This window comes from Burkholderia sp. 9779_493 (assembly GCF_015712215.1).
Taxonomy (GTDB): Bacteria; Pseudomonadota; Gammaproteobacteria; order Burkholderiales; family Burkholderiaceae; genus Burkholderia; species Burkholderia cenocepacia.
In genome coordinates this window covers 1-57671 of the sequence record NZ_JACCQA010000042.1, presented here as the reverse complement: position 1 = coordinate 57671, position 57671 = coordinate 1, and the positions used below count along the sequence as shown (strand labels likewise).

Genomic DNA, 57671 nt, shown 5'->3' with positions numbered 1-57671 from the left:
CAGGCGCGCGGCCTGCTCGAAGTGGGGCGCGACGACAAGTCGGGCGCGTTCGTGTCGCGGGCCCGCCAGTCGGCGGCCGCCGAGCACGTTGCGGCGGGCGGTGAGGGCGGCGCGGCGCACCACGGCGGCCACCATGGCACACGGGCGGCGGAGCCGGTACCGGCCGGCCGCGAGGCGCGCCGTCGCGGGCAGCGGACGGAATCGGTCGTTCACGAAAGCGCGCAGGTCGAGGCGGAAGACGCGGAGCTTGCCGAGGTCGCCGACGCGGCGCCGGCCGACACGCCCGAGACACCCGAAGCACCCGCGGTGGCCGACGCGCACGGCGACGCGAAGGATGGCCGCAAGCGCGCGCGCAAGAGCGCGGCGAAGAAGACCGGCGCGAAGAAGGGCGCGGCCGCGAAGGCCGCCGATCGCCACGCGGCCGGCCAGCCGGACACCGCCGCGCAGGGCGACACGCCGCATGGCGGCGATGCGCACGCGCACGGCCAGCATGCGGACGAACCGCATCGCGACGCAGCGCATGACGAGCGGCACGCCGAGCCGGCGCCTCGCGCTTCCGGCGCTCGGGACGACGCCGCGCAACCGTCGCACGGCGTGGCGCCGGTCGAAGCAACCGTCGACGCGACTCCCGAAGCACCGGCCGCCGCGAAGCCGAAGAAGCCGGCCCGCAAGGCGGCGCCGCGCGCGCGTCGTCCGCGCAAGACGACGGCCGCCGCCGAGTAACGGCAGCCGGCGGCAGCCGGGGCAGTCGTCCGGGTTTCGTCCGCAACCGGGCGACACCCGCGCCGTCCGGGCCGGCGCCATGCCGGCCTGTCGCGCTAGCCGTTCAGCACGTACGGCTGCGTCATCACTTCGAGGAAGTGACCGTCCGGGTCGTCGAAGTACACGCCGCGTCCGCCGTTGTGGCGGTAGATGTCACCGGCTTGCCGCTTCGCCGGATCGGCCCAGTGCGGCAACCCGCGTTCGCGAAGGCGCGCGAGCACGCGATCGAAGCCGGCCTCGTCGATCAGGAACGCGTAATGCTGCGACCGGATTTCCCCCGCCTGTTCGTAAAAATCGAGCGACACGCCATTGTCGAGCGCGACGACCAGCATCGCGCCGAACGGCGTCGGCGGCGGCAATTCCAGCAGTTCGGTGAGGAAGCGGCTCGACGCATGCTTGTCGCGGCACCAGACGATCGTGTGGTTGAGCTGGACGTTCATGGCGGGTTCCCGGGAAGGGGACGGCGGTGGGCATGGACACACGATAGCCGATCGCGGCCCGTCCGCAAGCCGGGGCCGCGGCGAACCGGGCGGCACGCGCCATTCGTCGGCTGAAACGATCTGGACGAACGGCTACTTTTTCGGGAGCAAAGGTCATTGGCGCCGCTTTTTGCGCCGCCAAGAATTCCTGTCAAGCCATCGCCGTCATCCGCCGGATGACGAACGGGCGATGCGCAACAGGGAGACAGACGATGCGCTTCATGCTGAACGGCCAGCCGTTCGATTTCGACGGCGATCCCGATACGCCGCTCCTGTGGGTCATTCGCGACTCGGCCAGACTGACGGGCACCAAATACGGCTGCGGCATCGGCGCGTGCGGCGCCTGCACCGTGCATCTCGACGGCGAAGCCGCGCGCGCGTGCGTGCTGCCGGCGGCGAGCGTCGCGGGCCGCGCGATCACGACGATCGAAGGGCTGTCGCACGACCGCTCACATCCGGTGCAGCGCGCGTGGATCGAGAAGGACGTGCCGCAATGCGGCTATTGTCAGTCGGGGATGGTGATGGCGACGGCCGCGCTGCTCGCGCGCCACCGCAAGCCGACCGACGCGCAGATCGACGCGGCCGTCACGAACCTGTGCCGCTGCGCGACCTATCAACGCATTCGCGAGGCGATCCATGTCGCGGCCGGCTGACGCGGTGCGGGCGCAGCCCGTGCCGAACGCGGCGCGACGCGTGTTCCTGAAGGGCGGCGTCGCGCTGGCGGGCAGCCTGCTGCTGCCGCTGGCATTCGGCGACGTCGTGCAGGCGGCCGGCGACGGCGCGCGCTTTCGCGAGATCAACGACTGGGTTCGCGTCGACGCGGACGGCCGGACGATCATCGGCTTGTCGCAGGCGGAAGTCGGGCAGGGCGTCCATACCGGGCTGCCGCAGGTGCTGGCCGACGAGATGGATGCCGACTGGCGCAGCGTGACGGTCGAGTTCGTCACGGGACGCGACGCGTACCGGATCGATGCCGCGAACGAGGCGCCGCAGCAATTCGTCGGCGCATCGATGTCGGCGACGATGTTCTACATGCGGTTGCGGATCGCGGGGGCGCAGGCGCGCTCGGCGTTCCTGCGGGCCGGCGCCGCGCGGCTCGGCGTGCGCGACACGCAGTGCGTGACGCGCGACGGCCGCGTCATCCATCCGCCGAGCGGGCGTTCGCTGTCGTACGGCGCGCTCGTCGACGACGCGGCCAGGCTGCCGCACGATCCGCAGCCGCGCCTGAAACCGGCTTCCGCGCACACGCTGATCGGCCGTCCGCTGCACAAGCTCGACGTGCCCGCGAAGGTCGACGGCAGCGCGATCTTCGGCATCGACGTGCAGGTGCCCGACATGCTGGTCGGCGCGCTGACGATGGCGCCGACGCTGAACGGCAAGCCGAGCGCGGTGAAGAACCGCGACGCATTGCGCGCGATGCCGGGCGTGGCGGACGTCGTGGTCGCGAAGGACGCGGTGATCGTCGTCGCGCAGACCTACTGGCAGGCGAAGAAGGCGTGCGACGCGGCGGACATCGTGTGGGACGCGGGCCCGACGCCGGCATTCGACAGCACGACGATCCTCGCGCAGCGCAAGGGCGCGCTGCAGGCGGAGCACGCGGTGGTCGCGACGCAGATCGGCGAGCCCGGGCGCCATCTCGCCGAGTCCGGCAACGTCGTCGAAGCCGACTACCACACGCCGTACATCGTTCACGCGACGATGGAGCCCGTCAATGCGACCGTGCATGTGCGGGCCGGCGAGATCGAGGTCTGGGGGCCGATCCAGGGGCAGGACAAGGTGCGCTGGACGCTGTCGGCGCTGTTCGGCGTGCCGGCCGAGCGCGTGATCGTCAACACGACGTTTCTCGGCGGCAGCTTCGGCCGCAAGTACGTGCCCGATTTCGTCGTGCATGCGGCCGTCGCGTCGAAGGCAGTCGGGCGGCCCGTGAAGGTGATCCGCTCGCGCGAGGACGACATCCGTCACGGCTTCTACCGGCCGTGCGCGTCCGCGCGGTTTCGCGCGGCGCTCGGCCGCGACGGCCTGCCGGTCGCGCTGCATGCGCGCGTCGCCGGCCATTCGCTGTATGCGGCGATCAAGCGCGACCGCTACGACAAGGCGGGCGGCTGGGACGAGACGATGCTCGACGGCCTGTACGACCTTTGCTACGACGTGCCGAACCTGCTGGTCGATTCCGTCACGGTGATGCAGCCGATCCCGGTCAGCTTCATGCGCAGTGTCGGCAGCACGTCGACCGTGTTCTTCCTCGAAAGCTTCGTGAACGAGCTCGCGCATACGGTGCGGGCCGACCCGGTGCAATACCGGCGCGCGTTGCTGAAGCACGATGCGCTCGCGCTGCGCGTGCTCGATGCGACGGCCGCGCGCGCGAACTGGTTCGGCCGCGCGCCGGCCGGCCTGTCGCGCGGGGTCGCGTATTCGCTGTACACCGGGCGCGGCGGCGCGTTCAGCACGTACGTCGCGGCGGTCGCCGAGGTGCGCGTGACGCGCGGCAGCGTGAGGCTCGAGCGGATCGTGTGCGGGATCGACTGCGGCCGCGCGATCAATCCGCTGCTGATTCGCGAGATGGTCGAGGGCGGCGTCGGCTTTGCGCTCACCAACACGTTCAGGAGCGAAATCACGTTCGAGCACGGCGCGGTCGTGCAGCGCAATTTCGCCGACTATCCGCTGCTCGGCCTGGCCGCGATGCCGAAGATCGAGGTGGTGATCGTCGACAGCGACCGCGATCCGCAAGGCTGCGGCGAGGTCGCGTTGCCGCCCGTCGCGCCGGCGGTGGCGGATGCGATCTGGCGCGCGACCGGCGAGCGGCCGCGTTCGATGCCGTTCGATACGCCGCTCGCGACCTGAACGACCCGATATCCCCCACCGGCCGGCGGCGCCCCGCGCGTCGCCGGTCAATAGCAAGCATAACTACACGATTGGTCTGGAGACTTCGATGAAAACCTTTCGCACGGCCGCGACGGCCGTCTCGTTCGCGGCCGCCGCCGCCGCATCGCCGGGCGCGCAGGCGCAGGGCAGCGTGACGCTGTACGGCATCGTCGACACCGGCGTGCAGTACTACAACCATGCGGCCGGCGGCGGCGCGGTCGCCGGCATGCCGTCGCTGACCGGCGAAGTGCCGTCGCGCTTCGGGTTGCGCGGCGTCGAGGCGCTCGGCGGCGGCTACCGCACGTTCTTCGTGCTCGAAAACGGCTTCGCGCTGAACTCGGGCGCGCTGAACTACGGCGGCCGCCTGTTCGGCCGGCAGGCGAACGTCGGCATCGATTCGCCGTACGGCACGCTCACGCTCGGGCGGCAGATGAACATGTCGATGCTCGTGCTGCTCAACGCCGACGTGATCGGCCCGTCGATTCATTCGATGGCCAGCTTCGACAGCTATCTGCCGAACGCGCGCAGCGACAGCGCGATCGGCTATCTCGGCCACTTCGGCGGCGTGACGCTCGGCGGTACGTACAGCACCGGGCGCGATGCGGCGGGCCCGGCCGGCCCGTCGGCCACGAACTGCGCGGGCAACGTGCCGGGCGACCCGGTCGCCTGCCGGCAATACACGATGATGGTCGCGTACGACGCACCGCAGTTCGGCGTGGCCGCATCGTACGACGTGATGCACGGCGGCACGGGCGCGTCGGCGCCGCTGTCGAGCCCAGGCTATACGGACACGCGCACGATCGTCGATGCGTACGTCAAGCTCGGCATCGCGAAGCTCGGCGCGGGCTGGATCCGCCGCAACACGGCGGCCGCGGCCCACGGCCAGTCGGACCTCTTTTTCGCGGGCGGCACGGTCTACGCGACGCCGGCGCTATCATTCGACGCACAGGCCGTGCGCTATCTGCTGCGCGGCCGCTACGACTCGAACCTGTTCGTCGGGCGCGCGAATTACAGCCTGTCGAAGCGCACGCTGGTCTATACGTCGGTCGGTTACATGACGAACAGCGCGTTCGGCACGTCGGCGGTGGCGGCAGGCGGCACGGTCGGCACCGGCCGCAACCAGGTCGGCGCGATGGCGGGCATCCAGCAGCGCTTCTGATGCGGCGGCGCGCTCCACGGAGACTTCGACGATGACGACCGATCTTCTCAGCGACGTGCTGACCGACCTGCGGGCCGATGCGGTCGTCACCGGACGCTTCACGCTGAGCGCGCCGTGGGCGATCCGCAAGCCGGCCGTCGCGGGCGCGCCGTTTCGCACCTGCGCGGGCAGCCCGTTCTTCCTGGCGGTCGCGGGCGCCGCGCCCGTGCACGTCGAGCCGGGCGACTTCGTGCTGCTGCCGCACGGCGACGAGCACGTGATGGCGTCGTCGCTCGACGTGCCGCCCGTGCCGTTCGACACGCTGATGGCCGACAAGGGCATCCGGCCGCGCTTCGATACGCCGCTCGAGTTCGTCGCGGGCGGCGGCGGCGCGACCAGCGAGCTCTATACGGGGATCGTCGTGTATCGCGACATCGTGCGCAGCCCGCTGTTCTCGGTGTTGCCGACGCTGATCCACGTGCGCGCCAACGATGCGGCCGTCGCGCCGTGGCTCGCGAGCACGCTGCAGAGCTTCATCCAGGAATCGATGGCGTGCCAGCCGGGCTGGGCGGTCGCCGCGACGCGCCTGGCCGACGTGCTGTTCGTGCAGTTGCTGCGCGCGCATCTGCAATCGTCGGCGAATCATACGGGCTGGCTGCGTGGCCTCACCGATCCGCAGATCGGCCGCGCGATGGCGCTGATGCATCGCGACCCGCGGCGCAACTGGCAGCTCGCGAGCCTCGCGGCCGAGGCCGGCATGTCGCGTTCGCGCTTTTGTGCGCATTTCGCCGAACTCGTCGGCGAGACGCCGATCGGTCATCTGACCGCCTACCGGATGTATCTGGCGAGCGGCGAGCTCGCGAACGGCAAGCTGCGCCTGATCGAGATCGCCGAGCGGGTCGGCTACACGTCGGAGAAGGCGTTCGCGCGCGCGTTCCATCGCTGGTCGGGGATGGCGCCGCGCCGCTATGCGCGCAACGCACGGGACCTGTATGACCTTGCACGACATGGATGACCGCGCGTTGCGCCATTGGGTGCCGGCGCTCGCGCGCGGGCTCGCGATTCTCGAAGCGGTCGCGGCCGGGCCGTCGCTCCCGACCGCCGCGGACCTGGCGACGCGGCTCGACGTGCCGCGCAACTCGATCGCGCGGTTGCTGAGGACGCTGGTCCGGCATGCGTTTCTGGTCGTCGATCCGCACGGCCGCTATCGGCCGGGGCCGGCCGCCGCGCGGGTCGCGGCCGCGTATCTCGGCGCGCGGCCGGAGGTCGCGCACGCGCAGCCGGTGCTGGACGCGTTGTGTGCGCGCAGCGGGCTCGCCGCGCAGTTGCTCGGGCGGGATGGCGCGGAAGTCGTCGTGCTCGCGCAGGCGGCGCCCGACGGGGCCGCGTGCCTCGTCACGCGCGTCGGCGCGCGGTTCGCGGGGCGGATAGAGGACGCTGCGGACGACCAAAGCGACGCGGCCGACGCGGGTGGTCGGCCCGTCCGGCGGTTTGGCCGGCAACGCGCGTCGTGGCAGGAGGCCGGCATCGTCGCGATGCCGGTGGATGCGGGCGGGGCGCTCGCGATCGGCGTCGCGCTCGATGTGCCGGGCGACGCGCGATGGCGGCGGATACCGGCAATGATCGACGACGCGGCGCGGCGCCTGGCGGACGCGCTGGCCGATCCGGCCGAGGCCGAGCGCCGCTGAGCGCCGTCGGCCGTCGTCGCGGCCCACCGGCATGGATGCCGGCTGCGCGCGATCTTCGCGGCGGCGCGGGCCGACGGCCGGGGCGGGGCGGTACGACATGCCCCGCCCCGTTCGCGTCCGGCCGCTCGCCGCTACTTGCCGTTACTCGCCGGCGACCGCCGGCCCGCCGGTATTGCCGCGGCGGTTGCGGCGCTTCTCGGCCCATACGCGGAACCGGTCCATGTACAGGTAGACGACCGGCGTCGTATAGAGCGTCAGCACCTGCGACATGACCAGGCCGCCGGCGATCGCGATCCCGAGCGGCGCGCGCAATTCGGCGCCGTCGCCGTTGCCGAACGCGAGCGGCAGCGCGCCGAGCAGCGCCGCCATCGTCGTCATCATGATCGGGCGAAAGCGCAGCAGGCACGCCTCGTGGATCGCGTCGAACGACGACTTCCCTTGGTTGCGCGTCTGGTCGATCGCGAAGTCGACCATCATGATCGCGTTCTTCTTCACGATGCCGATCAGCAGGATCACGCCGATCAGCGCGATGATGCTGAACTCGGTCTTGAACAGCAGCAGCGCGAGCAGCGCGCCGACGCCGGCCGACGGCAGCGTCGACAGGATCGTGATCGGATGGATGTAGCTCTCGTACAGGATCCCGAGCACGATGTAGACGGCCAGCAGCGCGGCGAGGATCAGGATCGGCTGATCGTTCATCGACTGCTGGAACGCCTGCGCGGTGCCCTGGAAGCTGCCGACGATCGTCGGCGGAACCCCGACCTGCGCCATCGTCTGGTAGATCACCTGCGTCGCCTGCGACAGCGACACGCCCGGCGGCAGGTTGAACGAGATCGTCGTCGCGACGAACAGCCCCTGGTGGTTGACCGACAGCGGCGTCGTGCTCGGCCCGAAGGTCGCGATCGCCGACAGCGGGATCATCGTCGACTTCGACGTCGACACCGACGCGCCCGACGACGCGCTCGACTTGCCGCTCGCCGCGATCGAGTTGAGCGCCTGGTTGCGCGCCGAGTCGGACGCGATCGCCGCGGCGCTTTGCGCGGCCGTGCCGGCGCTCGACGTGCCGGCCGAGGTCGCGACGAAGGTGCCGGCGGCCGCGTTGGTCGTCTGCGAGCCGTTCGCGCTGCCGCCCGACGTGCTGATCCACACCTGGTTCAGCATCTCCGGGCTCTGCCAGTATTTCGGCGCGACTTCCATCACGACGTGGTACTGGTTCAGCGGGTTGTAGATCGTCGAGACCTGGCGCTGGCCGAACGCGTCGTACAGCGTGTTGTCGATCTGCGCGGGCTTGATGCCGAACCGCGCGGCCGTCGCGCGGTCGATCGTCACCATGGCCTCCATGCCGCCTTGCTGCTGGTCGGAGTTCACGTCGGTCAGCTCGGGGCGCTTCTGCAGCGCCTCGGTCAGCAGCGGCCCCCACTTGTACAGGTCGGCGGTCGAATCGCCGAGCAGCGTGAACTGGTACTGCGCGTTGCTCTGCCGGCCGCCGACGCGAATGTCCTGCGCGGCCTGCAGGAACGTGCTCGCGCCGGCCACGTCCGCCAGCCGCGGGCGCAGCTGCTGGATCACCTGGTCGGCCGACAGCTTGCGCTCGGTGCGGTCCTTCAGCGTGACGAACATGAAGCCGGAGTTGGTTTGCGTGCCGCCGGTGAAGCCCGCGACGCTCTTCACGTTCGGGTTGGCCTGCACGATCCGCATCATCTCGGAGAACTTCAGCTTCATCGCCTGGAACGACGTGGACTGGTCGGCCCGAATGCCGCCGATCATCAGCCCGGTGTCCTGCTGCGGGAAGAAGCCCTTCGGCACGACGACGTACAGGTACACGTTCAGCCCGATCGTCGCGAACAGCGTCAGCAGGATCAGGAGCGGCCGGCGCAGCGCCCACGACAGCGAGCGCTCGTAGCCGCGCTGCAGGCGCGCGAAACCGCGTTCGAGGAAACGCCCGAAGCGGCCCTCGCTTTGCGGGTCGTGCTGTTCGGGCAGCAGGCGCGCGCACATCATCGGCGTGACCGTGAGCGACACCGCGAGCGACACGGCGATCGCGAGCGACAGTGTCAGCGCGAACTCGCGGAACAACCGCCCGACGATTCCGCCCATCAGCAGGATCGGCAGGAACACCGCGACGAGCGAGATGCTCATCGACAGCACCGTGAAGCCGACTTCGCGCGCGCCGTCGAACGCGGCCTGCATCCGCGGCTTGCCGTTCTCGATGTGCCGCGAGATGTTCTCGAGCACGACGATCGCATCGTCGACGACGAAGCCGGTCGCGACGATCAGCGCCATCAGCGACAGGTTGTCGATCGAGAAGCCGAGCAGGTACATCGCGCCGAACGTGCCGATGATCGAGATCGGCACCGCGACGCTCGGGATCAGCGTCGCGCGCCAGTTGCGCAGGAACAGGAACACGACCATCACGACGAGGCTGACCGCGATCAGCAGCGTATGCTCGGTGTCCTTCAGCGATGCGCGGATGGTGGTCGAGCGGTCGAGCACCGGCGTGACCGTGATGTCGGCCGGCAGCGACGCGGTGAGCTGCGGCAGCGCCGCGCGCACGCGGTCGATCGTGTCGATGATGTTCGCGCCGGGCGAGCGATAGAGGATCACGAGCACCGCGCGCTTGCCGTTCGACAGGCCGAGGTTGCGCAGATCCTCGACCGAATCGACGACGTCCGACAGGTCGGACAGCCGCACGGCCGAGCCGTTGCGGTAGGCGACGACGAGGTCGCGGTATTGCGACGCCTGGGACGCCTGGTCGTTCGTGTAGAGCTGGTAGTGCTGCGGGCCGAATTCGATCGCGCCCTTCGGCGCGTTGGCGTTCGCGGACGCCAGCGCCGCGCGCACGTCCTCGAGGCCGATCCCGTAGTGGAACAGCGACTGCGGTTCGAGCTCGACGCGCACGGCCGGGTTCGCGGAGCCGCTCACGGTGACCTGGCCGATCCCGTCGATCTGCGACAGCGACTGCTGCAGCACCGTGGACGCGGCGTCGTACAGCTTCGCGGGCGACGACGTCTCCGACGTCAGCGACACGATCATGATCGGCGAATCGGCCGGGTTGACCTTGCGGTACGTCGGGTTGCTCTTCAGCGCGGCGGGCAGGTCGGCGCGCGCCGCGTTGATCGCGGCCTGCACGTCGCGCGCGGCGCCGTCGATGTCGCGGTTCAGGCCGAACTGCAGGATGATCCGCGCATTGCCGACCGTGCTCGTCGACGTCATTTCGGAGACGTCCGCGATCGAGCCGAGGTGCCGCTCGAGCGGGCTCGTCACGCTGGTCGCGACCGTTTCCGGGCTCGCGCCCGGCAGCGACGCCTGCACCGAGATCGTCGGGAAGTCCACCTGCGGCAGCGGCGACACCGGCAGCTTGATGAACGCGAACAGGCCCGCGAGCGCGACGCCGAGCGCGAGCAGCGTCGTCGCGACGGGGCGGGTGATGAAGGGGCGCGACAGGTTCATCGGTTATGCGCCCGTGTGCTTGCCTGCATCGGCGCCCGGCCCGTGCCGTTCGAACCAGCCGCGCACGCGGCGCGCGAGCGAATCGAAGCCGAGGTAGATCACGGGCGTCGTGAACAGCGTCAGCACCTGCGACACGATCAGGCCGCCGGCGATCGCGATCCCGAGCGGCTGGCGCAGCTCGGAGCCCGCGCCGGAGCCGACGATCAGCGGCACCGCGCCGAGCAGCGCGGCGAGCGTCGTCATCAGGATCGGCCGGAAGCGCAGCAGGCAGGCCTGGTAGATCGCCTCGCGCGGCGGCTTGCCTTCGACGCGTTCGGCCTCGAGCGCGAAGTCGATCATCATGATCGCGTTCTTCTTCACGATGCCGATCAGCAGCACGATGCCGATGATCCCGATGATGTCGAGGTCGTGCCCGGTGATCATCAGCGCGAGCAGCGCGCCGACGCCGGCCGACGGCAGCGTCGACAGGATCGTGATCGGGTGGATGTAGCTCTCGTACAGCACGCCGAGCACGATGTACATCGTGACGACCGCCGCGAGGATCAGGAACAGCTGGTTCGACAGCGACGCCTGGAACGCGAGCGCCGCGCCCTGGAAGCGCGTCTGGAACGAGCCGGGCAGGCCGATGTCCTTCTCGGCGGCCTCGATCGCCTTGACCGCTTCGCCGAGCGACGCGCCCGGTGCGAGGTTGAACGAGATCGTCGTCGACGGGAACTGCGACAGGTGCGCGACCAGCAGCGGCGACGGCCGCTCGTGGAACGATGCGATCGACGACAGCGGCACCTGGCCGCCGCCGGCCGACGGCAGGTAGATGTCGTTCAGCGATTGCGCGTAGTGCTGCTCCTTCGGCTCCGATTCGAGAATCACGCGGTACTGGTTCGACTGCGTGAAGATCGTCGACACGATGCGCTGGCCGAACGCGTCGTACAGCGCGTTGTCGACGGTCGCCGGCGTGATGCCGAAGCGCGCGGCGCTCGCGCGGTCGATCTCGATGTACACCGACTGGCCGTTGCTCTGCAGGTCGGTCGCGACGTCGGCGAGCGACGGCTCCTGCTGCAGCCGCGCGACGAGTTTCGGCACCCAGGTCGCGAATTCTTCCGAGTTGGGGCTCGTCAGCATGAACTGGTACTGCGTCGGGCTGACCGTCGAGTCGATCGTCAGGTCCTGCACCGGCTGCATGAACAGCGAGATGCCGGTGATGTTCGACACGCGCTGCTGCAGGTCGCGGATGATCTGCGCGGCGGTTTCGGTGCGTTCGTCGCGGGCCTTCAGGTTGATCAGCATCCGGCCGCTGTTCAGCGTGATGTTGCTGCCGTCGACGCCGATGAACGACGTGAGGCTGTCGACGTTCGGATCCTTCAGGATTGCGGCCGCGAGCGCCTGCTGGCGTTCGGCCATCGCGCCGTACGAGATCGACTGCGGCGCCTGCGTGATCGCCTGGATCACGCCGGTGTCCTGCGCGGGGAAGAAGCCCTTCGGCACGAACACATAGAGCAGGGCGGTCAGCCCGAGCGTCAGCAGCGCGACGACGAGCGTCGAGCGCTGGCGGTTCAGCACCCATTCGAGCGCGACCGCGTAGCGCGCGATCACCCAGTCGATTGCCCGGTGCACGCGCGCCTCGAAGCGGTGGCTCTCCGGCGGCGGCGAATGGCGCAGCAGCTTCGCGCACATCATCGGCACGAGCGTGAGCGACACGATCGCCGAGATCACGATCGTCACCGCGAGCGTGATCGCGAATTCGTGGAAGAGGCGCCCGACCACGTCGCCCATGAACAGCAGCGGGATCAGCACCGCGATCAGCGAGACCGTCAGCGAGATGATCGTGAAGCCGATCTGCCGCGAGCCCTTCAGCGCGGCCTCGAGTCCCGATTCGCCTTCCTCGACGTAGCGCGCGATGTTCTCGATCATCACGATCGCATCGTCGACGACGAAGCCGGTCGCGATGGTGAGCGCCATCAGCGACAGGTTGTTCAGCGAGAAGCCGGCCATGTACATCACCGCGAGCGTGCCGATCAGCGACAGCGGCACCGACAGGCTCGGGATGATCGTCGCGTAGACGTTCGCGAGGAACAGGTACATCACCAGCACGACCAGCGCGACCGCGAGCAGCAGCTCGAACTGCACGTCGCGCACGGCCGCGCGGATCATCGTCGTGCGATCGGTGACGATCTCGACGTCGAGCGCGGCCGGCAGCGTTTCCTGCAGCTTCGGCAACTGCGCCTTGATCGCGTCGACGGTCGCGATCACGTTCGCGCCCGGCTGGCGCTGCACGTTCAGGATGATCGCCGGGTCCGCATTCACCCACGCGCCGAGCTTGGTGTTCTCCGAGCCGGCGACGACCGTCGCGACGTCGGTCAGCATCACCGGGCGGCCGTTCTTGTACGCGACCACCGCGCTGTTGTACTGGTCGGCGCTCGTCAGCTGGTCGTTCGCGTTGATCGTGTACGCGCGCGTCGGGCCGTCGAAGTTGCCCTTCGGCGTGTTGACGTTCAGGTTCGAGATCGTCGTGCGCAGGTCGTCGAGGTTCATCCCGTACTGCGCGAGCGCGGTCGGGTTCGCCTGGATCCGCACGGCCGGGCGGTTGCCGCCCGACAGGCTGACGAGGCCGACGCCGGCGATCTGCGAGATCTTCATCGCGAGGCGCGTGTCGGCCAGGTCCTGCACCTGCGTGAGCGGCAGCGTCTTCGACTTGACGGCGAGCGTCAGCACCGGTGCATCGGCCGGGTTCACCTTCGCGTAGATCGGCGGAGCCGGCAGGTCGGACGGCAGCAGGTTGCCGGCCGCGTTGATCGCGGCCTGCACTTCCTGTTCGGCGATGTCGAGCGGCAGGTCGAGCGAGAACTGCAGCGTGATCACCGACGCACCGGCCGAGCTTTGCGACGACATCTGGTTCAGCGACGGCATCTGCCCGAACTGGCGTTCGAGCGGCGCGGTGACCGACGACGTCATCACCTCCGGGCTCGCGCCCGGGTAGAAGGTCTGGACCTGGATCGTCGGGTAGTCGACCTCGGGCAGCGCGGCGAGGGGCAGAAAGCGCAGCGCGACGAGGCCGGCCAGCATGATCGCCGCCATCAGGAGGGCGGTGCCGACCGGCCGGAGAATGAAGAGGCGGGATGGATTCATCGAGCGGCCCGCGCGTTACTGGGCCGCGGGGGCCGCGGCTTGCGACGCGCCGTGCCGGTGTCCGCCGCGATGGCCGGCTGCACCGGACGCAGCCGATGCGCCCGACGCCGCGCCGGCGCCGTGCGCGCCCGAGGCGCCTTTCGGCTTGTCGGCCGGAATCGAGATCTTCGAGCCTTCGCGCAGGCGGTCCGAGCCGTCGGTCACCACACGCTCGCCGAGCGTCACGCCGCTGACGATGCTCGTGCGTTCGCCGTCGACCGGGCCGATCGTGACCTTGCGCACGGTCACCGTGTTGTCGGGCTTCACGACGTACACGAACTGGCCGATCGAGCCGGTCAGCACCGCGGAGGTCGGCACGATCGTCGCGTTGCGCAGCACGTCGACGAGCAGCCGCGTGTTCACGAACTGATTCGGGAACAGCATGCCTTCCTTGTTATCGAAGTTCGCGCGCAGCTTGACCGTGCCGGTGCTCGTGTCGATCTGGTTGTCGAGCGTCGCGAGCGAACCCGTCTCGAGCGGCACCGTGTTGTTGCGGTTGTACGCGGTGACCGACAGCTTCCGGCCCGCGTTCACCTGCTTGAGGATCTGCGGCAGGTTGTCTTCCGACGTCGTGAAGATCACGCTCATCGGCTGCAACTGCGTGATCACGACGATGCCGTTGGTGTCGCCCGGCGTCACGTAGTTGCCCGGGTCGACCTGGCGCAGGCCGACGCGGCCCGACACCGGCGCCGTGATGCGCGCATACGTGAGGTTCAGTTTCGCGGAATCGATCGCGGCCTGGTCGGTCTTCACCGCGCCTTCGTACTGCTTGACGAGCGACGCCTGCGTATCGACGGTTTGCGACGCGATCGAGTCCTGCGACAGCAGCGTCTGGTAGCGCTTCAGGTCGAGGCGGGCCGTCGCGAGCAGCGCCGCGTCGCGCGCATGCGTGCCTTCGGCGTTCTCGAGCGCGACCTGGTACGGACGCGGGTCGATCTGCGCGAGCACGTCGCCCTTCTTGACGATCTGGCCTTCCTGGAACGACACCGATTGCAGATAGCCCGACAGTTGCGTCTTCACCGTCACGTTCGCGAGCGGCGTGACGGTGCCGAGCGCGGACAGCACGATCGGCATTTCGCCCTGCGTCGCGGTGGCGACCTGCACCGGCTGCGGAACGTTCGCCATCGCGGCGGGGCCGCCGCGGCCGCGATGGCTGCCAGCGGCCGCGCTGGCGCCCGCGCCTTGCGCTGAACTGCCTGCCGCGGGCGTGCGGTTCCACGGATGCCACCACAGCAGGCCGCCGATGACGACGACCGCGACGGTGCCGAGCAGCAGCGTGCGGCGCGGGCGCCGTGCGGCGGCGGGCGCGGGGTCTTTCGAAGGGGGCGTGGGCTTTTGTTCGTTATCCATCGTGTTCTGTCAGGAAGACGGCGCGGCGTGCCGGAAATCGGACTGCTGGGCTGCGCGTGGGCGTGCGGGTGACGGGACGGGGCGGCCCGGCTCGGTCCGGGGCCCCGCCGATCCGCGCGGGAAAAGAGCGGTGCGCGCCGCGAATGCGGCGCGACGATGGGCATGATCCTACGTGCCGTCCCCGTTACAGTCCAGCGGTCTATCTTTCAACGGGTTACGGTCGTTACAGAACGCGACACGGCGATGACGAAACGATTACACGCCGATGCGCCGGGCCGGCGCGCCGCCGATTTCGCGGGTGATTTTCGCGATGCATTCCTGCAGCGCGGGCACCACGTGTTCCTGCAGCCATTCGGGCGGGCACTGGTGCGACGCGCCGCCGCAATTCACCGAATAGCGTTGACCCGACGGGCCGACGAAACCGGCCGCGACCGCATTGAGGCCCTCGCGCCATTCGCCGATCGCGATCGCATGGCCGTCGCGCATCGCTTCGTCCAGCGCGGGCGTGAGGCGAGCGGACACGTGCGGCCAGTCGTCGCCGGCGGTGGTGCGCAGCGATTCGAGCAGCAGGCGACGCTCGTCGTCCTCCAGCGCGGCGAGATACGCGCGGCCGACGGCCGTACGCGCGATGTCCATCCGCGAGCCGATCTCGAGGCGCGTGACGAGCACGGCCGAGCGCGGGCGGATCACGTCGATCGCGACCATGTCGAGGCGGTCGCGCACCGCGAGGTGCACGGACAGCGACGTGCGTTCGGCCAGCTCGATCATGAACGGCCGCGAACGCGCGCGGATGTCGAAGTTGCGCAGGAAGCCGTGGCTCAGTTCGAGCACCGACGCGGTGAGCACGAAGCGCTCGCTGTCGGGCAACTGGAACAGGAAGCCGGCGCTGACGAGCGTCGCGGTGATGCGCGAGACGGTCGGCTTCGGGATGCCGGTCAATTCGGTCAGTTCGCGGTTGCTGACGGGCGCGTCGGCAGCCGCGATACGGCGCAGCACGGCGAGGCCGCGGGCGAGGGCGGTGATCTCGTCGGGTGACGATTCACGGTCCCGCGACGCGGGAGGGGTTACAGTTGTCGACACGAGGGATTCTCTCTAATTCCGAAACTCGATTTCAATTTTGTTGGTATTGTAGGACTATTGTCAAAAGATGCATGTTCCGTGGGTGAACCGGTCATTGGATGAGATTTTACGGGTTCACCCTTGGTTTATTAGGAAAACGCTCAAATGAGCGTTGCCGGAAAGTGCATGAACCGGTGCAAATACCGCTTGACTTGTCGGGCGGAAACGGAAAGAATGTCTCACGTTTTCGAAACATCGTTTCAAGAGTTTAACCGGCAACGATGTTTCGCGCAGTCTCTCAGGTTCTAGCACGGCCCTCGGAATGGCTAGAACTTTTTTAGCGCCACGGTCTCCGTGGCGCTTTTTTTTGCCTGTCTTCCGACGGTCCGCCCGGACGCGTCGGCCCGTATTATCTCCTGATCGCCACAAATGCCCGTCCGGGCCAGTTTCGCGCGTGCTGGCACGCGCGATGGGCGCCGTCTGCACGCTTCCCGCACGCAAAAAAAAGCGCGACGCCCGCAGTGGGCATCGCGCGTGAAACGGCGTGGAGCGCCGACGAATGAACGGTGATGAAGAAAGGACGCCCGGTTAGGGACGCCCGGTCAGGGACGCCCTGCAGGGCGCAACGCCCCCTCGCGCGAGGCGGTCAGTCCTTCGCGAGCTTGATGCTGGTCTGCTCGGCCGTCAGGTAGCCGACGCTGGCGCCGAAGCGATCCTTGTAGTTCGCGCGCACGAGCGGGTCGAGCGTCGGCTTGACCTTGTCGTGCAGCGGCGCTTCCCAGTCGCCCGCATGCTGGAAGTTGCTCATGATGTAGGTCCAGCCGTTGATCTCGTCGACCGCGTGCAGGCCTGTCGATTCGGCGCCGGCCGGGCACGACAGCACGCGCGCGAGCGACTTCGTGTCGACGTTGTAGGCCCACAGGAAGTTATTCACGTGCATGCCCGAGTCTTCGCCGATGAACAGCGTGCGCAGCTTTTCGGAGAACTTCAGGTTGTCGGGGTTCGCGATCTTGTCCGGGTTCGCGAGGTTGCCGAGCGCATCGGCCGCGGCGAGGTCCTCGCCGACCAGCGCGGCCGGCGCGCCCATGTCGACCGGCACCCATTCGCTGTCGATCGCGCCGCCCGCCGTGTCGCGCTGGCCGGCCTTCAGGTTCAGCGCGTAGACGGCGCCCGCGGCGATCTTCTTGTCGACCGCGACGTCGCGCGACACCGCGTTGCCCTTGACCATCGACGTTTCGATCCGCGACATCGCCGTGTAGACGATCTTGTCCTTCGCGTTCACGGTCGTGCCTTCGAGCTTCGTGAACGCCATGCTGCCGCCGAGCAGCGCCGCGTAGCGGTGCGTCTCGAGGAACGCCGCCGCCTTTTCCATCCCCGGCTTCACGCGCATCCAGTTGAACTTGCCGCCGAAGTGGATCTTCGCGTAGCTCGCATCGTTCGGATCGGTGGTCACCAGGTCCATGATGTCCGACGCCTTCAGCGTGTTCGCGAGCGTTTCGATCTCGCCGCTGGTCGCGTGGCCGATCTTGATCCACGTGAGCGTCGCGGTGCCGGCGCCGGCGGACGACGTCTGCGTCCACTTCGCGACGTACAGCGTGCCGGCCGACAGGTCGGCCGCCTTGTCGGCGACGAACATGAACAGGCCGCCGTTGGTCGCGTCGTCGCCCATCATCACGGTGCGCTGGTCGGGCATCACCTGGATCAGCTCGTGCGAGATGCGGCCGAGGCAGTAGTGCTTCTTCACGGTGCCGGTGCCGTCCGGGTTCACGGTGATCTCGGGCAGGTGGCCGTAGTGGTAGGGGTTCGCCTTCGTCTCGTCGCCGAACGTGTTCTTGCTGAACGCCTTGAACTGCGCGTCGGTCGCGGCCTTCGTCGCGTCCGGCTCGTATTCCTCGCTCGACAGGTGCGTGCCCCACGGCGACAGGCTCGCGCCGCAGGTGATCCACAGGCCGTGCGCCTTCGACGTGTCGACGTTGTGGTACTTCACGACCTTCAGCGCGCCGGTGGCCGGGTCCTGGTCGAGCGTGAGCACGGCGATTGGCGACGGCAGCTGGCCGTACTGCGACGCGCTCGCCTGGTCGCGCGTCGTGTATTCGAACTGCACGACCGCGAACACCGTGTTGCCCTTCACGCCCGGCACGTTCGCGTTCTTCAGCGTCAGGAGCGAGCTGCCGTCCGGGCAGTCGGAATAGAACTGGCGCTCCTTGCCGGCGACCGAGCGATCGATGATCGGCTGGTTGTTGATGTCGTAGTAGCCGCCCGCGAGCGTCGTGCCGCCCTTGCCGTCCGGCACCATGTCGCCCGTCACGAAGAACGGCCGGTACGCGAGCTTGAAGTTGCGCGACGAGCCGTCCGAGAATGACACCGACAGCGTCGAGCCGACCGTCGTCGTGGCCATCGCGGCCGCGTTGTCGAGCGTCGGCGCGGCCATCGCCGAGAATGCCGCCGACGTATAGGCAGCGGCGACCGGGGCCGGCGTCGACGCGGGATCGTCGTCGCCGCCGCAACCCGTCAGCAGGGCCGGCAGCGCGAGGCCGGAAAGGGGAAGCATCGGCGCGCCGGCGAGGATCTTCAGGGCCTGACGACGGGAAGCATTGGGCAACGCGGGCATGTGGAGTCCAGTTTCGGTTGTTGGAAGAATGGCCTTCGCGAAGCGGGCGAGCGGCAAGCTCCGCGAAGGCATATTGAAAACTGGACGGAAGTGTAAGGACGCTAGATGAAAGTTTTTTGAATTGAAAACGTAATGACGCGTCCGGGGGCGTTCAGCGGGTCAATCGCGCTCGGGCGTGGCCGAGATGCGGTGGATCGACAGGTCGGCGCCGTCGAATTCGGCTTCGCGGTCGAGACGCAGGCCGACGGTCGCCTTCAGCGCGCCGTAGACGAGCGTGCCGCCCGCGCTCGCGAGTGCGATGCCGCCGAGCGTGCCGACGAGCTGCGACAGGAACGACACGCCGCCGAGGCCGCCGAGCGCCGGCTGCCCGAACACGCCGGCCGCGATGCCGCCGAGCGCGCCGCACATCCCGTGCAGCGGCCAGACGCCGAGCACGTCGTCGATGCGCCAGCGGTTCTGCACGCAGGTGAACATCGCGACGAACAGCGCACCGGCCGCGGCGCCCGTGACGAGCGCGCCGATCGGGTGCATCACGTCGGAGCCCGCGCATACCGCGACGAGGCCCGCGAGCGGCCCGTTGTACGTGAAGCCCGGGTCGTTGCGGCCGGCCATCCATGCCGCGAGCGTGCCGCCGACCATCGCCATCAGCGAGTTCACCGCGACGAGGCCGCTGATCTTGTCGAGCGTCTGCGCGCTCATCACGTTGAAGCCGAACCAGCCGACCGCAAGCACCCAGGCGCCGAGCGCGAGGAACGGGATGTTCGACGGCGGGTGCGCGGCGATCCGGCCGTCCTTCGCGTAGCGGCCGTGGCGCGCGCCGAGCAGCAGCACGGCCGGCAGCGCGACCCAGCCGCCGAACGCATGCACGACGACCGAGCCCGCGAAGTCGTGGAACGGCGCGCCGAACGCGTGCGTGAGCCAGGCTTGCACGCCGAAGCGCTCGTTCCACGCGATCCCTTCGAAGAACGGATAGATGAAGCCGACGATGATCAGCGTCGCGACGAGCTGCGGGTTGAACTTCGCGCGCTCCGCGATGCCGCCGGACACGATCGCCGGGATCGCCGCGGCGAACGTCAGCAGGAAGAAGAAGCGCACGAGCGCGTAGCCGTTGTGCTGCGACAGCGTGCCGATGTCGTCGAAGAATTCGACGCCGTACGCGATCGTGTAACCGATGAAGAAATACGCGAGTGTCGACACCGAGAAGTCGACCAGGATCTTCACGAGCGCGTTGACCTGGTTCTTCTTGCGGACCGTGCCGAGTTCGAGAAATGCGAAGCCCGCATGCATCGCGAGCACCATGACGGCGCCGATCAACAGGAACAGGGTGTCGACGCCGGATTTCAGACCATCCATGCCGTTACTTCCTTGCGCAAAAAACGGGCAAGGAATGCAAGTATCGAGCCAACCTGGTGAACGACTGCGTGAAATTGGTGCCCGGTTGCCGCGCGATGCGGCATTCCGGTGAATCGCGCACGGGATCGGGGCGTGATCGAGGGCGAGCGACGGCGGTGCCGGCTGCACGCACGTGGTGCGGCGCGTGCTGAACTGGTGCGTACGACGAACGAAGCGGTGCGCGGCGTGCGCGGTCACGCACCGATCTGGCGCGTCAGTGGCGCGCGAACAGCGCGGGCGGCCGGCGCAGCCGCAGCGCGCACGCCGACCAGTAGGCGGCGACGGTCGCCAGCCCGAGCGCGGCGAACGCGAGCGCCGCGAAGCCCGCGAGCGACTGGCCGTCGCCGTCGGCGCCGAGGATGCCTTGCGCGACGATCAGCGCGGCCGTCCAGAAGCCGATCACGGCCTGCGTGAGCAGACGCGCGCACGCGATGCGGCGCGGACGCCCCGATTCGGCGAGGCGGCGCGCCGACGGCGCACGCAGGCACAGGAACAGGGTGGCGGCGAGCAGCGCGGCCAGGACGATGAGCCAGTCGACGAGGAAAGCCATAACGAGGAAAAGTGGGGGACACGTACGAAGCGGATTGAAGCGTGCCCACTTTAGAGGCATGGCGCGTGCGATTGAATCAGACGAATCCGAAATTGAAAGGCATTTTTAATGCCGGGTCGTGATTGGGCCTGTTCCACAGGCGGTATCATCGACACCGGTCCAACCACGAGGTCGTGCAACGCGCGGCCGGAGATTGCTGATGAACATGAAGACATCGCGGGCGCGTCGCGTGCCCGGGTCCGTGCTGGCGGCCGTGGCCGCCGGTGCGCTGCTGTTGCTCGCGGGCTGCGAGAAGTCCGGTACGCCGGTCGCGCAACCCGATACGGCCGCGAGCGCGGCCGCCGACGCCGCGAACAATGCGGCAAAGGCGCTCGACCAGGTGGCGAGCACCGTCAACCAGCAGATCAACGCGGCGAAGGCCGGTATCGCGTCCGCGGCGTCGGCCGTGCCGCCGTTGTCCGCGAGCGGCCTCGCGTCGGCCGCGCAGGCGCAGATCGACGCGGCGGCGTCCGCGGTCGTCGCGCATGCGGCTTCCGAAGCGGGCGCGAAGATCGCCGAAGCCGGCAAGAAACTCCAGCAGTGGAGCCAGCAGAGCGCCGCGGGGGCCAAACCCGCGAGCGGTGAATGACGCGGGCTTGCACGATCCGCAAAATGTAATTATTATGGTTACACATGTCGCCGGTTGCGGGTCGGGCCGGCGTCGCCGAGTGAGTCAGGAATGAATACCAGCAGCCGGTTCGCGTTTGCCGTTCACGTGCTTGCCTTGCTGTCGATGCAGGAAGGCGTGCCGTTGTCGTCTGACATCATCGCGGGCAGCGTGAATACGAATCCGGCGCTGATTCGCCGGCTGCTGTCGATGCTGGCGGCCGCAGGCCTGACCACGTCGCAGCTCGGCGCGGGCGGCGGCGCGCTGCTGGCGCGCGAGCCCGGCGAGATCACGCTGCTCGACGTGTATCGCGCGGTCGACGATGCGCAACTGTTCGCGCTGCATCGCGAGGCGCCGAATCCGGCATGTCTCGTCGGGCGGCACATTCAGAGCGCGCTGACCGGCTATATCGGCGACGCGCAGCGCGCGATGGAGGCGTCGCTCGCCACGCGCACGCTGGCCGACGTGACGGCCGACATGCTGGATCTGGAGCAGCGTACGCAACGGGCGGCGCGCGCCGGCGGGTGACAGGCGGCAGGCAGGGCGGGAAGCCGGACGGCGCGTACGCGCGGCGATCGGCACGACGGGGGCTTCGCCCCGTTTTTTTCGGTCTTATATGTAATTGAGTGTGTTACATATTTTCATTTCTGGAGAATCGATATGACGCAACGTTCATTGAATATCGCGCTGTTCGGCGCCACCGGCATGATCGGCACGCGCATCGCGGCGGAAGCCGTGCGGCGCGGCCACCGCGTCACGGCGCTGTCGCGCCATCCGCACGCATCCGTCGACGGCATCACCGCGAAGGCGGCCGATCTGTTCGACGCGGCCAGCATCGCGGCCGCGCTGCCGGGCCATGACGTCGTCGCCAGCGCGTACGGCCCGAAGCAGGAAGATGCGGCGCAGGTCGTCGCGGCCGCGAAGGCGCTGGTCGCCGGCACGCGCCAGGCCGGCCTGAAGCGGCTCGTCGTGGTGGGCGGCGCCGGTTCGCTCGAAGTCGCGCCGGGCAAGCAGCTCGTCGACACCGAAGGATTCCCGGAGGCATACAAGGCGCAGGCGCTCGCGCACCGCGATGCGCTCGACTACCTGAAGACGGTCGCCGATCTCGACTGGACCTTCTTCGCGCCTGCCGCGCTGATCGCGCCGGGCGAGCGCACCGGCACGTTCCGCACGGGCGTCGGCAAGCTGATCGTCGACGCGCAGGGCAACAGCAAGATCTCGGTGGAAGACTACGCGGTCGCGTTCGTCGACGCACTCGAGCAGGACAGCTTCGTGCGCGAGATCGCGACGGTCGCGTATTGAGCGGCATGACGGCCGGCGGCGAGTGAGCGCCGGCCGGCCCGGCGCGACGTGCGAGCCGCGACGCGCAGTCAATTTCAGGCGATGCCACCCCGGCGGTGGCGTCGCCTGTTTCGTTTGGCGCGGCGGACGAATCGTCTGCATGCCGGATCGGTATTTACACCGGTCGACGCGCCGCGGCAGTTTTCATATTGTTCCCCGTTGGGCAGGATGAATAGAATAAATTTCTATCGACGAGGGAATGGAGAAATGGACGCCATCGATCGCAAGCTGCTGGAGCTGCTGCAGGCGGATGCCACACTGCCGATCGCGGAACTGGCACAGCGCGTGAACCTGTCGCAGACGCCATGCTGGAAGCGCGTGCAGCGGCTGAAGGAAACCGGCGCGATTCGCGCGCAGGTCGCGCTGTGCGATCCGCGCAAGCTCGGGGTCGGCACGACCGTGTTCGTCGCGATCCGCACGAACCAGCACACCGAGGAATGGGCGCAGCGTTTCACGCAGGCGGTGCGCGACATGCCGGAAGTGGTCGAGGTTTACCGGATGAGCGGCGAGACCGATTACCTGCTGCGCGTCGTGGTGGCCGGCATCGACGACTACGACCGCGTCTACAAGCAACTGATTCGCACGGTGCCGCTGTTCGACGTCAGCTCGTCGTTCGCGATGGAGCAGATCAAGTATTCGACCGCGCTGCCCGTGCGCGATCTGGCCGAGCCCGCCTGACGGGCATCCCGCCGCGCCGGCCGCGCGGCTTCAGCGGCCGCGCGCGAGCGCGCGTGCGCGTTCGTCGGCCAGCGCGTCGCGGCGCACGAAATCCGCGACGAACGGGCTGGCCGGATGATGGTGCAGCGCATACGGCGTATCCCATTGCGCGAGCTGCCCGTCCTTCATCACGCCGATCCGGTCGGCGATCGCGAACGCTTCCGCCTGATTGTGCGTGACGAGGATCGCGGTGTGGCCCGTGTGCTTCAGGATGTCGCGCAGCTCGAACGCGAGCCGCTCGCGCGTATCGACGTCGAGATTCGAGAACGGCTCGTCGAGCAGCAGCAATTCCGGCGACGGCGCAAGTGCGCGCGCGAGGGCGACGCGCTGCTGCTGGCCGCCCGACAGTTCGTGCGGATACGCATCGCCGGAATCGGCGAGGCCGACGAGCTCGAGCATCTCCGCGACGCGTAGGCGCCGGTCGGCCTTCGGCAGGCGCCGCAGGCCGAACGCGACGTTGTCGGCCGCGCTCAGGTGCGGAAACAGCGCGTAATCCTGGAACATCATGCCGATGCGCCGGCGCTCGGGCGGCACGTCGAGCGCCGGCGCCGCGACGGGCGTGCCGTCCAGCACGATGCGTCCCATGCGCACCGGTTCGAAGCCGGCGATCGCGCGCAGGACGGTGGTCTTGCCGCAGCCGGACGCGCCGAGCAGGCAGCCGATGTCGCCGCGCGGCAGCGCGAGGCTCAGGCCGTCGACCACGGTGCGGCGGCCGTGCGGCGTGTCGTAGGCGACGCAGAGGTCGTCGAGTTCGAGCAGGTTCACGGTGTCAGGCTCCGATCTTGTGGCGGGTGCGGGCGAGCAGGATCACGGGCACGAGCCCGGCCAGCACGATCGCGAGCGCGGCGACCGCGCCTTCTTCATAGGTGCCGCGCGCGGCTTCCGCATACAGCCAGGTCGCGAGCGTGTCGAAATTCAACGGGCGCAGCAGCAGCGTCGCCGGCAATTCCTTCATCGCGTCGACGAACACCAGCAGCGCGCTCGTCGTGAGCGCGGGCCGCAACAGCGGCAGGTGAACGCGGCGCAGCGTGCCGCCGGCCGTCTCGCCGAGCGAGCGCGCGGCCTGTTCGAGCGACGGCGGAATGCGCGCGAGGCCGGCCTCGATGCCGCCGGCCGGGATCGCGAGGAAACGCACGGTATAGGCGATCACGAGCGCGGTGGCCGAGCCCATCAGCAGCAGCCCGTCGCGGCCGAGCGCCGCGCCGAACAGCCGGTCGGCCGCCGCGAACGGAATCAGCAGGCCGATCGCGAGCACGGTGCCCGGCACCGCGTAGCCGAGGCTCGCGATCCGCGCGCACAGGCGGGCAGGGCCCGTACGGGCGCTGTCGCGTTGTGCGCGGGCGGCCCACGCGACGACGAGCCCGCACGCGAGCGTCGTGGCGGTGGCGGCGGTCGCGATCGTCAGCGTGTTCGCGAGCCCGGTCATCAGTTGCGCGGAGACGCCGCCGACGAGGTGCAGCCGCTTGGCCGTTTCGACCGCGAGGTACGCGGCCGGCGCGCCGAAGCCGAGCAGGACGGGCAGCCAGCCGAGCACGGCGGCGCCCAGCGCGGCCGCGCCGGTCAGGCGGCGCGGCGCGATCGGCCGCATGCGCCGGCCGTGCGCATAGCGCTGGCGGCGGCGCCCGTAGCGTTCGAGCGCGATCGTGCCGACGACGATCGCGAGCATCGCCAGCGCGATCTGCGCGGCGCCGGCGAGATCGGAGCGCGTGATCCACGTCGTATAGACGGACACGGTCAGCGTCTGCACGCCGAGAAATTCCGACGCGCCGATATCGTTCAGCGTTTCGAGCAGCGCGAGGCTCACGCCGACCGCGATCGCCGGGCGGGCCAGCGGCACGACGACGCGCCAGAACGTCGCGAGGCGGCCCGCGCCGAGCGTGCGCGCGGCTTCGAGCAGGCTCGCGGACTGCATGACGAACATCGCGCGCGTGCTCAGATAGACATAGGGATACAGCACGAAGCCGAGCACGAAGATCGCGCCGGGCAGCGAGCGCAAATCGGGCAGGCGGAACTGGCGCGGGCTGTCGAAGCCGAGCAGCCAGCGGATCGCGCCCTGCACGGGGCCGATCGGATGCAGCAGGTCGAGATACGCGAACGCGACGATGTAGGTGGGGACCGCGAGCGGCAGCAGCAGCGCCCAGGTCAGGATCCGGCGGCCGGGAAAATCGTAGGCGGTGACGAGCCATGCGCAGCCCGTACCGACGATCGACACGATCGCGCCGACGCCGGCGAGCAGCAGCAGCGTATTGACGAGCGCGTGCGGCAGCACGAATTTGGCGAGATGCCGCCAGTGCGCGAGATCGGCGTCGAACGCGGCGGCCACGAGCACCGCGAGCGGCGCCGCGACCGCCGCGGCGATCGTCAGCGCCCCGAGCAGCCACAGGCTGCCCGCGCGCGGCCGCAGACGCGGCCACGGACGCGGGCCGCGCGGCTCGCGGCAGGCGTCGGCGGGCGAGGCGTCAGTTGTCAAAGCCGACCTTGTCGACGAGCTGGCTTGCCTGCTTGCGATGCTTCGCGATATCCGCCAGCGGCAGCGGATCGACCTTCAGCGTGCCGAAGCTCGCGATCACCGGGTCGAGCTTCACGTTCGCGCGCACCGGGTATTCGTAGTTCGCCTGCGCATACAGCGCCTGCGCTTCCGGCGACACCAGGTATTCGAGCAGTTTCACCGCGTTGGCCTTGTGCGGCGCATGCTTCGCCACCGTCGCGCCGCTGATGTTCACGTGCGTGCCGCCGCTCTTCGCGTTCGCGAAGGTCGGGCGCACGACCTTGATCGCGTCGCCCCATTTGCGCGCATCGCTGCCCGGTTCCGCGTGCTTCATGTGGCCGACGTAGTAAGCGTTCGCGAGGCCGACGTCGCAGATTCCGCCGAGGATGTCGCGCGCGACGTCGCGGTCGCCGCCGGTCGCCTTGCGCGCGAGGTTCGCCTTCACGCCGCGCAGCCATGTCTCGGTTGCGGCCTCGCCGTCGTGCGCGATCATCGCCGCGACGAGCGCGGTGTTGTACGGATGCTGGCCCGAGCGGATGCAGACCTTGCCCTTCCATTTCGGATCGGCGAGATCCTCGTAACGGAACGCATCGACCTTCAGGTCTTTTTCGACGTACAGCACGCGGTCGCGTAGCGACAGCGCGTACCAGTCGCCGTTCGTGGCGCGCAGGTTCGCGGGAATCGCGTCGTCGAGCGCCTTCGAGCGCACCGGCTGCGTGACGCCGCCGTCGACGAGGTCGAGCAGGTTGCCGACGTCGACCGTCATCAGCACGTCGGCCGGCGACTGCGCGCCTTCCGCCTTCACGCGTTCGAGCAGGCCGTCCTTCACGAACACCGTGTTGACCTTGACGCCGCTCTGCTTCGTGAACGCGTCGATGAGCGGCTGGATCAGCTTCGGCTCGCGGGTGGTGTACAGGCTCACTTCCTCGGCCGCCTGGGCAAGCGGCGCGAAGGCGGCTGCAGCCAGGGCGAGGGCGCCGGCGAGCGGCAGCAGGCGGGTGCGCGGATTCGACATGAAGACTCCGGTGGGGCAGGTGGACGAGGGAGCGTTCCGGGGCGCGCCTGCCGCCCGAGCGACCCGGAACATTACAAAATGAAAGACTCAGGATTCTAGATCGAAATGGGAACGATTAACAAACGAAAGCTTGCGGAAAGCGGCGGGGAGGACAGGGACGGGCGATCGGAACACCGGGCGGCGCAGCGCGGGCGCAAGCGCGTAGAATGCCCGCTTCGACGAATTTGACGGAGCCGCACCGACCATGAACGATCAGCGCAAGAAGAACCCAGTCCGCAACGTGAGCATCCTGATCGTCGTGGCCGTGCTGCTCGTGATCGGGACGATCCTGTACAACGCGATTTCGCAGAAGCACGCGTACGACGAGGCCCATCCGGCCGAGGCCGCGAGCGCCGCATCGCACTGACGTGCCGGGGCGCGGGCCGGTCGGGCCGCGCGTGCGGGGAGGCGAACGGGGTCGATCCGCGGTTCTCGCGCGACGGGCGCCGGGCGGAACCGGGACAGTAGAAAGCGCGCCGGAACCGGCGCGCCGCACTCGCAGGTCAGCCGTGCGTCAACGTGACGCAGCGGCGAATTTCGGGCGGATCCGTGCGTAGAACACGGCCGCGAGCAGCGCGAGCCACGCCGCGCCGACATACAGCGCCACGCGCGTATCGTCGAACCAGCCGAGCATCACGATCACGAAGCCCATGAATGCGATCGTCAGCGCCGGCGCGACCGGCCACAGCGGCACCTTGAACTTCAGCGCGGCGACTTCGGCGCTCGACAGACGGCGACGCATCGCCACTTGCGACAGCAGGATCATCAGCCAGACCCACACGGTCGCGAACGTCGCGATCGCGGCGACCACCAGGAACACGTCCTTCGGCATCAGGTAGTTGAGCAGCACGCCCACCAGCAGCGCGCCGGCCATCACGAGCACCGTGACCCACGGCACGCCGTGGCGCGACGTCGTCATCAGCACGCGCGGCGCCTGACCCTGCCGCGCCATCCCGAACATCATCCGGCCCGCGCCGAAGATGTCGCTGTTGATCGCCGAGATCGCCGCGCTGATCACGACGAGGTTCAGGATCGTCGCGGCCGACTTCACGCCGAGCGCCGAGAAGATCTGGACGAACGGGCTGCCGTCGCTGCCGACGCCGGTCCATGGGCTGATCGACATCAGCACGACCATCGTCAGCACGTAGAACAGCAGGATGCGGGCGGGCACCGCGTTGATCGCGCGCGGAATCACGCGTTCCGGGTCCTTCGCCTCGCCGGCGCTCATCCCGATCACCTCGATGCCGCCGTACGCGAAGATCACGACCGACAGCGACGCGATCAGCCCGCCGACGCCGTTCGGCAAGAAGCCGCCGTGATTCCACAGGTTCGCGAACGTCGGCATGTCGGCCGAATGGCCGAAGTGCATGCCGGTGAGCAGGATCGCGACGCCGCCGCCGATCATCGCGACGATCGCGCCGACCTTGATGATCGACAGCCAGAATTCGAGCTCGCCGAACACCTTCACGTGGCACAGGTTCAGCCCGCAGATGATCGCGACGACGCCGAGCACCCAGATCCATTGCGGGACATCCGGAAACCAGAAGCCCATGTAGATGCCGAACGCGGTGATGTCGGCGATCGCGACGATCACCATTTCGAGCGTATAGGTCCAGCCCGTGACGAAGCCCGCGAACGGGCCGAGGTTCTCGGTCGCGTAGTGGCCGAACGAACCCGCGACGGGCTCGCGCACGGCCATTTCGCCGAGCGCGCGCATCACCATGTAGACGGCCGCGCCGCCGAGGACGTACGCGAGGATCACGGCCGGGCCCGCGAGCTGGATCGCGGACGCCGAACCGTAGAACAGGCCCGTGCCGATCGCCGAGCCCAGCGCGAGAAAGCGGATGTGCCGCGCGCTGAGATGGCGCTGCAAGTTTTTCATCGAGTCTCCGATATCGTTATGCGACGAACCGGGCGAGCAGGGCCGGCCCGATTGGCTCAAGTTGTCTATACAACTTGAATGTGAACGAATGATAACAAGCCGGACCCGGTGACCGGAATCGGGTATTCCCTGACTGGCGCGTCGAACGGAATGGGGCGTGGGGCGCTCGCGCGCCGGATGCGCGGGCCGCGTGGAGCGGGTGGGGCATGCTTCGGGGAATCGTTGAACCGGAGTGCGCCGGTGGCCGATCCGCGGCGCGCGGGTCGGCCTGCCGGCGCGGGGATGCGGGGTCAGGCGGGCAGGCGGATCACGCTCGCATCCTTGCGGATCAGCAGCGATGACGCGAGCATCTGCTTGCACTGGTGCGCGAGCACCTTCAGGTCGTGCGTGAGTTCCGCGCCGACCGCGTCGGATTGTTCCGCGGACACGACCATCGCATCGAGATCGCGCGTGATCTGCTTCGACGCTTCGAGCTGATCGGCCGGCGGCGGCTCGCCGGCTTCCGCCTTCTCGAGATTGTCGAGCACGGCGGCGAGGCCGCGCTGCAATGCGTCGTCGTGCACCAGGCCGCCATCGGCCGCGCATGCGCTGCGGATCAGCGGCGCGGCGGCCGTGATCTGCGCGCCGAGCACGTGCGTCTGCACGAGCAGGTCGTTCAGTTCGGGCACGAAGCGCTGGTGCGCCTTCGGCTCGATCATCATCCGCTGGAATGCCTGCCCGAGATTCGCGAACGCGATGTGCACGTCCTTGCGGGCGAGGCGGTAGCGGTAGTCGTCGTCGAGGCTGGTCACGGGCGCCTCGACCGCGGCGGCCACGCCCGCGACGACGGCCGCGCCGTCGGCGGCCGGCACCGGCGGCGGCGACATGCCGCGCCCCGCGCGCCACACGGCCTCGAAATACTTGCGCGTGGACGTCAGCATGTCGGTGACGAGCTTGCCCATCAGCCGGTATTCCCAGTACGGGAACAGCCGGCTCGCGGCGATCGCGATCATGCAGCCGACCACCGTGTCGATCGCGCGCTCGCCGATGATCCGCATGCTGCCCGGCGCGAGCAGGTGGAACATCAGCAGCACGTACGACGACGTGAACACGACGCTCGCCGCGTAGTTGAACAGCAGCAGGCTGTAGCTCATCACCATCGATCCGAACATGATCGCGATCAGCAGGTGCGGCTCCTTCACCGTGTAGATCAGCGCGATGCTCGCCGCGCAGCCGATCAGCGTGCCGATGATCCGCTGCGCGTTGCGCTGCTTGGTCAGCGAGTAGCCGGGCTTCAGGATGATGATGGTGGTCATCACGATCCAGTAGGCGTTCGTGAGCGGCAGCAGCCGGCCGATCCAGAAGCCGACCGCGACGGCGATCGTCACGCGCAGCGCATGGCGAAAGCTCGGCGAACGCATGTTCAGGTTCGAGAAAATCAGCAGCGGCGACATGCGGCGGCGCTGCAGGAAGCGCGTGAGCGCCTTGTCGATCTTCAGTTCGGTCTGCTGCGGATCGGCGTGGCCCGACAGGTTGCGGCGCATCCGGTCGATCAGGCGCGTCGCGCTCCAGATGCGCCGGAACGTCGCGAGCACGGCCGCATACGCTTCCGCGTTGGTGGCCGCGAAGTTCTTCTTGCGCATCAGCTCGATCTCGTACTCGATCGCGCGCAGCTCGGCCTTCACGCTGATGCGCGAATGGGGCGCGCGGTTTTCGAGCACCGCGAGGCCGATTTCCTCGAGATCGGCGGCGGCCTTGCGGATCAGGTCGCGGTAGAAAATGATCAGGTCCGTGCCGCCGAACGTGTTGCGCACCAGCGGGTAATCGGTGTGCGCGCCGACGAACAGCTCGTGCAGGTCGACGCTGTTGATGAACAGGTTGTACATCGTCGTGCGGCCGGGATCGAGCTTGCCGCGCCGCAGCTTCGGCAGGTTGCGCAGCACGATGTCGCGCGCGGTTTCCTGCGTTTCGACCGCGGTGATCTGCCGGGCGACGAGATTGCGGTAGCACTCGTCGAGATCGGCGTCGAGATCGTAGAACTGCGCGCGGGCGAGCAGGTAGTCGGCGCACGCGAACAGGCTTTCGGCCAGCGCCTGCTGCTCGATCCGGCGCGCCTGCCATTGCGACACGAGCGTGGCCCAGTACGTGTACCAGAGGCCGCCCGCGAGAATCCAGCCGGCGTTGACGAACGCCTGCAGCGGCGTGAACTTCTCCTCGAGCGTCATCACCATCATGAACAGCGTCGCGAAGCTGATCTGCGGCCAGCGGTTGCCGTAGACGACGATCAGCGACAGCACGAACGTGAGCGGCACGATCGTGAGCCACAGCGCGAAGATGTTCGGTGTCGCGAGGCCGGTGGCGAGCGCGGCCAGGAAGCCGATCACGCTGCACGCGAGCATTTCGTTGTGTTTGTACTTCAGCGGGCCCGGCATGTCGACGACGCATGCGCCGAGCGCGCCCGTCGAGATCGTGAAGCCGAGCTCCCGGTTGTGAAACACGATCAGGCACAACACGGCCGGCAGCGACACGCCGACCGCGATCCGCAGGCCGCCGAAAAAGTACTGGCTGTAGAAAAACTTTCTGATTTCGACCGAATAGCGCATCGATGGGCTGAATGGCAGACGAAGACGCCCGGGGGCGGCGTATTGACTGGCGACGAGTCTATCGTATTTCGCGGCTCGCAAAAGCTGGCTTTCCGGACGATGGTCGCGGCTGCAGCCCTTTGCTATCCTTGGTCATTGTGTTCGCCCGGCCCCGTCGGTGCGAGGTTCCGACGCCCGCCTCATGCTCCATCTCTTCTATTCGAACCGTCACGAAACGCTGGCCGACGCGCTGCTCGAGGATCTGGCCGCGTTCCCGGCCCGCAACGGCCCGTGGGCGCCGCAACAGGTCATCGTGCCGAGCGCGGCGCTGCGTCGCCGCCTCGAGCTCGACATCGCCGCGCGCAATGGCGTGTGCGCGAACGTCGAGTTCACCTATCTCGCGCAGTGGCTGTGGGCGCAGATCGGCCGCGTGCTGACGGTGCCCGCGCGCTCGCCGTTCGCGCCCGACCGGCTGGTGTGGCGCTGCTACCGGCTGTTCGCGCAGTCGGCCGACGGTGCGCCGTGGCTCGCATCGCCGCGGCTCGCCGCCTATCTGTCGGCGTCCGACGACGCGATGCGCTACGAGCTGGCCCATCGTGTCGCGGCCGTGCTCGATCACTACCTGACCTATCGCCCCGAATGGCTGGCCGCGTGGCAGGCCGGCGAGTCGGTGCTCGCGGGCGACGGCGCGCCGCGCGGGATCAGCGATGCCGCGCGCGACGACGAGCGCTGGCAGGCCGCGCTGTGGCGCGCGCTGCTCGCCGAGCTGAGCGACAGCGGCACGCCGCCGGCGCACCGCTTCCTCGTCGAAGCGCGCCATCTCGATGCCGATGCGGTTGCGCGCGCCGACTGGCCCGAATCGGTCAGCGTGTTCGCGCTGCCGACGATGCCGCCGCTGCACGTCGCGCTGTTGCGCGAACTGTCGCGCTGGATCGACGTGCGCGTCTATGCGCTGAACCCGTGCCGCGAATTCTGGTTCGACATCGTGACCGCCGCGCATGCCGAGGCGCTCGATGCGGCCGGGCGGCTCGACTATCAGGAAGTCGGTCATCCGCTGCTCGCCGAATGGGGCAGGCAGACACAGGCGCAATTGCACATGCTGCACGAGCTGACTGAAAGCGCGGCGTCGGGCGATGCGTCGCGGTTCGTCGAGAATCTCGCGCCCACCTGGCTCGCGCGCGTGCAGAACGCGATCCTCGAATTGCAGCCGGAGGCCGAAACCGGCGACACGCCGGTCGAGCGCGGGATCGAGGTGCATGTGTGCCACAGCCTCGCGCGCCAGCTCGAGGTGCTGCACGACCGGCTGCTCGCGTGGTTCGACGCCGATGCGAGCCTGCAGCCGTCCGACGTGCTCGTCGCGGTGGCCGATCTGGCCGCGGCCGGGCCGCTGATCGACGCGGTGTTCGGCACGGCCGGCGCCGGCGGCGCGCGGGTGCCTTACCGGATCACCGGCCTGCCGCCGTCGCAGGCGAACCCGGTCGCGCGCGTGCTGCTCGACTGGCTCGCATTGCCGGAGCGGCAGGTCGGCGCGCCGGAGCTGGTCGAATGGCTGCGCGTGGATGCGGTGGCCGCGCGCTACGACATCGATGCGGCCGCGCTCGAAACGGTGCAGACCTGGCTCGCGGCCGCCGGCGCACGGCGGGGGCTGTCGCCGCGCGCGAGCGACGACGCGGCCGTGCCCGCGCCGCGCCATACGTTCTCCGATGCGCTCGCGCGGCTCTTTCTCGGCTATGCGATGCCCGAAGGCGCGGCGCCGATCGGTGCGTGGTTGCCGATCGAGGCGGCCACGGGCAGCGAGGCCGAACTGCTCGGCCGGCTTGCACGGTTCACCGACGATCTCGACGGCTTCGCGCGGCGGCTCGAGGAGTCGCACACGCCGCGCGGCTGGAGCGAACTGTTCGCCGACACGCTCGCGCGCTTCTTCGATTCGGGCGCCGCGTATGCCGACGCGCTGGCCGGCGTGCGCGACGCGCTCGATGCGATGCTGGCCGCGATGACGGAGGGCGCGCCCGACGAGGCGTTGCCGGCGGCCGTCGTCCGCGCGGGGCTTGCCGCGGCGCTCGACGATCCGGCCCGCGGCGGGGTGCCGTGGGGCGGCGTCACGTTCTCGTCGCTGACGAGCTTGCGCGGGCTGCCGTATCGCGTCGTCTGCCTGCTGGGGATGGACGACGGCGTGCTGCCGAGTCTCGCGCGCGCGGACGAATTCGACCTGATGGCCGTGCTGCCGAAGCTGGGCGACCGGCAGCGCCGCGACGACGAGCGCAATCTGTTCCTTGACCTGCTGCTGGCTGCCCGCGACCGGTTGCTGATCGCCTATACGGGCCGCAGCATCCGCGACAACGCGCCGTTGCCGCCCGCGGCGCTCGTCGACGAGCTGCTCGATCATCTGGCGCTCGTCACGGCCGGGCCCGACGCCGCACCGGATGCGGTCGAAGCCGCGCGGCGCGCGTTCATCGTCGAGCATCCGCTGCAACCGTTCGCGGCCGCGTATTTCCAGCCGGGCAGTGAACTCGTTTCGTACGACGCCGAGCGGGCCACGCTCGCGTCGCTGCTGGCCGCCGAAGCATCGCGCGATGGGCCGCGCGAGCAGCCGTTCTTCGCGCAGCCGCTGCCGGCCGAACCGGTCGAGCCCGTTGCGTTTAGCGAATTCGAACGTTTCTGGCGGCATCCGGCGCGCGCATTGCTGCGCGGCCGGCTCGGCATCGTGCTGGCCGACGCGCAGGCCGAACTGCTCGATACCGAGCCGTTCGCGCTGGATTTTGCCGGCAGCGACGCGCTGGCCGAGCGTGTGCTGCCGCTGCTGATCGAAGCGGGCGACGGCGGCGTGCACGATCACGCGCTGCGCATCGCGGACGCGAGCCCCGAACTGCCCGGCGGCGCGACGGGCGCGGTGTGGCGCGACCAGGCGCTCGGTTCGATGACGCAGCTTGCGTCGAACGTGCGTCGTGCGCTGGCCGACGGCATCGAGCGGCGGCCGTTCTCGCTCACCGTCATGCCGAAGTGGCCCGACGCCGAACAGGCGCTGTTCGGCGCCGACGACGCGATGCTGGCGGCCGACGCGGTGAGTGCGCCGCTTGAACTACACGGCACGCTGAACCGGCTGACGCCGGCCGGGCAAGTCATCTATCGCTATGCGCGACCGAGTGCGCGCGACTACCTGTCCGCGTGGCTCGCGCATCTCGTCTACTGTGCGATCGAGCCGGGCGGCCCGCGCCGCACGCTGTGGTTCGGCAGCGGCGGTGCGTTCGAGCTGACGCCCGTCGCGGCGCCGCTCGAGCGGCTCGCGCCGCTTGCCGCGCTGTTTCGCGCGGGGCGGCGCATGCCGCTGCGGTTTTTCCCGCGCAGTGCATGGGCGCGGGTGTCCGACGGCGAGGCGAAGGCCGCGAGCGTGTGGATCAACGAGCGGGTCGTGAGCGAAGCCGACGATCCGGCCATCGCGATCGCGTGGCGTGGCGCGCATCCGTCGCTCGACGAACCGTTCGGCACGCTCGCGCGGCTCGTGTTCGAGCCGCTCGTCGAGCATCTGAAGGAGGTCGCATGAGCGCCGTGTCGCAGCCGCAGGCGCTCGAACTCGACGTGTTCGCGTGTCCGCTCGACGGCGTCAATCAGATCGAGGCGTCGGCCGGCACCGGCAAGACCTGGAACATCTGCGCGCTGTATGTGCGCCTGCTGCTCGAAAAGGATCTCGGCGCGGACGAAATCCTTGTCGTGACCTTCACGAAAGCGGCGACGGCCGAACTGCACGAGCGGATTCGCGGCCGGCTCGCGCAGCTCGCGCATGCGCTCGATACGGGCGACGACGGCGGCGATCCGTTCATCGCGCGCCTGCTCGAGACCACGCTCGGCGACGGCGGCGCGCTCGATCCCGAGACGGCCGTGAAGCGAATCCGGCGCGCGTTGCGGGCGTTCGACCAGGCCGCGATCCATACGATCCACGCGTTCTGCCAGCGCGCGCTGCAGGAAGCGCCGTTCGCGGCGGCGATGCCGTTCGCGTTCGACATGGAGGCCGACGATGCGTCGCTGCGCTTCGAGCTCGCGGCGGATTTCTGGCGCACGCGTGTCGAACCGGCGGCCGCGCGCTGGCCGGGCTTCGCGACCTGGCTCGTCGAATCGGGGGCCGGCCCGGCCGCGCTCGATGCGCAGCTCGCACGCCGGCTGAAGAAGCCGCTCGCCGCGCTGCGCTGGGACGGCGTGGCCGAGCCGGACGAAGCGGCGGAAGCGGCCGCAGCCGAATGCTTCGCGGAGGCCGCGCGGATGTGGGCGGCCGAGCGTGACGCGATCGATGCGTTGCTGCGCGCCGCGCAGCCCGTGCTGAATCAACGCTCGCACAAGCCGGACGCGGTCGCTGACGCGCTCGCCGCATGGACGGTGCATTTCGAGCAGGGCGACGCGACGGCCGCGCTGCCGAAGGCCGCGCTGAAGCTCACGCAAACCGCGCTGACGAAGGCGACCAAGAAAGGCGGCACGACGCCCGCGCACGCGTTCTTCGACGTGGCCGACGCGCTCGAAGCGGCCGTGGCCGCAGCCGAGGCCGCGCAGCGCGCCCGCTGGCTCGCGCTGATCGCCGAATGGCTCGACATGGCGCCGGCCGAGCTGGCCGAGCGCAAGCGCACGCGACGCGTCGTGTCGTTCGACGATCTGCTCGCGAACCTGTATCACGCGCTGCACGCGCATCCGTGGCTTGCCGAGACGCTGCGCGCGCGCTATCCGGCCGCGCTGATCGACGAGTTCCAGGATACCGATCCGTTGCAGTTCGCGATCTTCGACCGGATCTTCGCGCCGGGCGGCCCGCTGTTCCTCGTCGGCGATCCGAAGCAGGCGATCTACAGTTTCCGCGCGGCCGATCTGCACACCTATCTCGCCGCGCGCGCACGGGCGAGCGCGTGCTACACGCTCGCGGTCAACCAGCGCTCGACGCCTGCGATCGTCGATGCGTGCAACCGCTTCTTCCTGTCGAATCCGCGCGCGTTCGTGCTCGACGGGCTCGACTACTACGCGGTGCGCGCCGGCACGCGCGTGCGCGCGCCGTTCGTCGACGAAACCGATCCGGGCCCGGCCGGCGATTTCCGGGTGTGGGCGCTGCCGGGCGGCGAAGGCACGCTGCTCAAGCGCGAAGCGCAGGCGCAGGCCGCGCAGGCTTGCGCGGCCGAGATCGCGCGGCTGATGCGCGGCGCACGCGAAGGGCGCGTGCGGTTGGGCGACACGCCGTTGTCGCCGGGCGATATCGCGGTGCTCGTGCAGACGCACCGGCAGGGTAGCCTCGTGAAGCGCGTGCTGGCGACGTGGGGCATCGGCAGCGTCGAGCTCGCGCAGGCGTCGGTGTTCTCGACCGGCGACGCCGAGCAGCTCGAACGCGTGCTGGCGGCGATCGATGCGCCGGGCGACCTGCGGCGTTTGCGCGCGGCGCTCGCCTCCGACTGGTTCGGCCTCGATGCCGGTGCGCTGTGGCGCATGGAGCAGGGCGACGGCGGCGCGCCACCCGGCGCGTCGGCGGCCGACAGTGCCGATGCGATGAGCTGGGTCGAGCGCTTCTCGCGGTATCGGTTGCTGTGGCGCGAACGCGGCTTCGCGGTGATGTGGCGCACGTTCACGCGCGAGCTGCGGATCGCCGAACGGCTGATGGCCGGCGCGGACGGCGAGCGCCGCGTGACCGACATCAACCATCTGGCCGAGTTGACGCAGGCGCGTGCGTCCGCGCAGCCCGGCATCGCACCGACGCTGCGCTGGCTCGCCGCGCAACGGCTCGACGGCGGCGGCGAGGAAGCGCAATTGCGGCTCGAATCCGATCGCAATCTCGTGCAGATCGTCACGGTGCACAAGTCGAAGGGGCTCGAGTACGCGATCGTGTTCTGTCCGTTCCTGAACGACGGTGCGCTGCGTGAGCCGCCGTCGTCCGCGTTGCCCGATGCGCGCGAGTATCACGACGAGGCGGGCGATGCGGTGCTGCATTACGGGGGCGATGACGAAGCGGCCGCGCACGCGGCGCGGCAGGCATTGCGCGAGCAGGCCGCGGAACGCGCACGGCTCGTCTACGTCGCGCTCACGCGCGCCGTGTATCGCTGCTATGTCGTCGCCGGGCCGTACCTGTCGTCGCGCTCGACGCGCGAAGCGCGGCGCAGCGTGCTCAACTGGCTCGTCGCCGGTGCCGGCCATGCGTTCGACGCGTGGCTCGACGAGCCGCCCGACGAAGCCGCGCTCGAGGCGGCATGGCGCGCGCTCGCCGGCGGCCCCGTGTGCGTCGCGCCGCTACCCGTGCCGGCGCGCCGCGAGCGTGTCGCGGCCGGGCACGACGCATCGCAGACGCTCGCCGCGCGTCATGCGACGCGCGTGCTGCGCGATGCGTGGCGGATGGCGAGCTTCAGTTCGTTGACCGCATCGATGGCGCGCGAGGAGGCGGGCGTCGCGGCCGTGCCCGACGACGAACTGCGGCCCGATCACGATGCGCTGGCCGCGGTGACGCCGGACGGCGAACTGATATTGGCCGATACGGTCGCGGCCGAGCCGCCGGATGACGACATCCTCGTGTTCCCGCGCGGCGCGGCGGCCGGCGAATGCCTGCACCGCCTGTTCGAGCTCAGCCGGTTCACGGAGCCCGAGTCGTGGCACAAGGCCGCGCTCGGCGCGCTGCACGACCGGCCGGTCGAGGCCGAGCCGGCGCTTGCCGCGCGCCTGCCGGCGATGATGGCGCGGCTCGTCGACGACGTCGTGCACACCGAGCTGGTGCCGGGCATGCGGCTCGTCGATCTCGATCCGGCGAAGCGGCTCGACGAAATGGGTTTCCTGTTTCCGGCGCCGTCGCTCGACCTGATGGCGCTGCGCCGGCTGCTGGTCGCGCACGGCTATCCGGACGTTGCACTGGAGGCGGGCACGCTCGCCGGTTTCATCAAGGGTTTCATCGACATGATCGTCGAACACGACGGCCGTTTCTGGATCGTCGACTGGAAGTCGAACCACCTCGGCACGACGCCGGACGCCTATGGCCCGCGCGCGCTCGACATTGCGATGGCCGATCACGCGTATCACCTGCAGGCGCTGCTCTATACGGTCGCGCTGCATCGCTACCTGCGTGGCCGGCTGCCCGATTACGACTACGACACGCACATCGCGGGTTACCTGTACCTGTTCGTGCGCGGCGTGCGGCCCGGCTGGCGCAGTGGCGGCGAACCGGCGGGCGTGCATGCGCGGCGGCCCGCCCGCGCGCTGGTCGACGCACTCGACCGGATGATGGAAGGAGGCCGCGCATGACCGCATCCGACGACATGCTCGAATTTACCGGCGGCCTCGTCGCGCGGTTGCCCGAGCCGGCCGATTTCGGCATCGCGCTCGCGGAAGGCTTCGCGCGCCGCATCGGCGATCTCGCGCGGCGTGCCGGTGCGCCGTCCGCATCGGCACGCTGGGTGGCGCGCGCCGCGTTCGCGACGAGCCGCGCGACCGCCGGTGGCCACGTGTGCGTCGCGCTTGCTGCGCTCGCGCAGCGTTACGAAGCGCCGCTCGACGAGGTCCGCGCGGCGCTTGCCGCGAGCGGCGTGGTCGCGTTCGGCACGCTGGCACGCGGCGACGAACGGCCGCTGATCGTCGACCGGCACGATCATCTGTACCTGTCGCGCTATTTCGATTACGAACGGCGGCTCGCCGATGCGCTCGTCGCGCAGGCGGGCGTCGCCGCACCGGACGAAGGCCTGTCGCCCGACCGGTTGCGCGACAGTCTCGCCCGTTACTTCGGGCCGGCTACCGGCGAAGTCGACTGGCAGCGCGTCGCGGCGATCGTCGCGCTGACCGGCCGCGTGACGATCGTCAGCGGCGGGCCGGGCACGGGCAAGACGACGACCGTCGTCGGCGTGCTCGCCTGTCTGCTCGACGCGCATCCGGGGCTGCGCATCGCGCTGGCCGCACCGACCGGCAAGGCCGCGCAGCGGATGCAGGAGGCGCTGCACGCGCTTGCCGGCGATCTGCCGCCCGAGCTCGCGGCGCGCCTGCCCGACACGTCGTACACGCTGCATCGGTTGCTGGGCGGCGGCGGGGCGGCCGGCTTCCGGCATCATCGCGACAATCCGTTGCCGTACGACCTGATCGTCGTCGACGAGGCGTCGATGATCGACGTCGCGCTCGCCGCGCATCTGCTCGACGCGCTCGCGCCGGGTGCGCGGCTCGTATTGCTGGGCGACAAGGACCAACTGGCCGCGGTCGAGGCCGGCGCCGTATTCGCGGAGCTGAGCGCGCGGCCGGCGTTCACCGCCGCGGCGCGCACGCGCATCGCGCAGGCGCTGGGCGTCGACGAGGCGGCGTTCGTCGCCGCGTTGCCGGTGCCGGACGAAGCGGCGCCGGCAGCGGTTCCCGTTGCGAATCCGGTGCCCGCTGCCGCACGGGCACCGGCGCCGCCATCGGCATCCGCTCCTGTTTCGCGCAGATCGGCGTCTCGGTCGAAAATCGATACGCGGCAGGCATCGCTGTTCGACGACGAACCGCAGGACGATGAAGTGTCGTCGACCGACATCGCGCCGCCGCCACCCACCGAGTCGGCACCGCTCCTCGATGCCAGCGCATCGGACGATACGCCCGCCTGGATCGAGGCCGACGAACTCGCGTGGCTCGACGCCGTCGAGCTGCCGCCGTTCGATGCGGGCGACGCGGCGCTCGCATCGGTGACTGCTGCATCGCCGTCGGCAGGCGAAGCCGCCGCGGCTGCCGCGTCCGCCATCGCGCCCGCTGCGGCGCCGCTCGCGGACTGCGTCGTGTGGCTCGAACGCAATTACCGCTTCGGGCTCGATTCGCCGATCGGACGGCTGTCGCTCGCGATCCGCCGCGGCGACGTGCAGGCGGCGCTCGATGCGCTGCCCGCCGACGATTCGGCGGCCGCATCGTTTCACGACGATGCGGGCGACACGCTGGCGTCGTCGACGGTCGAGCGGCTCGCCCGGCGCTTCGGCGCATACCTCGACGCATTGCGCGACGCGCTGGCCGCACCGGTGCCCGATCCGTTGCCGCTGTTCGACGCGCTCAACCGGTTCCGGATCCTGTGCGCGACCCGCAGCGGTTCACGCGGCGCGGAGCACGTCAATGCGCTGGTGGCCGCGCACGTCAGGCATGCGGCGCGCGTGCCGCTCGCGGTCGGTGCGCACTGGTTCACCGGGCGGCCGATCATGGTCACGCGCAACGACTATGCGCTCGGGCTGTTCAACGGCGACATCGGCATTGCATTGCCCGACGTGCACGGTGTGCTGCGCGTGTGGTTCCGGCGCGCGGACGGCACCGCGCGCGCGGTGTCGCCGGCCGCGCTGCCGCCGCACGAAACGGCGTTCGCGCTGACGGTGCACAAGTCGCAGGGCTCGGAATTCGACGAAGCGGCGCTCGTGTTGCCCGCGTCGTTCGGCCGGGTGCTCACGCGCGAGCTGGTCTATACGGCCGTCACGCGCGCCCGCACGCGCGTGCAGGTAATCGGGCCGCGGCGCGTGCTGGCGCAGGCGGTCGCGACGCGCACGCAGCGCGATTCGGGGCTCGCGGCTCGCGTCGACGAGGCGCTCGCCCGGCGCCGCACGGAGGCTTCGCGATGATGATCCGCTACACGCTCGATCCGGCCGAGGTCGAATGGACGGCCGTGCGCGCGCAGGGCGCGGGCGGCCAGAACGTGAACAAGGTATCGAGCGCGATTCACCTGCGCTTCGACATTCGCGCGTCGTCGCTGCCGCCGGTCCTCAAGGAGCGGTTGCTCGCGCTGTCGGACCAGCGCATCACGCGCGATGGCATCGTCGTGATCAAGTCGCAGGAATACCGGACCCAGGAGAAAAACCGCGAGGCCGCGCTGGCCCGGCTCGATACGCTGATCGGCAGCGTCGCGTACACGCCGCGCGCCCGGGTCGCCACGCGGCCGACGCGCGCGTCGAAGGAGCGGCGGCTCGAGCACAAGTCACGCCGCAGCGTGGTGAAGTCGGGACGCGGGAAGGTGATCGACTGACGAGCGAGGGGCCAGTGCCAGTCGCCGGCGAACCTGCGACGCGCGCGCTAAGTGCGCCGGCTAGCGCATCACGGTTCCCGCGCTGTCGAGCACGAAATCGACGCAGAACACGACGAGCCGGCTCTGCGCGCGGATCGCGACGGCGGCCGTATAGCAGTCGCGGCCTTCCGTCAGCGAGAAGTGCGGGCCCATCAGCGCGACGCGTCCCGGCGCGGCGATCGCACGCTGGAAATACGGGCGCCGCGACCAGTTGCTGTGGGTTTCCGGGAACAGCGGCGCGAGACGGGTGACGCTCGCCTGGCTGTCGTCGAGCGGGGCGCCGATCGACGGCAGGAACTGTTCGCCGGTCTCGTCCGTGACGAACACGCGGCGCGCGGCCGGCACCGCGAACACGCGTTGCGCGGCGTCGTGCAGGTTGCCGCTTGCCGAAAACGCGGCTGCGCCGCCGAGCACCAGCCGTTCGATCGCGTCGAAGCCGGGCTGTTCGGCGACCGCCGGCGTGTGCCGGCGCGCGATGAAGCGTCGCCACGCGGCGTCGAGCATCGCGGGCGCCGCCGCGCTCGCGTGCGCGATCGACGCATCGGGCTGGCCGAACTGGAAACCCTGCACGAAATCGATGTCGGCTTCCATCAGCGCCTGCAGTGCGTCGTCGCTTTCGACGCCTTCGGCCAGCACCATCGCGCCGGCCTGGTGCAGCATCGACACGAGGTGATGCATGATGCGGCGATCGTCGGCCGAGCCGGTCGAACGCTCGACCAGCGAGCGGTCGAGCTTCACGATGTCGGGCCGTGCGCGCCACACGCGGTCGAAGTTCGAGAAGCCGGTGCCGAAGTCGTCGATCGCGATCAGGAAATCGCGATGCTGGATCATGTCGATCGTGCGGGCGAGCGCGGCTTCGTCGCGCGCCGGCTGCTCGACCACTTCCAGCACGATGCGATTCGGCGGCAGCGCGAAATGCCGGCATAGCGCTTCGACGAACTCGCGCTGCACGAGGCCCGTATCGAGCACGCGCGGCGTCACGTTCAGGAACAGCCAGCCGTCGCCGATGCCTTGCGCGACGAAGTTGGCCGTGTGCAGGCAGCGCGCGAGCCGGTCGAGCAGCAGCGCGTCGGCGTCGCCGCGCGTCTTGTCGAACAGCGCGGTGGGCGACACCAGCGTGCCGTTCCCGTCGACGACGCGCAGCAGCGCCTCGTAGCCGACGACGCGCTTGTGCGTGATCGACAGCACGGGCTGGAACACGCTGCGCAAGGTCGTGGTGCGATAGGTGGCGAGCCAGCCCTGGGGTGTCGGCGTGAGGCGTTCGAGCAGGGCGTCGAGCGACAGGTCGCGGGTGGACTTCATGTCAACGGTGCCCGGGAGCGGGCGGCGGGGGCGGCGGCGCATCGCCACGCCGATGCAGCCGCATGCGCAGGCGGACGCAAAAGAACGTGGGGCATCGAGACCGCCTTCTGCGGATGAGTTTTCCGAGTGTAACGGGATTGCCGCGGCGCGCGTATCAGGGTAACTCCAGACGCAAACGGTACACCGCGATTCCGGCCCGTGCCCGGCGGTGCAGCGGGGGGCGCCGCGTGCATGCGCGCGGTGCATGACCGTCGCGAAACGAAGCGCGCCGCAGCGGCAGATGACAATCGCGCGACAGGGCCTCGGCATGACCGTGCGTCGCCGCGGCGCGACGCGCAGGCTGATGCGGGAAATCCCGGCGGTGGCCGCCGCCGTCAGACGAATGGGGCGAATGCCCGCGCGTCACGATGCGATTCGCAGCCCGTCGGCACACCCGCGTCGCTTCGCCGCCGGCATTACCGCGTGACGGGCGGCCGGCGGCAGTTCGTGCGCCCGGCGCGCCGATCGTCAGGCCGCTTCGCCGCCGCGCGGGCGCACGCCGGGGATCCGCTTGATCACGCCGGTTGCGAGCGCGGTGCCGACGAGCACGATCGCACAGCCTTCGATCATCACGGCCGACACGTGTTCGCCGAGGAACAGCGCCCCCCACAGCAGCCCGAACACGGGGATCACGAACGTCACGGTAATCGCGCGGGCCGGCCCGATATGCGCGATCAGGTAGAAGAAGATGAAATATGCGATGCCCGTGCATGCGACGCCGAGGGCGAGCACCGCGCTCCATGCGTGCACGCCGACCGGCGCGGCCGGCCACGTCGCGATCGCGAACGGCAGCAGCAGGATGGTCGAGCCGATCATGCTGCCGGCCGCGTTGACGAGCGGATCGACGCCGCTGAGCTTGCGTTTCGTATAGTTGGCCGCGATGCCGTACAGCAGCGTCGCGCCGAGGGCGGCCGCGGCGGCGAGCGCGGTCGCGCCGGCGCCCGTGTCGCCGTGCGCATTCGCGATCTGGTTCCACACGAGCGTGAGCACGCCCGCAAACCCGATGACGAGACCGAGCGCGCGCGGCAGAGACAGCTTGTCCTTCAGCCACAGGTAGGCGACGAGCGCGCCCCACAGCGGCGTGGTCGCGTTGATCACCGACGTGACGCCAGCCGACAGCGTCAGTTCGGCGAACGCAAACAGGCAGAACGGGATGCCGGAATTCAGCGCGCCGACGACAAACAGCGGCCACGCATGGCGGCGCAACCGGGCGCCGAGATCGGCCGGTTTGAAGCGCGTCAGCGCGAAGCCCGCGAGAAACAGCGCGCCGATACCCACGCGCAGTGCCATCAGCGGCGCGACGCCGAAATCGACCACGCCGATCCGGATGAACAGGAAGGAGGCGCCCCACAGGGCGGCGAGCACGGTCAGCAGGAAAGCGTTCTTGGGCGACATCGATCGGCGGGGGCGGGGACGGGATGCGAGGAATCTTACACCGCGTTACCGCATCGTCGTTTCACGATCGGATGAAACGACAAGAAACGGGAATTTCGCCGCTTCCCGGGGGGGCGGATAGCCGGCCGCGCGTGGCGCGGCCGATCAGATCAGTGATGACGCCAGCCGCCGCGTCCGCCGAAACCGAAATTGAGCGACAGCGCCGGCCCCCAATAACCGCCCCATGCAGGCGCATACGCTGGCGCCGGATAGTAATAGGCGGGGGCCGGATCGACATACACGGGCGCGGGCTGGACCGGCACCGGCGCCGCCGTGTAATAGCCGCCCGGATAGTAGCCGTAGGGGTAGTAGCAGCCGGCAAGCGTCGTGCAGGCAAGCGCCGCGGCGACGAAGGTCCTGTTCATGATGTGTCTCCGGCGGAAGCCGGCCATCGGCAGATGCTTCAAGCTTAGGCCGAGTCCCGATGACACGGTATGAAAAACGGTAACCGATCATTTCCGGGCAGAGCGGCAGCGCCTGTTGCGGCACACATACGAAAACGGCGCTTCCGCACCGCGGAAACGCCGTTGAACCGACCGGCCTGCAGCTGGGCGACGCCCAACCGGCCGGTGTCGCGCTCGTTACTTGCCGACCTGGTTACCGATGATGCCGCCGGCCGCCGCGCCGCCCAGCGTCGACAGCGCGTTGCCGCCGATCGCCGCGCCGGCGACGCCGCCGACACCCGCACCGATTGCCGTATCGCGCTGGCGTCGCGACATCGAATCGCAAGCCGACAGGCTGGCCACGGTCGCGACGAGCAGCGCGCATACCCCAAAACGCCGAATCGAGTTCATGATCGTTGTCCTTGTGGTAGTGAACGGAAGGCGCACGACCGGCTGGCGGCCGCGCATGTCCCCAATCTACGCGCCGTCCCATGACGCTGCTGTAAGGACTTGTTAAGGCTCGCGCGGTTTCGTAATCAATTGTTTCGCACGGCCCCGCAGGCACACGGCATGCGCAAACGACATGCGCAAAAAAGCCCGCTCGAAAGCGGGCTCCGTGCATCGCGATGCAAGCCGGTGCGGCTCGCCGCGCGCGCTTACTGACGGTGGTAGATCTCGGCGCCGGTCTTCACGAACTCGACCGCCTTGACCTCCATCCCCTTCTTCAGCGCTTCGGTTTCCGACACGCCTTGCTGCGCCGCGAATTCGCGCACGTCCTGCGTGATCTTCATCGAGCAGAAATGCGGGCCGCACATCGAGCAGAAGTGCGCGACCTTGGCCGAGTCCTTCGGCAGCGTCTCGTCGTGGAATTCGCGCGCCTTGTCCGGGTCGAGACCGATGTTGAACTGGTCTTCCCAGCGGAACTCGAAGCGCGCCTTCGACAGCGCGTTGTCGCGCACCTGCGCGCCCGGGTGACCCTTCGCGAGGTCGGCGGCGTGCGCGGCGAGCTTGTACGTGATGATGCCTTCCTTCACGTCGTCCTTGTTCGGCAGGCCGAGGTGTTCCTTCGGCGTCACGTAGCACAGCATCGCGGTGCCGAACCAGCCGATCATCGCGGCGCCGATGCCGGACGTGATGTGGTCGTAACCCGGCGCGATGTCGGTGGTCAGCGGCCCGAGCGTGTAGAACGGCGCTTCCTTGCACCAGTCGAGCTGGAGATCCATGTTCTCCTTGATCAACTGCATCGGAACATGGCCGGGGCCTTCGATCATCACCTGCACGTCGTGCTTCCACGCGATCTGCGTGAGTTCGCCGAGCGTCTTCAGTTCGCCGAGCTGCGCTTCGTCGTTCGCGTCGTAGATCGAGCCGGGACGCAGGCCGTCGCCGAGCGAGAAGCTCACGTCGTACGCCTTCATGATCTCGCAGATCTCTTCGAAGTGTTCGTACAGGAAGCTTTCCTTGTGATGCGCGAGACACCACTTCGCCATGATCGAGCCGCCGCGCGACACGATGCCCGTCATCCGGTTCGCGGTGAGCGGCACGTACTGCAGGCGCACGCCCGCATGGATCGTGAAGTAGTCGACGCCTTGCTCGGCCTGCTCGATCAGCGTGTCGCGGAAGATTTCCCAGGTGAGATCTTCGGCCTTGCCGTTGACCTTTTCGAGCGCCTGGTAGATCGGCACCGTGCCGATCGGCACCGGGCTGTTGCGGATGATCCACTCGCGCGTTTCATGGATGTGCTTGCCGGTCGACAGGTCCATCACCGTGTCGCCGCCCCAGCGGATCGCCCACGTCATCTTGTCGACTTCCTCGCCGATCGACGACGTGACGGCCGAGTTGCCGATGTTCGCGTTGATCTTCACGAGGAAGTTGCGGCCGATGATCATCGGCTCGGATTCCGGATGGTTGATGTTCGCCGGGATGATCGCGCGGCCGCGCGCGACTTCGTCGCGCACGAATTCCGGCGTGATCTCGGCCAGCGCGTTCGCGCCGAAGGCCGCGGCGCCGAATGCCTGGCCCGGGTGCTGGCGGCCCATCATCGCGGCGAGCTTCGCGCCGTTCGGGCCGCTCGACTTCAGGCTCTCGATGTACTCGGCGCGGCGCTGGTTCTCGCGGATCGCGATGTATTCCATTTCCGGCGTGATGATGCCCTGGCGCGCATAGTGCATCTGCGTGACGTTCTTGCCGGCCTGCGCGCGGCGCGGGTTGCGGTGCAGGCCCGGGAAACGCAGCTCGGCCGTGGCCGGATCGGCCGCGCGCTCGAGGCCGTACTGGCTCGACAGGCCGGGGAGCACTTCGGTGTCGCCGCGCGCTTCGATCCAGCGCTGGCGCAGCGCCGGCAGGCCCGCGCGGATGTCGATCTTCGCGTCCGGATCGGTGTACGGGCCCGACGTGTCGTACACGTAGATCGGCGGATTCTTCTCGCCGCCGAAGCCGGTCGGCGTGTCGGCCTGCGTGATTTCGCGCATCGGCACGCGGATGTCGGGTTGCGAACCGGTCACATACACCTTGCGCGAATTGGGCAGCGGCGCGACAGCAGCGGCATCGACGTGGGCGTCGGCGGACAGAAACTTCGGATTGGCGTTCATGCAATCTCCTGATGTGGGGCGCTAGCTAAGCAGGAGACGAGATTCGTGAGGCGGCGGGTTTCGTCAGAGGGATGGCGGCGAAATCCGTACGCTTCCCTGCGCTGGCATTATCCAGATCAGGTTCAAAGGGTATTTCTCACCCGCAATGCCGGTTGTTTGACCGAACGCATTGCAGGACCCCCGCGTTAGCAAGGGCACACGATACACCGGCTTGGCGGCGGTTTCAACCGGGTGCGGCGCGGATGCCGCCGGGCGATGGCCCGCTCGTGGCCGCCGCCGTGCGCACGGTGCGCCGCAGCAAGCGTTGCCGTCGACCCGCCACGCGGCCCGGACACAAGCGGCGCGCAGTGCAGCATTTCCTTCCCTTATTCCCGGCTTCGAAAAAATTTTCGCAAGCGCTGTCATTTCCGGCCGCGTGCTCCGTCTATTCGACTCCTAAACCCATGTATCGGAGAGATGTCATGAAAAACGTATTCGTCGCCGCCTGTGTCGCCGCACTCGCCACGATTGCCACGGGGGCCTACGCGCAGAACGATGCGATGTCGAAGGACGGCATGTCGATGTCGAAGGACGCGATGGGCCACGACGCGATGGCGAAGGACGGCGCGATGAAGAAGGACGGCATGAAGAAGCATGCGATGAAGAAGGATGCGATGGGCCACGACGCGATGAAGAAGGGCGACGCGATGAAGAAGGACGCGATGAGCCCGTCGAACTGACGAATGCGGGCGGGGCGCGGCCGCCCGGTTACCGGCGCGCGTCGCGTCCCGCTGCATCATCCCGGGAGTCTTCATCATGCAAACGGTTCCTGTCACGGATCGCGCGGGCGCGCCGCCGCCCGCACCGACGATCCATCCGCGCTGGGTGCGCGCGAGCCATTGGCTCAACGCGCTCGCGGCGGTCCTGATGGCGTTGTCCGGCTGGCGGATCTACGACGCGTCGCCGATCTATCCGTCGTTCACGTTCGCGCACGGCATCACGCTGGGCGGCTGGCTCGGCGGCGCGCTGCAATGGCATTTCGCGGCGATGTGGCTGCTGGTCGGCAACGGGCTGTTCTATCTCGCGATGTCGATCGCGACCGGGCGTTTCGCGCGCAAGTTGCTGCCCGTGACGCCCGCGTCGGTGTGGCGCGACGTACGCGCCGCGCTCGGCGGGCGGCTGTCGCACGACGACCTGAGCGTCTACAACGCAGTGCAGCGTGCCGCATACCTGACCGCGATCGTCGATCTCGTCGTGCTGGTGCTGTCGGGGCTCACGATCTGGAAGTCCGTGCAGTTCCCGCTGTTGCGCGAATTGTTCGGCGGTTACGACAACGCGCGCATCGTGCACTTCTGGGCGATGGGGCTGCTGGTCGCATTCGTGGTCGTCCACGTCGCGATGGCGTTGCTGGTGCCGCGCTCGCTGCTCGCGATGCTGCGCGGCCGCTGACCCGCGCGTCGCGGGCGAAGGAAATCATCATGTCGGAATCCGAAAAAAACCGGAGCGCGCCGCGCTGGACGCTCGATCGGCAATCGCTCGAACTCGACGTGCGCCGCACGCTCGAGATGCCGTCGCGACGCCTCTTCAACCGGCGCGTGCTGACGCTCGGCGGCCTCGCGATGCTGACCGGCTGCACGCTGCAGGACGACGCGTCGGTCAACACGTTCCTCGAGAAAGTGTCGCGCATGAACGATCGCGTGCAGGCGTGGCTGTTCAATCCCGACCGGCTCGCGCCGACCTATGCCGAAGCCGACATCACGCGACCGTTTCCGTTCAACGCGTACTACGGGATCGACGACGTGCCGCACGTCGACGAATCGACGTATCGGCTCGTGTTGTCCGGCCGTGTAACGGGCAAGCGCGTGTGGACGCTCGACGAGCTTCGCGCGCTGCCGCACGCGGAACAGATCACGCGGCACATCTGCGTGGAAGGGTGGAGTGCGATCGGCCGCTGGGGCGGCACGCCGTTCGGCGCATTCCTCGCGCGCGCCGGCGCCGACACGCGGGCGAAATACGTCGGCTTCAAGTGCGCGGACGACTACTACGAAAGCATCGACATGCCGACCGCGCTGCATCCGCAGACGCTGCTCGCGTTCGATTACGACGGCCGTCGGCTGCCGCCGGAATACGGGTTTCCGATGAAGCTGCGGATGCCGACCAAGCTCGGCTACAAGAACCCGAAGCACATCATGGAAATCTTCGTGACCGATACGTTCCCGGGCGGCTACTGGGTCGATCAGGGCTACAACTGGTTCGGCGGATCGTGAGCGGTGCGCGCGGCGTGCACCGCGTGCGCACGCGTCATACGGAGTCGCGCACCTGCAGATCGACGCGCAGGCCGACTGCCGAGGCCATGTTCACGAGCGCGTCGAGCCCGAACAGGTTGATCTTGCCGCGCATCAGGTCGGAGACGCGCGGCTGCGTGACGCCCAGCTGCTTCGCGGCCTCGGCCTGACTCAGTTCGAGCCGCGCGATGCGCTGCTTGAGCGCGATCATCAGTTCGGAGCGCAGCTTCATGTTCGCGGCTTCCGCCGGCTCGCGCTCGATTGCGTCCCAGACGTTCGCGTAACGTTCATCGGTCATCGTTTCAACTCCATCATCAGCGCCCGATAGCGGCGGGCGGCGAGGTCGATATCGGTCTTGTTCGTGCGCGTCGATTGCTTGCGCAAGCAGTGCAGGACGTAGACGGCCTCGGTGAAAGTCGCGACGTAGACGATCCGGAATGCGCCGCTTGCATCGCGCAGGCGAATTTCCCGCACGCCGACGCCGATCGTGCGCATCGGTTTCCAGTCGTCGGGTGCGAGGCCGCGCTGCACCTGATCGATCGGGTGGCCGGCTTCGCGTCGCGCAGGCAACGGAAAGCCGCGGAGATCGGCCAGCGCGCTGCCGACGAAAACGACGGGCTTCGGCGGAAGAATGTCTGGATTATACAAAATTTTGTATAGTCTGTGCAGGTGTCGGAAAGAAGCCGCGGGCGCCACCAGGAGCGCGCGCCGTCCGTCACGATAGGCGCGTCACGACGCGCCGACGCACAAACTGGTCGTCAGGCCGATGCTGGATCAAGGGGGGCGAATGGCGGCGCCGGCGCTCCGCGCCTTGCGTATCCGGCCCCGGATTTCGCCGCACCGCCGCGCGAAAAATGTCGCGCCGAAACATCAGTCGATAGGCTTTCAGACAGGTCCGACGATGCTTTCGAATCCTTGATGCCATAATGCCGAGCGTGTGCAGCCGACGCGGGTGCGCACGTTTTTTTTTGCCCGTTTTTGTCCCTTTGCCGCCGCTTGCCGGTTCTCTTTCGTCGCCGTTCGCACTGCCATGTCGTTCCGCACGTTCGCTCTGCCTTCCCGGTCCCGCGTGGACCGTTTGCCGGCATCGCCGGCGTCTTTCAGCGGAGCACGCGGCGTGACGTGCGGGCAGGTGGCTCGATGACGCCGCTCGACCGCCTCCTCGATTTCCTTGCCCGCTTTTCGTTCCGGATCCGCCTGCCGCAAAGCCGCGGCGGCCGCGTGGCGCTCGCGCTCGTCTTCATCTATTTCGTCTGGGGCTCGACCTACAGCGGGCTGCATTTCGCGCTGCAGTCGTTCCCGCCGCTGCTGCTGTCGGGGCTGCGCAACCTGCTCGGCGGGATCGGCCTGTTCATCTTCGCGCTGCGGCGCAAGCCCGAATGGCCGACGCTGCTGGAAATCCGCAACTCGGCGATCGTCGGCACGATGCTCGTCGCGCTGTCGTCCGGCACGATCGCGCTCGGCATGCGCACGGTCAGCAGCGGTTCGGCCGCGGTGATGGTGGCCACGGTGCCGCTGTTCGCGACCGTGATCGCGGCGGTGGCGGGGCGGCCGGTGACGAAGGGCGAATGGGCGGCCGTCGCGCTCGGGATGGTCGGCATCGTCGTGCTGAATTCGGGCGGCGCGGCCGCCGCGAATTCGGCGCTCGGCACGATCTGCGTGCTGGCCGGCGCACTGTTCTGGGCGGGCGGCGCGCATCTCGCGACGCGCCTCAAGCTGCCGTCCGACCTGTTCCTGTCGACGTCGCTGCAGATCGGCCTCGGCGGGCTGATGTCGACGATCGTCGCGTGGCTGCTCGGCGAACGCGTCGAGCAACTGGCCGTCGGGCCCGTGTTCGCGTTCGCGTACCTGATGGTGTTCTGCACGATGGCCGCGTACGTCGCGTACGGCTACCTGATCCGCCACACGAGCCCGATCATCGCGAGCAGCTGCATGTACGTGAACCCGATCGTCGCGGTCGCGCTCGGCGCGCTGCTGCTGGGCGAGCCGGTGACGATGGCGACCGTGGTCGCGACCGTCGCGATCCTCGGCAGCGTCGGGTTGTCGTTCGTGTTCGATCCGGCGCGCCGGCCCGCGGCGGCGGCGACCAGTTCGCCGGCCGTGGCGGCCGAGCAGGCGCCGACGGCGGACGCTTCGCCCGTCGTCGAGCCGATCGCCGCGCCGGAGGCGGCGCCGATCCTCGCGCCTTCCGCTGTTCCGCTCGCGGTGCCGACGCCCGCAGCGGTGATGGATCCCGCCGCGGTGATCGATCCGGCCCCGGCGTTCGCGCCGCCGCCCGCCGCCGTCGAGCCGGCCGCGTCGCGCACCGACGCGTGACGCCGCCGTGGCCGGTCGCGCTCAGCCGCGCCGGCCGCCGCGATGGTGGAACCAGCCGGCGAGCGCCGTAAACAGCAGGCCGGCCGCGCACATGCCGGTCCAGCCGAACGCGCGCCATGCGGCGACGCCGGCCGACGAGCCGAGCGCGCCGCCGATGAAATAGCACACCATGTACACCGTGTTGACGCGGCTGCGCGCCTCGGGCTTCAGCGCATAGATGCGCGACTGGTTCGAGATCTGCGCGGCCTGTACGCCCACGTCCAGCACGATCACGCCGATCACGAGCCCGACGAGGCTCGATCCCGACAGCGCGAAGATCACGAACGACAGCGCGAGCAGCGCGATCGCGAGCGAGATGATCGCGCGCGGGCCGCGCCGGTCCGCGAAGCGGCCCGCATACGGCGCGGCGAGCGCGCCCGCGGCGCCGACGATCCCGAACAGGCCGGCCGCCTGCGGGCCGAGATGGAACGGCGCGCCGGCGAGCAGCAGCGTGAGCACCGGCCAGAACGCGCTGAACGCCGCGAACAGCGCGGCGCCCGTCAGCGACGCCTCGCGCAGCCCGCGCAGTTCGACGGCCAGATGCCACATCGAGCCGAGCAGCTTGCCGTACGACAGCGTCGACGTCGGCGAACTGCGCGGCAGCCGCAGCACGATCACGACGGCGAGTGCGACGAGCGCCGCGACCGACGCGGCGAACACCGCGCGCCAGCCGAAATACTCGGCGACGAAGCCGGCGGCGGTACGCGCGAGCAGGATGCCGAGCAGCAGGCCGCTCATCACGGTGCCGACCGCGTGGCCGCGTTCGGCCGGCGGCGCGATTTCGGCGGCGAACGGCACGGCCTGCTGCGCGATGGTCGCGAGGATGCCGATCGCGAGGCTGGCGACCGCGAGCACGGCCAGCGACGGCGCGGCGGCCGCCACGATCAGCGCGATCGAGAGCCCGGCGATCTGCAGCAGGATCAGCCCGCGGCGATCGAAACGGTCGCCGAGCGGCGCGAGCAGGAACATGCCGGCCGCGTAACCCAGCTGCGTCGCGGTCGGTACCGCGCCGATCCACGATGCGCCGTCCGGAAAGGCCGAACGGAAGCTGTCGAGCAGCGGCTGGTTGTAGTAGATGTTCGCGACCGACACGCCCGCGATCGTCGCGAGCAGCAACAGCAGGCTGCGCGAGTAGTGGGGCGAGGCGGCGTCGGTCGGACGGTCGGTGGAGGAAGTGGACATGGCGGCAGGCACGGAGTTGGGCGGCCCGGCAGGCGGCGCACGCATCAGGTGCGCCGGCGAGCCGGGCGCCGGTCGAGGCTGCCGATCATACCGGAGCGACGTGAATCCTGCCGGCGGCAGCCGGCGCGACGGGCCAGCTACCGCCCGTCACGGCACGCGCCGCGCGTCGCGTGGTCAGTCGACCAGCTCGCCCGTCGGCTCGTAGAACGGATACGGCCCCGCGCCTTCGTCCACATAGACGTGATGCGACGTCATTCCCGTATCGGGTGCATGGTGGTGGACCGCGAACGCCGGCGGTTCGAGCCGGAACGCGGATGGCCCATCGGCCCGCAGGTCGAAGGCGACCTGGTGCGCGGGCGACGGCACCGCGGACGCGAGCGTGCCGCCGAAGCGCGTGAACATCGTGCGGTGCACGTGACCGCACAGTACGCGCTCGACGTTCGGATGACCGCGCAGCAGCGCGTCGAGTTTCGCGGCGGCGGCGGGCGCGAGACGCAGCTTGTCCATGTGGCCGATGCCCGACACGAACGGCGGGTGATGCAGCGCGACGATCACCGGCCGCTCGCGTGCGGCGTCGAGCTGTGCGGCAAGCCACGCGAGCCGTGCGTCGCACAGGTCGCCGTGGCTCGCGCCCGGCACCTGCGAATCGAGCGCGAGCACGCGCACCGCGCCGACGTCGAGCGCGTATTGCACGAATTCGCCGTCCTGCAACTCGGCGCGATCGGCGAACGCGCGGCGCAATCCGGCGCGGTCGTCGTGATTGCCGATCATCAGGTAGTACGGGATCTCGAGCGCCGCGAGCAGCCCGCGCAGGTTGCCGTATTCGTCGTCATGGCCGAAGTCGGTCAGGTCGCCGGTGACGAGCACGGCGTCGGGCCGCGGCACGAGCGCATTCAGCTTCGCGATGCAGCGCGCGAGCGCGGCCGCCGTGTCGACGCGCCGGTACGCGAGCTGGCCCGGACGCTTGATGTGGAGATCGCTGATTTGAGCAAGCAGCATCGTCGTTCCTCGGAATCGTCTGGTTGTTGTCGCGGCGGTGTGCGCCGCCGTGGGGTGCTGCATGAATGATGCCCGATCGACGCCTTACGCGCCGAGCGCGATCAGACCTTCCGGCGCGATCGCGAGGCCGACCGCCGTGCCGCGTGCGAGCGCGATGCGGCCCGGCACGTCGATCACGAGCGCGTCGGGTGCCGCATGCTCGATCGTGAGGCGCGTGCGCTCGCCGAGGAACGCGCACGCGCCGACCGCGCCGCGCAGCGGCGCATGCGCGGGATCGGCGAGCTGCGCGTCCTCGGGGCGGAAGAACCATTCGTCGGCCGCATGCGGCGTGACGATCGCGCCGCCGGTCGTTTCGAGCGCGCCGTCGCGCCACTGGCCCGCCAGCCGGTTCAGCGTGCCGATGAACTGCGCGACCGTGCGGTTCGCGGGGCGGTAGTAGATCTCGCGCGGCGTGCCGATCTGCTCGATGCGGCCCGCACCCATCACGACGATCCGGTCGCCGAGTTCCATTGCTTCGGCCTGGTCGTGCGTGACGTAGACGGTCGTCACGCCGAGCGTGCGCAGCAGCGTGTTCATGTCGCGGCGCAGCACGTCGCGCAGCTTCGCGTCGAGCGCGGTCAGCGGTTCGTCGAGCAGCAGCACGCGCGGCCGCACCGCGAGCGCGCGCGCCAGCGCGACGCGCTGACGCTGGCCGCCCGACAGTTGATCGACCGGTTTGTCCGCGTGCGCGTCGAGTCGCATCATCGCGAGCAGCTCGTCGACGCGTTCGCGCAACGCACGCGGCTCGGTCTTGCGGATCTTCAGCCCGTAGCCGACGTTGCCGCGCACCGTCAGGTTCGGAAACAGCGCGTAGTTCTGGAACACCATGCCGACCTGCCGGCGCTCGATCGGAAGCAGGGTGACGTCGTCGTCGCCGAACGCGATGGTGCCGCCGGCATCGGGTGTGTCGAGGCCCGCGATCAGGCGCAGCGTGGTCGTCTTGCCGCAGCCCGACGGCCCGAGCAGCACGAGCGTTTCGCCGGCGCCGATCGACAGGTCGAGCGGTTCGAGCACGCGTGTGCCGCGGAAGGTCTTCGCGCAGCCGGTCAGGGTGATGGGAGTGGAATCGAGTTTCATGTCTGCGAAAAAATCAGCGCGGGCGCTGCTTCGGCGCGCGCGTACCGGACGGATCGACGCCGAGCCACTGCATCGCGACGAGCAGCGGCAGCGTCATCAGCAGGAACAGGATCGTGTACGCGCTGCCGACTTCGAGCCGCAGCGACGCATACGTATCGGCGAGCCCGACCGGCAGCGTCTTGGTGTCGGGCGTGTGCAGCATCCACGTGAGGTTGAATTCGCCGATCGACAGCGTGAGCACCGCGAGCGCGCCCGCGACGATGCCGGGCCGCAGGTTCGGCAGCACGATCGTGACGAAGCGCGTGACGAACGGCGCGCCGAGGCTCGCCGCGCCTTCCTCGAGCGTGCGCAGGTCGGCGCCGGCCGCGACGGCCGCGACCGCGCGCACCATGAACGGCAGCGTGAACACGACGTGGCCGACGACGATGAACCACAGGCTCATCCGGAACGCGGTGAAGCCGCCGTACACGACCAGCAGCGCGAGCGCCGAAGCCAGCCCCGGCAGCGCGACCGGCAGCACCAGCGCTTCCTCGATCGCACGCGCGATGCGGTGCTTGCTGCGCGCGAGCGCATAGCCGGCCGGCACGCCGACCGCGAGCACGATCGCGAGCGTCGCGAACGCGACGTAGAGCGACAGCGCGACCGAGCCGTGATACTGCTGCCACACCTGCTCGAGCCAGCGCAGCGTGAGGCCGCTCGACAGGCCGCGGAAATAGTTGACGGTCAGCCCCGCGAGCACCGACATCACGACGGGCACGATCAGGAACGCGCACAGCAGCAGCGTGACGCCCCATTGCAGCGCGGCGATCGCGCGTGCTCCCGCGACGCGCGGTGCGTGCCGGGCGGCAGGCTTCGCGGGCAAGGAAGCCGGAACAGGGGCCGGGGCGGGCGCGGACGAGCCGGAAAGCGATGGCATGCGGAAATCCTCAGGCCGCGGCGGCGGCGGTATGGCCGGTGAAGCGCCGCGCGAGCGCGAGCACGGCCCAGGTGACGATGCCGAGCACGATCGACAGCCCGGCCGCCGTCGCGATGTTCGCGTTCAGCGTGAATTCGGTATAGATCGTCATCGGCAACACGTTCAGGTCGGTGGCGAGCGTAAACGCCGTGCCGAACGCGCCCATCGCGGTCGCGAAGCAGATCGCGCCGGCCGCGATCAGGCCCGGCGCGAGCGCCGGCAGCACGATGTCGACGAAGATGCGCCACGGCGACGCGCCGAGCGAACGTGCGGCCTCCTCGAGCGACGCGTCGAGCTTCGACGCGGCTGCGATCACGGTGACGATCACGCGCGGGATCGAGAAGTACAGGTAGCCGATGAACAGGCCCGCCACCGAGTATGCGAAGACCCACTTGTCGCCCGTGAGCTTCGCCGACAGCATGCCGATCAGCCCCTGGCGCCCGGCGAGCATGATCACCATGAAGCCGACGACGACGCCCGGGAACGCGAGCGGAAACGTCAGCAGCGCGAGCAGCACGCGCTTGCCGGCGAATTCGCGGCGCGCGAGCAGCAGGCCCGAGATCGTCGACAGCGCGAGCGTCGCGAGCGTGACGCCCGCGGACAGCGCGACCGTCTCGCCGAGGCTCTTCATGTAGCGCGCATTGCCGAGCAGCGCCGCATAGTGCGAGAAGAACGCGCCGTCGGCGGACACCTGCACGAGCGACGCCATCGGCAACAGCCAGAACGCGGCGAATACCGCCAGCGCCGGCGCGACGAGCGCGACGCGCCAGCGCAGCGGAAAAGTCAGGTCGAGCATGACGTGGGGCCGGCCGCTTACTGCATCACCTGCAGGTATTGCTGGCCGAACGCCTGCTGCCCGGCCGCCATCTTGCCGAAGTCGACCGACTTCGCCCGCGCGTATTCGCTCGCCGGCAGGAACTTCGCGGCGACGTCGGCGCCGAGCGTCTGTGCGCGCACCGGACGCAGGTACGCGTTGGCCCACAGCTTCTGGCCTTCGTCGGACAGCACGAAATCGAGGACCTTCTTGCCGTTCGCATCGTGCGGCGCACCCTTCACGAGGCTCATCACGTACGGCACCGCGATCGTGCCTTCCTTCGGAATCACGAACTCGACGTTCGCGTTGTCCTTGTATTTCGCGCGATACGCGTCGAAGTCGTAGTCGAGCAGGATCGGAATCTCGCCGGACAGCACGCGCGCATAGGCCGTCTGCTTCGGCACGATCGGCGCGTTCGCCTTCAGCTTGCGGAACCAGTCGAGCGCCGGCTTGAAGTTGTCGAGACTGCCGCCGAGCGCCTGGTTGACGGCGACCGCGCCCGCGTAGCCGACGAACGCGCTCGACGGATCGAGATAGCCGACCATGCCCTTGTATTCGGGCTTCAGCAGATCGGCCCACGAGCGCGGCACGGGCTTGCCGTCGAGTGCGTCCTTGTTCACGAAGAAGCCGAGCGTGCCCGAGTGGATCGCGAACCAGTAGCCTTGCGGGTCCTTCAAGTTCGCGGGAATGTCGTTCCAGTGCGCGGGCTTGTACGGCGCGATCACGCCCTTGTCCTTCGCCTGGAACGCCGACGACACGCCGAGGTAGACGACGTCGGCCACCGGGCTTTTCTGCTCGGCGATCAGCTGCGCGATCGACTGGCCGGAGTTCTTGTTGTCGAACGGCACGCGGATGCCGGTCTTCTGCTTGATCGCCGCGATCTGCGCGGCCCAGTCGGCCCATTCGGGCGGGCAGTTGTAGCAGATCGCCGTTTCGTCGGCGTGGGCCGCGGGGGCGCCGGCGACGAGCGCGGCAACGGCGAGCGGCGCGGCGAGCGCGCGCAGCAGCGAGGTCAGGCGAAAGGACACGGTGGGTCTCCGGACGAGTGGGGTAGCGC

At 69.2% G+C, this 57671-nt stretch carries 46 protein-coding genes and 1 riboswitch (1 of these 47 running past the window's edge); of the genes, 20 read left to right on the top strand and 26 right to left on the bottom strand.

The window, feature by feature from the left end:
* Positions 1-723, top strand: the 3' end of a protein-coding gene (locus tag H0X95_RS30740) for an NYN domain-containing protein (protein ID WP_196446330.1). It extends 753 nt beyond the left edge of the window; the window shows 723 of its 1476 coding nt (coding positions 754-1476); its start codon lies beyond the left edge, outside the window; the stop codon is at positions 721-723.
* A gap of 95 nt (positions 724-818) precedes the next feature.
* Here H0X95_RS30740 and H0X95_RS30735 read toward each other — a convergent pair whose 3' ends face one another.
* The gene (locus tag H0X95_RS30735) at positions 819-1202 is read right to left on the bottom strand and encodes a VOC family protein (protein WP_034200808.1); all 384 of its coding nucleotides are present in this window, start codon (positions 1200-1202) and stop codon (positions 819-821) included.
* 251 nt (positions 1203-1453) lie between these two features.
* On the opposite strand from H0X95_RS30735, the gene H0X95_RS30730 reads away from it, so the two are divergent.
* The 5 genes from H0X95_RS30730 (at position 1454) to H0X95_RS30710 (ending at position 6929) form a co-directional block, all read left to right on the top strand.
* Complete coding sequence (locus H0X95_RS30730) at positions 1454-1894, top strand: (2Fe-2S)-binding protein (RefSeq protein WP_006491242.1); 441 nt, start codon at positions 1454-1456, stop codon at positions 1892-1894.
* Positions 1878-4082, top strand: coding sequence for a xanthine dehydrogenase family protein molybdopterin-binding subunit (locus tag H0X95_RS30725; protein WP_058901285.1), 2205 nt, complete (start codon positions 1878-1880; stop codon positions 4080-4082). Before H0X95_RS30730 ends, H0X95_RS30725 begins: the two co-directional genes overlap by 17 nt.
* Before the next feature lie 88 nt (positions 4083-4170).
* Positions 4171-5262 carry a porin gene (locus H0X95_RS30720; protein ID WP_034200806.1) on the top strand — a complete coding sequence of 364 codons (1092 nt, stop codon included), beginning with the start codon at positions 4171-4173 and terminating at the stop codon, positions 5260-5262.
* 31 nt (positions 5263-5293) lie between these two features.
* Positions 5294-6256, top strand: a complete 963-nt coding sequence (locus H0X95_RS30715) for an AraC family transcriptional regulator (protein ID WP_006491252.1) — start codon at positions 5294-5296, stop codon at positions 6254-6256.
* Positions 6234-6929: a helix-turn-helix domain-containing protein gene (locus tag H0X95_RS30710; RefSeq protein ID WP_062884651.1), complete on the top strand. Its 696-nt coding sequence runs from the start codon at positions 6234-6236 to the stop codon at positions 6927-6929. The genes H0X95_RS30715 and H0X95_RS30710 overlap by 23 nt, the downstream gene beginning before the upstream one ends.
* A gap of 141 nt (positions 6930-7070) precedes the next feature.
* Here the strand turns inward: H0X95_RS30710 and H0X95_RS30705 are convergent, their stop codons facing one another.
* From H0X95_RS30705 to H0X95_RS30675, 7 genes are all read right to left on the bottom strand, one after another.
* Entirely contained in the window at positions 7071-10379 is a 3309-nt protein-coding gene (locus tag H0X95_RS30705; protein ID WP_006490735.1) for an efflux RND transporter permease subunit, read from the bottom strand.
* A gap of 3 nt (positions 10380-10382) precedes the next feature.
* The gene (locus H0X95_RS30700) at positions 10383-13502 is read right to left on the bottom strand and encodes an MdtB/MuxB family multidrug efflux RND transporter permease subunit (RefSeq protein ID WP_060263104.1); all 3120 of its coding nucleotides are present in this window, start codon (positions 13500-13502) and stop codon (positions 10383-10385) included.
* Between the two features lie 15 nt (positions 13503-13517).
* Positions 13518-14891 carry an MdtA/MuxA family multidrug efflux RND transporter periplasmic adaptor subunit gene (locus H0X95_RS30695; protein WP_006497680.1) on the bottom strand — a complete coding sequence of 458 codons (1374 nt, stop codon included), beginning with the start codon at positions 14889-14891 and terminating at the stop codon, positions 13518-13520.
* Positions 14892-15146: 255 nt separating this feature from the next.
* Complete coding sequence (locus H0X95_RS30690; protein WP_006497679.1) at positions 15147-15971, bottom strand: IclR family transcriptional regulator; 825 nt, start codon at positions 15969-15971, stop codon at positions 15147-15149.
* Between the two features lie 625 nt (positions 15972-16596).
* The gene (locus H0X95_RS30685) at positions 16597-18561 is read right to left on the bottom strand and encodes a PhoX family protein (RefSeq protein ID WP_196446329.1); all 1965 of its coding nucleotides are present in this window, start codon (positions 18559-18561) and stop codon (positions 16597-16599) included.
* Positions 18562-18720: 159 nt separating this feature from the next.
* On the bottom strand, positions 18721-19914 hold the full coding sequence (locus H0X95_RS30680; RefSeq protein ID WP_006483862.1) for an ammonium transporter: 1194 nt from the start codon (positions 19912-19914) through the stop codon (positions 18721-18723).
* Positions 19915-20167: 253 nt separating this feature from the next.
* The gene (locus H0X95_RS30675; RefSeq protein ID WP_006493329.1) at positions 20168-20503 is read right to left on the bottom strand and encodes a hypothetical protein; all 336 of its coding nucleotides are present in this window, start codon (positions 20501-20503) and stop codon (positions 20168-20170) included.
* Positions 20504-20702: 199 nt separating this feature from the next.
* On the opposite strand from H0X95_RS30675, the gene H0X95_RS30670 reads away from it, so the two are divergent.
* The 4 genes from H0X95_RS30670 to H0X95_RS30655 all read left to right on the top strand — a co-directional run bounded on the left by H0X95_RS30670 (position 20703) and on the right by H0X95_RS30655 (position 23168).
* Positions 20703-21131: a hypothetical protein gene (locus H0X95_RS30670; protein ID WP_006484403.1), complete on the top strand. Its 429-nt coding sequence runs from the start codon at positions 20703-20705 to the stop codon at positions 21129-21131.
* 90 nt (positions 21132-21221) lie between these two features.
* Positions 21222-21677, top strand: coding sequence for an Rrf2 family transcriptional regulator (locus H0X95_RS30665; protein WP_006484400.1), 456 nt, complete (start codon positions 21222-21224; stop codon positions 21675-21677).
* 132 nt (positions 21678-21809) lie between these two features.
* Entirely contained in the window at positions 21810-22451 is a 642-nt protein-coding gene (locus tag H0X95_RS30660) for an NAD(P)-dependent oxidoreductase (RefSeq protein WP_048989220.1), read from the top strand.
* A 246-nt stretch (positions 22452-22697) separates the two neighbouring features.
* Positions 22698-23168 carry an Lrp/AsnC family transcriptional regulator gene (locus H0X95_RS30655; protein WP_006484401.1) on the top strand — a complete coding sequence of 157 codons (471 nt, stop codon included), beginning with the start codon at positions 22698-22700 and terminating at the stop codon, positions 23166-23168.
* 30 nt (positions 23169-23198) lie between these two features.
* On the opposite strand, the gene H0X95_RS30650 is transcribed toward H0X95_RS30655, so the two are convergent.
* The 3 genes from H0X95_RS30650 to H0X95_RS30640 are packed head-to-tail and all read right to left on the bottom strand — an operon-like array spanning position 23199 to position 26710.
* Positions 23199-23972: an ABC transporter ATP-binding protein gene (locus H0X95_RS30650; RefSeq protein ID WP_006497675.1), complete on the bottom strand. Its 774-nt coding sequence runs from the start codon at positions 23970-23972 to the stop codon at positions 23199-23201.
* A gap of 4 nt (positions 23973-23976) precedes the next feature.
* A complete protein-coding gene (locus H0X95_RS30645) occupies positions 23977-25677 on the bottom strand; it encodes an ABC transporter permease (RefSeq protein WP_196446328.1) in 1701 nt (566 codons plus the stop codon).
* Entirely contained in the window at positions 25667-26710 is a 1044-nt protein-coding gene (locus H0X95_RS30640) for a Fe(3+) ABC transporter substrate-binding protein (protein WP_006490794.1), read from the bottom strand. Before H0X95_RS30640 ends, H0X95_RS30645 begins: the two co-directional genes overlap by 11 nt.
* A 244-nt stretch (positions 26711-26954) precedes the next feature.
* On the opposite strand from H0X95_RS30640, the gene H0X95_RS30635 reads away from it, so the two are divergent.
* Positions 26955-27116: a hypothetical protein gene (locus H0X95_RS30635; protein WP_006476417.1), complete on the top strand. Its 162-nt coding sequence runs from the start codon at positions 26955-26957 to the stop codon at positions 27114-27116.
* A gap of 147 nt (positions 27117-27263) precedes the next feature.
* On the opposite strand, the gene H0X95_RS30630 is transcribed toward H0X95_RS30635, so the two are convergent.
* Positions 27264-28631 carry an amino acid permease gene (locus tag H0X95_RS30630; RefSeq protein ID WP_006497673.1) on the bottom strand — a complete coding sequence of 456 codons (1368 nt, stop codon included), beginning with the start codon at positions 28629-28631 and terminating at the stop codon, positions 27264-27266.
* A gap of 290 nt (positions 28632-28921) precedes the next feature.
* Entirely contained in the window at positions 28922-31213 is a 2292-nt protein-coding gene (locus H0X95_RS30625) for an FUSC family protein (RefSeq protein WP_006493074.1), read from the bottom strand.
* Positions 31214-31394: 181 nt separating this feature from the next.
* Here H0X95_RS30625 and recC point away from each other — a divergent pair, with 181 nt between their 5' ends.
* Genes recC through arfB form a run of 4 tightly spaced genes read left to right on the top strand, consistent with a single transcriptional unit; the run spans position 31395 to position 41144 of the window.
* Positions 31395-34733, top strand: a complete 3339-nt coding sequence (gene recC / locus H0X95_RS30620) for an exodeoxyribonuclease V subunit gamma (RefSeq protein ID WP_196446327.1) — start codon at positions 31395-31397, stop codon at positions 34731-34733.
* The gene (gene recB / locus H0X95_RS30615) at positions 34730-38437 is read left to right on the top strand and encodes an exodeoxyribonuclease V subunit beta (RefSeq protein ID WP_196446326.1); all 3708 of its coding nucleotides are present in this window, start codon (positions 34730-34732) and stop codon (positions 38435-38437) included. The genes recC and recB overlap by 4 nt, the downstream gene beginning before the upstream one ends.
* Complete coding sequence (locus H0X95_RS30610) at positions 38434-40743, top strand: AAA family ATPase (RefSeq protein WP_196446325.1); 2310 nt, start codon at positions 38434-38436, stop codon at positions 40741-40743. Before recB ends, H0X95_RS30610 begins: the two co-directional genes overlap by 4 nt.
* Positions 40740-41144, top strand: coding sequence for an alternative ribosome rescue aminoacyl-tRNA hydrolase ArfB (gene arfB / locus H0X95_RS30605; protein ID WP_006483724.1), 405 nt, complete (start codon positions 40740-40742; stop codon positions 41142-41144). Before H0X95_RS30610 ends, arfB begins: the two co-directional genes overlap by 4 nt.
* A 60-nt stretch (positions 41145-41204) precedes the next feature.
* On the opposite strand, the gene H0X95_RS30600 is transcribed toward arfB, so the two are convergent.
* Complete coding sequence (locus tag H0X95_RS30600) at positions 41205-42485, bottom strand: sensor domain-containing phosphodiesterase (RefSeq protein ID WP_006483719.1); 1281 nt, start codon at positions 42483-42485, stop codon at positions 41205-41207.
* A gap of 244 nt (positions 42486-42729) precedes the next feature.
* Here H0X95_RS30600 and H0X95_RS30595 point away from each other — a divergent pair, with 244 nt between their 5' ends.
* Positions 42730-42951, top strand: coding sequence for a hypothetical protein (locus tag H0X95_RS30595; RefSeq protein WP_154641478.1), 222 nt, complete (start codon positions 42730-42732; stop codon positions 42949-42951).
* A 41-nt stretch (positions 42952-42992) separates the two neighbouring features.
* On the opposite strand, the gene H0X95_RS30590 is transcribed toward H0X95_RS30595, so the two are convergent.
* The 4 genes from H0X95_RS30590 to thiC form a co-directional block, all read right to left on the bottom strand.
* On the bottom strand, positions 42993-43919 hold the full coding sequence (locus H0X95_RS30590; protein ID WP_006483721.1) for a DMT family transporter: 927 nt from the start codon (positions 43917-43919) through the stop codon (positions 42993-42995).
* 149 nt (positions 43920-44068) lie between these two features.
* A complete protein-coding gene (locus H0X95_RS30585) occupies positions 44069-44323 on the bottom strand; it encodes a hypothetical protein (RefSeq protein ID WP_006497666.1) in 255 nt (84 codons plus the stop codon).
* Between the two features lie 216 nt (positions 44324-44539).
* Complete coding sequence (locus H0X95_RS30580) at positions 44540-44752, bottom strand: glycine zipper 2TM domain-containing protein (RefSeq protein ID WP_011545020.1); 213 nt, start codon at positions 44750-44752, stop codon at positions 44540-44542.
* 245 nt (positions 44753-44997) lie between these two features.
* Positions 44998-46929 carry a phosphomethylpyrimidine synthase ThiC gene (thiC, locus tag H0X95_RS30575; protein WP_006483722.1) on the bottom strand — a complete coding sequence of 644 codons (1932 nt, stop codon included), beginning with the start codon at positions 46927-46929 and terminating at the stop codon, positions 44998-45000.
* A gap of 75 nt (positions 46930-47004) precedes the next feature.
* A riboswitch (TPP riboswitch) is annotated at positions 47005-47121 on the bottom strand.
* A gap of 269 nt (positions 47122-47390) precedes the next feature.
* Between thiC and H0X95_RS30570 the strand changes: the two genes are divergently transcribed.
* The 3 genes from H0X95_RS30570 to H0X95_RS30560 all read left to right on the top strand — a co-directional run bounded on the left by H0X95_RS30570 (position 47391) and on the right by H0X95_RS30560 (position 49175).
* A complete protein-coding gene (locus H0X95_RS30570) occupies positions 47391-47648 on the top strand; it encodes a pentapeptide MXKDX repeat protein (RefSeq protein ID WP_006483713.1) in 258 nt (85 codons plus the stop codon).
* 76 nt (positions 47649-47724) lie between these two features.
* Entirely contained in the window at positions 47725-48357 is a 633-nt protein-coding gene (locus H0X95_RS30565) for a cytochrome b/b6 domain-containing protein (protein ID WP_006483711.1), read from the top strand.
* Positions 48358-48386: 29 nt separating this feature from the next.
* The gene (locus tag H0X95_RS30560) at positions 48387-49175 is read left to right on the top strand and encodes a molybdopterin-dependent oxidoreductase (protein ID WP_006483716.1); all 789 of its coding nucleotides are present in this window, start codon (positions 48387-48389) and stop codon (positions 49173-49175) included.
* Between the two features lie 34 nt (positions 49176-49209).
* Here H0X95_RS30560 and H0X95_RS30555 read toward each other — a convergent pair whose 3' ends face one another.
* Both H0X95_RS30555 and H0X95_RS30550 read right to left on the bottom strand, forming a co-directional pair.
* The gene (locus H0X95_RS30555) at positions 49210-49491 is read right to left on the bottom strand and encodes a helix-turn-helix domain-containing protein (RefSeq protein WP_196446324.1); all 282 of its coding nucleotides are present in this window, start codon (positions 49489-49491) and stop codon (positions 49210-49212) included.
* Positions 49488-49841, bottom strand: coding sequence for a type II toxin-antitoxin system RelE/ParE family toxin (locus H0X95_RS30550; RefSeq protein WP_196446331.1), 354 nt, complete (start codon positions 49839-49841; stop codon positions 49488-49490). Before H0X95_RS30550 ends, H0X95_RS30555 begins: the two co-directional genes overlap by 4 nt.
* Before the next feature lie 492 nt (positions 49842-50333).
* Here H0X95_RS30550 and H0X95_RS30545 point away from each other — a divergent pair, with 492 nt between their 5' ends.
* Positions 50334-51509 carry an EamA family transporter gene (locus H0X95_RS30545; RefSeq protein ID WP_048989211.1) on the top strand — a complete coding sequence of 392 codons (1176 nt, stop codon included), beginning with the start codon at positions 50334-50336 and terminating at the stop codon, positions 51507-51509.
* 21 nt (positions 51510-51530) lie between these two features.
* Here the strand turns inward: H0X95_RS30545 and H0X95_RS30540 are convergent, their stop codons facing one another.
* The 6 genes from H0X95_RS30540 to H0X95_RS30515 all read right to left on the bottom strand — a co-directional run bounded on the left by H0X95_RS30540 (position 51531) and on the right by H0X95_RS30515 (position 57642).
* Positions 51531-52730 carry an MFS transporter gene (locus H0X95_RS30540; protein ID WP_012492453.1) on the bottom strand — a complete coding sequence of 400 codons (1200 nt, stop codon included), beginning with the start codon at positions 52728-52730 and terminating at the stop codon, positions 51531-51533.
* 174 nt (positions 52731-52904) lie between these two features.
* Positions 52905-53729 carry a phosphodiesterase gene (locus tag H0X95_RS30535; protein WP_006497657.1) on the bottom strand — a complete coding sequence of 275 codons (825 nt, stop codon included), beginning with the start codon at positions 53727-53729 and terminating at the stop codon, positions 52905-52907.
* 84 nt (positions 53730-53813) lie between these two features.
* On the bottom strand, positions 53814-54845 hold the full coding sequence (locus H0X95_RS30530; protein ID WP_048989208.1) for an ABC transporter ATP-binding protein: 1032 nt from the start codon (positions 54843-54845) through the stop codon (positions 53814-53816).
* 13 nt (positions 54846-54858) lie between these two features.
* On the bottom strand, positions 54859-55761 hold the full coding sequence (locus H0X95_RS30525) for an ABC transporter permease (protein WP_034200789.1): 903 nt from the start codon (positions 55759-55761) through the stop codon (positions 54859-54861).
* Positions 55762-55771: 10 nt separating this feature from the next.
* Positions 55772-56596 (bottom strand): ABC transporter permease, encoded by an 825-nt coding sequence (locus H0X95_RS30520; protein WP_006497654.1) that lies wholly within the window; start codon positions 56594-56596, stop codon positions 55772-55774.
* Between the two features lie 17 nt (positions 56597-56613).
* Entirely contained in the window at positions 56614-57642 is a 1029-nt protein-coding gene (locus tag H0X95_RS30515) for an ABC transporter substrate-binding protein (RefSeq protein WP_006481822.1), read from the bottom strand.
* Between the last annotated feature and the right edge of the window lie 29 nt (positions 57643-57671).

Excerpts from the sequence above, each read along its gene's own strand:
- H0X95_RS30610 (WP_196446325.1), top strand. The coding sequence starts at position 38,434 with ATGACCGCATCCGACGACATGCTCGAATTTACCGGCGGCCTCGTCGCG.
- H0X95_RS30675 (WP_006493329.1), bottom strand. The coding sequence starts at position 20,503 with ATGGCTTTCCTCGTCGACTGGCTCATCGTCCTGGCCGCGCTGCTCGCC.
- H0X95_RS30590 (WP_006483721.1), bottom strand. The coding sequence starts at position 43,919 with ATGTCGCCCAAGAACGCTTTCCTGCTGACCGTGCTCGCCGCCCTGTGG.
- H0X95_RS30555 (WP_196446324.1), bottom strand. The coding sequence starts at position 49,491 with ATGACCGATGAACGTTACGCGAACGTCTGGGACGCAATCGAGCGCGAG.
- H0X95_RS30570 (WP_006483713.1), top strand. The coding sequence starts at position 47,391 with ATGAAAAACGTATTCGTCGCCGCCTGTGTCGCCGCACTCGCCACGATT.
- H0X95_RS30655 (WP_006484401.1), top strand. The coding sequence starts at position 22,698 with ATGGACGCCATCGATCGCAAGCTGCTGGAGCTGCTGCAGGCGGATGCC.
- H0X95_RS30640 (WP_006490794.1), bottom strand. The coding sequence starts at position 26,710 with ATGTCGAATCCGCGCACCCGCCTGCTGCCGCTCGCCGGCGCCCTCGCC.
- H0X95_RS30665 (WP_006484400.1), top strand. The coding sequence starts at position 21,222 with ATGAATACCAGCAGCCGGTTCGCGTTTGCCGTTCACGTGCTTGCCTTG.
- H0X95_RS30700 (WP_060263104.1), bottom strand. The coding sequence starts at position 13,502 with ATGAATCCATCCCGCCTCTTCATTCTCCGGCCGGTCGGCACCGCCCTC.
- H0X95_RS30695 (WP_006497680.1), bottom strand. The coding sequence starts at position 14,891 with ATGGATAACGAACAAAAGCCCACGCCCCCTTCGAAAGACCCCGCGCCC.
- H0X95_RS30680 (WP_006483862.1), bottom strand. The coding sequence starts at position 19,914 with ATGGATGGTCTGAAATCCGGCGTCGACACCCTGTTCCTGTTGATCGGC.
- H0X95_RS30585 (WP_006497666.1), bottom strand. The coding sequence starts at position 44,323 with ATGAACAGGACCTTCGTCGCCGCGGCGCTTGCCTGCACGACGCTTGCC.
- thiC (WP_006483722.1), bottom strand. The coding sequence starts at position 46,929 with ATGAACGCCAATCCGAAGTTTCTGTCCGCCGACGCCCACGTCGATGCC.
- H0X95_RS30535 (WP_006497657.1), bottom strand. The coding sequence starts at position 53,729 with ATGCTGCTTGCTCAAATCAGCGATCTCCACATCAAGCGTCCGGGCCAG.
- H0X95_RS30670 (WP_006484403.1), top strand. The coding sequence starts at position 20,703 with ATGAACATGAAGACATCGCGGGCGCGTCGCGTGCCCGGGTCCGTGCTG.
- H0X95_RS30685 (WP_196446329.1), bottom strand. The coding sequence starts at position 18,561 with ATGCCCGCGTTGCCCAATGCTTCCCGTCGTCAGGCCCTGAAGATCCTC.
- H0X95_RS30600 (WP_006483719.1), bottom strand. The coding sequence starts at position 42,485 with ATGAAGTCCACCCGCGACCTGTCGCTCGACGCCCTGCTCGAACGCCTC.
- H0X95_RS30595 (WP_154641478.1), top strand. The coding sequence starts at position 42,730 with ATGACCGTCGCGAAACGAAGCGCGCCGCAGCGGCAGATGACAATCGCG.
- arfB (WP_006483724.1), top strand. The coding sequence starts at position 40,740 with ATGATGATCCGCTACACGCTCGATCCGGCCGAGGTCGAATGGACGGCC.
- recC (WP_196446327.1), top strand. The coding sequence starts at position 31,395 with ATGCTCCATCTCTTCTATTCGAACCGTCACGAAACGCTGGCCGACGCG.
- H0X95_RS30545 (WP_048989211.1), top strand. The coding sequence starts at position 50,334 with ATGACGCCGCTCGACCGCCTCCTCGATTTCCTTGCCCGCTTTTCGTTC.
- H0X95_RS30530 (WP_048989208.1), bottom strand. The coding sequence starts at position 54,845 with ATGAAACTCGATTCCACTCCCATCACCCTGACCGGCTGCGCGAAGACC.
- H0X95_RS30715 (WP_006491252.1), top strand. The coding sequence starts at position 5,294 with ATGACGACCGATCTTCTCAGCGACGTGCTGACCGACCTGCGGGCCGAT.
- H0X95_RS30735 (WP_034200808.1), bottom strand. The coding sequence starts at position 1,202 with ATGAACGTCCAGCTCAACCACACGATCGTCTGGTGCCGCGACAAGCAT.
- H0X95_RS30560 (WP_006483716.1), top strand. The coding sequence starts at position 48,387 with ATGTCGGAATCCGAAAAAAACCGGAGCGCGCCGCGCTGGACGCTCGAT.
- H0X95_RS30520 (WP_006497654.1), bottom strand. The coding sequence starts at position 56,596 with ATGCTCGACCTGACTTTTCCGCTGCGCTGGCGCGTCGCGCTCGTCGCG.
- H0X95_RS30635 (WP_006476417.1), top strand. The coding sequence starts at position 26,955 with ATGAACGATCAGCGCAAGAAGAACCCAGTCCGCAACGTGAGCATCCTG.
- H0X95_RS30525 (WP_034200789.1), bottom strand. The coding sequence starts at position 55,761 with ATGCCATCGCTTTCCGGCTCGTCCGCGCCCGCCCCGGCCCCTGTTCCG.
- H0X95_RS30710 (WP_062884651.1), top strand. The coding sequence starts at position 6,234 with ATGACCTTGCACGACATGGATGACCGCGCGTTGCGCCATTGGGTGCCG.
- H0X95_RS30725 (WP_058901285.1), top strand. The coding sequence starts at position 1,878 with ATGTCGCGGCCGGCTGACGCGGTGCGGGCGCAGCCCGTGCCGAACGCG.
- H0X95_RS30540 (WP_012492453.1), bottom strand. The coding sequence starts at position 52,730 with ATGTCCACTTCCTCCACCGACCGTCCGACCGACGCCGCCTCGCCCCAC.
- H0X95_RS30705 (WP_006490735.1), bottom strand. The coding sequence starts at position 10,379 with ATGAACCTGTCGCGCCCCTTCATCACCCGCCCCGTCGCGACGACGCTG.
- recB (WP_196446326.1), top strand. The coding sequence starts at position 34,730 with ATGAGCGCCGTGTCGCAGCCGCAGGCGCTCGAACTCGACGTGTTCGCG.
- H0X95_RS30730 (WP_006491242.1), top strand. The coding sequence starts at position 1,454 with ATGCGCTTCATGCTGAACGGCCAGCCGTTCGATTTCGACGGCGATCCC.
- H0X95_RS30630 (WP_006497673.1), bottom strand. The coding sequence starts at position 28,631 with ATGAAAAACTTGCAGCGCCATCTCAGCGCGCGGCACATCCGCTTTCTC.
- H0X95_RS30720 (WP_034200806.1), top strand. The coding sequence starts at position 4,171 with ATGAAAACCTTTCGCACGGCCGCGACGGCCGTCTCGTTCGCGGCCGCC.
- H0X95_RS30565 (WP_006483711.1), top strand. The coding sequence starts at position 47,725 with ATGCAAACGGTTCCTGTCACGGATCGCGCGGGCGCGCCGCCGCCCGCA.
- H0X95_RS30580 (WP_011545020.1), bottom strand. The coding sequence starts at position 44,752 with ATGAACTCGATTCGGCGTTTTGGGGTATGCGCGCTGCTCGTCGCGACC.
- H0X95_RS30660 (WP_048989220.1), top strand. The coding sequence starts at position 21,810 with ATGACGCAACGTTCATTGAATATCGCGCTGTTCGGCGCCACCGGCATG.
- H0X95_RS30625 (WP_006493074.1), bottom strand. The coding sequence starts at position 31,213 with ATGCGCTATTCGGTCGAAATCAGAAAGTTTTTCTACAGCCAGTACTTT.